This is a genomic window from Acidaminococcus sp. HCP3S3_G9_1 (assembly GCF_052122455.1).
Lineage (GTDB): Bacteria > Bacillota > Negativicutes > Acidaminococcales > Acidaminococcaceae > Acidaminococcus.
Genome location: NZ_JBQKCH010000003.1, coordinates 56,828 through 111,926, shown reverse-complemented (window position 1 = coordinate 111,926; position 55,099 = coordinate 56,828). Strand labels below are relative to the sequence as shown.

The window sequence follows — 55,099 nt, the reverse complement described above, 5'->3', positions numbered from 1 at the left end:
CCCCGGACAGGTACACATTGGTCTCGATGATGGCATCCAGGGCCGGGGTCACCACCTGGTGTTCCACGGCGGTTTTGGCCTGGGCCCCGTAGTTCCGGAGGTTTTCGTAGCACAGTTCACACAGGGCCATGGCGGACCGGGTGATCCCGCCGTTTTCCAGGCTGGGCGCATCGGTCCGATAGCAGGCCCGGGCTTCAAAATAGGTCCCCAGGGCATCCCCCATGCCGGCCACCAGGAACTTCACCGGTGCATGGGCGATGATATAACTATCCACCAGCACCCCGTCCGGATTGTTGGGATAGAACAGGTAGCTGTTGAAGGAACCGTCGTCGTTATAAATCACGGACAGCCCGGTGCAGGGAGCATCAGTGGCTACCACTGTGGGAATGATCACCACCCGTTTTCCTTCGTAATGAGCCGTGGCTTTGGCGGTATCGATGGCGGACCCGCCGCCGACCCCTACCACCACATCGATGTTTTCCGCCCGGACCATTTTCCGGAACTTGTCGATTTCCCCTACACTGGAGATGCCTCCGAACACTTCGTAGTGCCGGTGGGTATCGCTGGTGCCGAAGCTTTCTTCCAGTTTGTTATGGCAGGTCCGGTGGCCGCTCCGGCTGCAGATGAACAGCCAGTTCTTCCCCAGATCCTTGAAATAATCGTAGAATTCCTTCAGGGCTCCACTCCCCTGTACATATTTCAGCGGTGCACGCATGAGACGCAGTCTTGCCATAGTGAGTTCCTCCTTTGTACTGAAAATCTCTCTCAACCAGAGAAATCGTGTCCTTTGGAGACAGATTTTTGTTTATTGTATTATACCATAAAAGATAAGTTTTTAACAATAATTATTGATTCTTTAAAAGATAAACAAAACGGTTTTCTATAAGTTTTATGCCTTGCGTGTTTTTTCCAAAAATTCAGTAGGCGAACGTTCCAAAATATGTTACAATAGTTTTACAGAGTTTTTACATTTTTACAAAGTCTTTATAAAGGAGGAAGATTTGTATGAAACTCAAAAAGTGGCTGGCTGCGTCCGCCATCTGTGCCCTGGCCCTGGCTGTTGGTGCCTGCGGGGGCAAGAAAGCTCAGAAAGCGTCCGGTGAATGGAAACCCAACAAGGACATCAAGGTCATTGTAGCCTACAAGGCAGGGTCCGGCACGGATACCGGTGCCCGGGTACTCTGCAAGGATGCGGAAAAATTCGTAGGCAAGACCCTGATCATCGAAAACAAACCCGGCGCTGACGGAAAGATCGGCTGGACGGAACTGTCAAAAGCCAAACCGGACGGCTACACCATCGGCTTCATCAACCTGCCCACCTACACCACCCTGGCTCTGGCCAAGAATGCTTCCTTCGATGACAAGAGCATCGTTCCCATCTGCAACCATCTGAAGGAAACCGGGGTTGTGGTAGTCCGGAAGGACAGCCAGTTCAACAGCCTGAAAGATCTGGTGGAATATGCCAAAGCCCATCCGGGCGAACTGAAGGCTTCCACCAACGGGGTACAGGCTTCCAACCACACGGCAGCCCAGCTGCTGTCCACCACCGCCAAGTTCAAATACAATGCGGTGCCTTACGGCGGTACTGCTGACCAGCTGCTGGCCCTGCGCCAGGGCGAAGTGGACTTCTCCTGCGCCAAACTGGGGGATGTGGAACCTCTGATCCGGGGCAGCAACGCAGCCCTGAAACTGTTGGGCGTATTCTCTGAAAAACGCCTGGACAACTACAAAGATGTGCCCACCCTGGGTGAACTGGGCTACTACAACAAGTGGTACGGCTCCGCCCGTGCTCTGGTGGCTCCCAAAGGCACTCCGGAAAACATCATCAAATTCTATGAAAATGCCTTTAAGATGACCATGACCGATGAACAGACCATCCGTGACCACAAGAACGCCGGTCTGGAACTCCACTACATGGACAGCAAGGAACTGGGCAAACTGATCCAGGAACAGATGACCTTCTGCAAAGACGTGGTCAGCAAACTGTACCAGGACGCCTGAATGACACAAGCGGAATAAATCGGGGGCTGCCAGGGTGCAGCCCCTCTTTTGAGGGGAAACCATTATGAAAAAATCGGAACTCAGTGTAGTGATCTTCATGCTGGGATTCTGTGCCTTCTTCTTTTACGAGACACTGCAACTGCCTCCGGCGGCACAGAGCTATCCCAAATTCGTCATCGGCCTGTTGGCCGTGCTGACTCTCATGCAGCTGGTGAAGATGGCCTGCAGCTGCCACGGCCATTTCACCATTGTCAACGATCTGCCGGAAGTGTGGACCCATTTCCTGCCCAGGCAGTTCTTCACCTTCCTGATTGCCTCCATCCTTTTCTTTGTGCTGATGGTGCTGATCGGATTTTATCCTTCTGCTATTTTATATCTCCTGTTCATGCTGCACTTTTTCCACATTGAAAAGAAGTATATGGCCATCACCCTGGTGGTGCTCATGGCCCTGATCTATATTGTCTTCAGCGAATTCCTGTCCGTGCCTCTGCCGGACGGCCTGCTGCTGGAAGAACTGCTCTAGGAAAGGGAGGATGAAAGAATGGAAAATCAATACGCATTGATGGCCATGGGGTTCATCAACGCCCTTTCGCCTATAAATATCGTCATTATGATCGCCAGCGTGACCATGGGGATCGTCATCGGGTGCATGCCCGGGCTTTCGGCGGCCATGGGGGTGGCCCTGCTGCTGCCCCTGACCTTTGGGATGGAACCTTCCGCCGGGCTGATCATGCTGGGAGGCATCTACTGCGGGGCCATTTTCGGGGGCTCCATTTCCGCCATCCTGATCCACACCCCCGGTACACCGGCATCGGCGGCCACAGCCATCGACGGGTATGCCATGACTTTAAAGGGCAAGGCCGGGAAAGCCCTGGCCACTGCCTGTATCGCTTCTTTCTGGGGCGGACTGTTAAGCTGCATTTCCTTGTATTTCTTTGCTCCCATGCTGGCCAAACTGGCCATGGAATTCGGCAGTCCGGAATACTTCTGGCTGAGCCTCTTCGGCCTCACCATCATCGCCGGGATCAACACGGATTCCATGATCCTGGGGCTCATGTCCGGGGCCTTCGGGCTGGTTCTCTCCACCATCGGCATGGACCCCATGCAGGGGGTAGAACGGTTCATGTTCGGCCAGGATTCTCTCTATAACGGCATCAACATCACCTGTGCCCTGATTGGTCTCTTTTCCATGAGCCAGGCCTTTATCCTGGCGGAAAAAGCCATTGTGAAACGGGCCAAAGCCGCCAAGTTCAGTGACCGGATCATGCTGACCCTGAAGGAAATGAAACAGATCACCCCCACGGTGCTCCGGAGCTGGATCATCGGGAACATCATCGGCATCCTGCCCGGAGCCGGGGCTTCCATTGCCTGTTTTTTAGGCTACAACGAAGCCAAACGGTTCTCCAAACATCCGGAAGAATTCGGCAAGGGCTCCATTGAAGGGATTGCCGGGTCGGAAGCGGCCAACAACGCAGTAACCGGCGGTTCCCTGATTCCCACACTGACTCTGGGGATTCCCGGGGAAAGCGTTACCGCCGTGCTTATGGGCGGGCTGATCATCCACGGGCTCCAGCCGGGACCGGAACTCTTTACAAAGTATGCTCCCATGACGTATACTTTCTTTGGCGGATTCGTGGTCATCCAGTTCTTCATGCTGCTGATCGGCCTTTTGGGCTGCCGTCTGTTCGCCAAGATTGCCCGGGTGTCCGATGCCATCCTGATTCCCAGCATCTTCGTGCTGTGCGTGGTGGGTTCTTTTGCCATCAACAACAGTGCCTTTGATGTGAAGGTGATGTTTGTGTTCGGGGTCATCGGGTATCTCATGCGGAAATGCAACATGAACACCGCTGCGGTTGTGCTGGCTCTGATTTTGGGGCCTTTGGGCGAAAAAGGACTGCGCCGGAGCCTGAGCCTTTCCGGCGGGGATACCAGCATCCTGCTGTCCACCAACATCTGCAAGATCCTGCTGGCCCTGTGCCTGCTGTCCCTGCTCTCTCCCTTTGTGATGAAGTTCTTCAAGAAGGAAAAGAAAGCGGACGAAGCGGCCCTGGCGGCAGAAGACAAGGAAATAGACGAAGCAGACAAAAAATAATAAACGGAATGGAACAAGTGCCTTCTCACATCAAAAGACCCCTTGCGATGGAAGACGGACGGATTAAAGGGGGTGCTGCGCTGCAGCACCCCCTGTCAATTCTCAACGGTAAAAGGAAGGAACCCGGCAGCGGGTTCCAGTAAATGGAAACGCAGCCTGCGGCTGCTAACCCACCACCAGCCTGACGGCTGGTCCCCCGCCCTTGAAAAGGGCGGATAATGGGTATGTGAGGAGGTCTTTTTATGGAAGAAACCCGTGTGGCGATTTTGGGAATCATTGTAGAGGATCCGGATGCGGTGGAGGACCTGAACTCCATCCTTCATGACTTTGGTCCCTATGTAATCGGGCGGATGGGGATTCCCTACCATGCCCGGAACATCCACATCATCAGCGTGGTGGTGGATGCCCCTCAGGACATTATCAGCAACCTGTCCGGCCGGATCGGGAAGCTGCCGGGGGTGTCCTCCAAGACAGCCTATGCCAAGGTCACTTCCGGCCACGAGAACCATGAAGGGTAAGATCCGGTTGGTCCTGCCCTTTGTGCTGGTGTTCCTGCTGTGGGCCTGGGCATCGGCAGAAGGGATCTGGAGCAGCTACATCCTCCCCTCTCCCGGCCAGGTGTGGGACACCTTTCTCCACATGGTCCGGAACGGGGAGCTGGTCCGGCACATCCTGATCAGCCTCCGGCGGATCCTTACCGGGTTCTTCTGGGCCTTTCTGGCCAGCTGCCTTCTGGCCAGCCTGAACCTGCTGTTTCCCCGGCTCCGGGCCTGCTACGGAGGGCTCCTGGAAGTGTTCCGCCATGTACCGCCCCTGTCCCTGATTCCCCTGCTGATCCTCTGGTTCGGCATCGGGGAACTGCCCAAGACCATCATCATCGTGCTGGCTTCCTTCTTCCCCATGTACCTGAACATGGACGACGGGTTCCGCCGGTGTGACCGGAAGCTGCTGGAAGTGGGCCAAATGCTGGGGTTCTCTCCCTGGAAGGCCCTGTGGAAGATCCGGCTGCCAGCGGCCCTGCCCGGGATCCTCACCGGACTCCGGGTGGGCATGGGCTACAGCCTCCGGGCCATTATCGGGGCGGAAATGATAGCTGCCGACAGCGGACTGGGGTATCTGATCCTGGACGCCCAGGCCATGAGCCGCAGCGACAAAGTGTTCATCGGCATCCTGACCATCGGAGCCCTGGGCCTTTTGCTGGATGGGATCTTTGCGGCAGTGGAAAGGAGGCTGCTCCGTTGGATGCGCTGAAGCTGGACCATATTACCAAAACCTATGGTGCCCGGGTGGTGCTCCGGGACCTTTCCCTGGCTCTTTCGCTCCGGGAATGTACGGTGATCCTGGGGAAAAGCGGCTGCGGGAAGACCACCCTGCTGCGCATCCTGGCGGGGCTGGAAACGCCGGATGCCGGCACTGTGGAAAAACCGGCCGGGCTGAAACTGGGCATGATGTTCCAGGAGGCCCGGCTGTTCCCCTGGCTCACCTGCCGGGAAAACATCGCCCTGGGACTGCCCAAAGGGGCGGACCCGGGAGAAACGGACCACTGGCTGGACCTGGTCCAGCTGACGGATGCAGCGGGCCAGTACCCGGCCCAGCTGTCCGGAGGCATGCAGCAGCGGGCCTCCCTGGCCCGGACCCTGGCCATGCACAGCAGCCTGATCCTCATGGACGAACCCTTTGCGGCCCTGGATTACTTTACCCGGGGCCAGCTCCAGCAGGAACTCCGGTCCATGGTGGAAAAGCTTTCCATGGGAGTGGTGCTGGTGACCCACAATGTGGACGAGGCCCTGACCCTGGGGGACCGGCTTCTGATCTTGAAAGAAGGCCGGATTGCCCAGGAACAGTACCTGCCCCCGGGCCAACGGGACCTGCTTTCCCCGGGGCTGATCGAAGCGAAAAAAAAGCTGCTGGAGGGGCTGCTGCAGCCCGGCAGCGGCCCGTTAAACGGTCAACGACTGAAAGAAGGAACCTGCTCCAGCCGGTTCCTTTGAAGAGAAACGCCGCTGAAGCGGCTAACCCACCACCAGCCTGACGGCTGGTCCCCCGCCCTTGTCGAGGGCGGATATCCCCTGAGACGAAAGGATCTGTTACAAATGTCATTGAAGAAAAAACTCTCTGTTGCTCTTGCCTGCTGTCTGGTGGCAGTGGGAGCCCTGGCTGCCGGGTGCGGCAGCGGCAAATCCGCCCAGAAGGCGGCTCCCAAAATGGACAAGGTGAGCATCACCTATGTCCAGGCACCCCTGAACATCCCTTCCATTGTGGAAAAGGCCAACCAGAGCTTTGAGAAGAAGTTCAAGGAAAAGAACATCACCGCCTCCTACTCCACCATCACTTCCGGAGCGGATCAGACGGCTGCCCTGGCCAGCGGGGACATCCAGTTCCTGAACTGTGTGGGCGGTTCTTCCGTGCTCCTCAGCGCTGCCAACGGCAACGACATCAAGATCATCAGCCTGTACTCCCAGGCTCCCAAGGCCTTCAAGCTGTTCTCCAAGGACGGCAGCATCCAAAGTGCCGCTGACCTGAAGGGCAAGACCATTGCCGGGCCCAAGGGCACCATCCTCCACGAACTGCTGGCCGCTTATCTCCAGCAGGCCGGGCTTTCCATGAACGATGTGAAGTTCGTTTCCATGGGCCTTCCTGCCGCCGCTTCCGCCCTGGAAAACGGCAGTGCTGACTGTGCTCTCCTGGCCGGTCCTCTGGCCTACAATGTGGAAAAGAAGGGCATGCACGTGGTCACCACCGGAGAAGGGCTGGTATCCGGCCTGACGGTTACCGCAGTCAGCGGCAAGTTCTACAAGGAACACAAGGACCTGGTGGATACTTTCCTGGCCGTCCAGAAGGAAACCCTGGACTTCATGAAGAAGAATCCGGACAAGGCCCTGGAAATGACCGCCAAAGCCACGGAACTGAAACCGGAAGCCGTAAAGGAAATGGCTCCCCTCTATGATTTCAGCATGACCATTACCCCCGAAGCCATCGCCTCCCTGAAGAAGACCCAGGATTTCCTGGTTGCCTCCGGGATGATGGAAAAGAAAGTGGATGTGGATGCGTTGTTTGTAAAGTAAGTAAAAAAAAGAAGCTGTTGCCAGCTGCAACAGCTTCTTTTTTTTACTTTCAGCGAGGTTCCACCAGCAATTTGATGGCGGTCCGTTCTTCACCGTCGATGTTGATATCAATGAACGCGGGAACACATACCAGATCCATACCATGAGGAGCCACAAACCCCCGGGCAATGGCGATGGCTTTCACTGCCTGGTTCAGGGCACCAGCCCCAATGGCCTGGATTTCAGCTTTACCGTTTTCTCTCAATACACCTGCTAACGCACCTGCTACAGAATTCGGATTGGATTTTGTCGAAACCTTTAGTACATCCATGTTCGGTTCCCCCTCATCATTTTTTGTGATGTTTGGAAAATGTTCAATACGCAGTACTCCAATCAGTGTTGCAATGAGTGAATCGTTTCCCAAAAATCAATTTATGGATATTATAACATACTTTAGGAAATTTGTTACACATTTTTTTGATTTTACAAATTTATTACATGAATTTTTAACAGGCTTCTTTTTTCAGGAAGTACAGTAGAAGCGCTGACAGGGTTTTTGCATCAAAAATGTCTTCTGACATGACCATCTGTTTAACTTTTTCTTCCGGAATCACTTCCACCTGGAGGAATTCATCGGCATCGGGATGCATCTTTCCCTGGTGGAGACCGGTGGCCAGGAACAGATGGATGGTTTCGTTGGTGAATCCGGGGGTAGTGACAATAGAAGTCATCCGGGTCCAGTGATCGGCGGTAAGACCAGTTTCTTCGGACAGTTCCCGCTGGGCGCTGGGGAGGATTTCTTCCCCTTTTTCCAGTTTGCCCGCCGGGATCTCGTAGATCACCGAATGGACAGGATACCGGAACTGCTTTACAAACACCATGCTGCCGTCTTCCATTACCGGCAGGATCCCCACGGCTCCCTGGTGGAGGATGTATTCCCGGGTGGAATCATTGCCGTTGGGCAGTTTCACCTGGTCCACATAGAGATGGAGCAGACGGCCTTCAAAGGCGGTCCGGGTAGAAAGCTGTTTTTCATCCAGCCGATCATCGTGTAGGGTTTTCATGAATGTCAGACTCCTTCGTTTCTTTGAATTTGGCGGCCATAGCCAACAGTTCCTTGGCATTTTCCCGGGCAGAACGGGAGGTATTGGTGCCGCCGGTCATACGCATGATCTCCTGGATCCGTCCTTCCGGATCCAGCACATCCACCTGGCTGATGGTGCTGCCTTTTTCCGCGCTTTTATGGATGTACAGCTGATGGTCGGCGAAGCAGGCGATCTGGGCCAGGTGGGTGATGCACAGCACTTGCCGCTCCCGGGCGATGAGGGCCATTTTTTCCGCCATTTTCTGGGCGGTAACGCCCCCCACCCCGGTGTCGATTTCGTCGAAGATCATGGTGGGCACCCCGAACTTCTTCATCATCACCGTCTTGAGAGCCAGGGCGAACCGGGACAGTTCACCGCCGGAAGCGATCCGGCCCAGAGGCTTCAGATCCATCCCCGCATTGGCGGAAAACAGGAACTGGATGCTGTCCTGGCCCCGGCCGTGGCATTCGGGCAGCCGGGTAAACTGAAGATCCACCCGGCCTTCAGGCATGGCCAGGTCCCGGATATGGGGCAGCAGGGCCTTCACCAGGCCGGCAGCGGCTTTCTTCCGGGCGGCCGTGAGTTTGTCCGCTTCCGTCTGCATTTCTGCCTTCAGGATGGCTTCCTGTTTCCGGAGCCGGGCCAGGGTGGATTCCAGGGACAGGAGCCCTTCATATTCCGCCTGGGCCTTGTCCCGGTAGGCCAGTACCTCTTCCAGGCTGCCTCCGAATTTCTGCTTCAGCCGGTACAGCAGGTCCAGCCGTTCCTGGGCCGCTTCCAGGGTATCCCGGTCATCATGATCCGCCGCCAGAATGTCCCCCAGGGACTGGCGCACGTCTTCCAGGGTTTCCCAGGCAGAATCCATACTTTCCGCATAGGGTTTCAGCTCAGGCGCATAGTCCAGCACCCCTTCCAGAGTGGTCCGGGCGGTGTTGATGGCATCCAGGGCACTGGGGCCGCTGTCTTCGCCCCCTTCCAGGTAGTGATGGGCTTCCCCCACTGCCTGGAGGATTTTTTCCTGGTTGCTCAGCTTCCGGACCGTTTCCCGGAGCTGATCATCTTCTCCCGGCTGGATATGGGCTTCGTCAATTTCCTTGATTTCTGCTTCCAGCCGCTCCAGGTCTTCGGTCTGGTGGGCATCCTTCAGCAGCCACTTTTTCACCGTTTCCCTGGCTTTGTCATAGGCCACGAATTTTTCCTGGTATTTTTCCAACAGGGTCTGGAGCCCTGGTTCCAGGTGGTCCAGGATGGTGAGAGCCGCCCCGGGGGCCAGCAGGGTCTGGTTCTCGTGCTGACCGTGGATGTCCACCAGCTGGCTGGCCAGACGGGTGAGCACGTACACCGGCACCTGCCGCTCGTTTACAAAGGCCTGGCTCTTGCCCCCGGCAGTGACCTTCCGGCGGAGGAACAGGGTGTCTTCCCCCAGATCCAGATCCAATTCCCGGAGGATGTCATGGACATTTTCCAGCCCCTCGATGTCGAACACCGCCTGGATCCAGTAGGAATCCGCCCCTTTCCGCAGGTAGTCCCCGCTGGCCCGGCTGCCCAGTACAATGCTGAAGGCGTCGATCAGGATGGATTTCCCGGCGCCGGTTTCCCCGGTGAACACATTGAACCCCGGGGTAAAGTCCACCCGCAGATGGTCGATCAGGGCAAAATTGTGCACTTCCAAGGAATTCAGCATGTCAGCGTCCTTTCTTGACCATGAGCCGCTGCTTCACCGTCTCCACATGGTCCTTGGAATCCACGATCAGGAGCACCGTATCATCGCCCCCTACGGTCCCCAGCAGTTCCTTCCAGCTGAGATGGTCCAGGGCATAGGCCACAGCCTGGGCAGTGCCCGGCAGGGTATGGAGGACGATCAGGTTCTCGGCGGAACTGATGGTAAGGGTGTAGCCCCGGAGGGTGTCCTCCAGCCGTTCCGTGGTCAGGATCTTGCTGTTTTCCGAAGGGAAGGAATATTTGTACCGTCCGTCCTCATCGGGGATCTTGATCAGCATCATTTCTTTGATGTCCCGGGACACGGTGGCCTGGGTCACGTTGAAGCCAGCCTTCTTCAGAGCTTCTGCAAGATCACTCTGGGTTTCGATCTGCTGGTTCTTGATGATGTCTTTAATGGCTTCCTGTCTGGATATTTTCATGGTCTTTCCGCTTGCCTCCTAAAGAATGGTCTGACCTTCATTTTTCAGCATCCTGTCCTGCCAGGTCGCATAGTAGGACAGGGGATTGATGCGCACGAACCGGGCATCACAGGGACTTTTTTCGATCAGGGCCCGCTGGTTCCAGGCCAGATGGCTTACCGTCATCCCGTCCGCGGAAATCAGGATGGTTTCGTAAGGAGGACGGGGGGCGATTTCAATGGCATGCTCCATGGGGATCACCAGAGGACGGGCATGGAGGGCATGAGGGCAGATGGGGGTGATGATGCTGGCCTTCAGGCTGGGATGGACCACCGGTCCCCCTGCCGAAAGGGAATAGGCCGTAGACCCGGTGGCGGTGGCAATGATCAGCCCATCGGAAGGGGCGTTGGCGGTAGGTTCCCCGTCGATCTTCAGACTCAGCCGGGTAAGCCGGGACCGGTCCCCGCTTTCCAGCACCATGTCGTTGAGGGCATGGGCCTTGCAGATCATCTTCTCTCCCTGCCATACCGTAAGCTGGAGCATGTTCCGTTTTTCCAGGATGTATTCTCCCGCCTTTACCTTCAGCAGGGCCTTGTACAGATCCGGAGCCCCCACTTCCGTCAGGAATCCCAGTTTCCCCATGTTCACCCCCAGCAGGGGGATGTTCAGCTGGGTCACGTACCGAGCAGCCCGGAGGATGGTCCCGTCTCCCCCCAGGGTCAGAGCCATGGAAAGCTGGGACAGACTGGCCGGGTCTTCCTGGTCATAGCCGGGTACTCCGTAGCTTTCGGCGATTTCCCGGGGGAACACCACCGGGATCTCTTCCGCCTTGCAGAATTCCACCAGCTTGGGCAACAGGGCCCGGACCTTCTCTTTGGGCAGATTGGGGAACACCCCCAGCCGCAGTCTTTTTTCCATTGTGCCACCCCTCATTTCTCCATTTCTCCTGGTTCTTTTTATTTTTCCAGGGTCTCATGGGAAGCTGCCACCACTTCCCGGATCCGTTCCGGTGTTACGGTGTCTTCCCCTTCTTTCCCCATGTAGAACAGGTATTCAATGTTCCCTTCCGGTCCCCGGATGGGCGAAAAATCCAGTCCCCGGGCCGCAAAGCCCAGTTCCCGGGCCTGGGCGATCACCTTTTCGATGACTTCCAGGTGCACCGCCGGATCCCGGACCACGCCTTTTTTCCCCACTTTCTCCCGTCCCGCCTCGAACTGGGGCTTGATCAGGGCGATGCCGAAGCCGTCGGGCTTCAGGATCTTGTAGGCACTGGGCAGCACCTTGTCCAGGGAAATGAAGGCCACATCAATGGTGAACACATCCACCAGTTCCCCCAGGGAATCCGCTTCCAGGAACCGGACATTGGTCCGTTCCATGTTCACCACCCGGGGATCCTGCCGGAGCTTCCAGGCCAATTGGCCATAGCCCACGTCGATGGCATAGACCTTGCTGGCTCCGTGCTGGAGGGCACAGTCCGTAAAGCCTCCGGTGGAGGCTCCCAGGTCCGCCACCACCTTCCCTTCCAGGGAAATGGGGAACACCTTCAGGGATTTGTCCAGTTTGTAGCCGCCCCGGCTCACAAAGGGCATCTTTTTCCCCAGCAGGGTGATCTTGGCATCGGGCTTCACCATGGTGCCGGGCTTGTCGATTTTCTGGTCGTTCACCAGCACTTCCCCGGCCATGATCACCGCCTGGGCCTTGCTCCGGGATTCAAAGAATCCCTGTTCCGTTAAAAACACATCCAAACGTTCTTTTTTCATAGTTCCTCTTTCCAGGCTTTGGCAATCACATCTGCCGCCCCTTCCGGATCCAGTTTCAAATCCTGGAGCAGCCGTTCCCGTTTCCCGTGGGGCACGTACAGATCCGGGATCCCCAGGTTCAGCACCCGGCAGTCTTTCAGCCGGCCCAACCGGTTCAGGGCATCCAGCACCCCTTCTCCGAAGCCTCCCGCCAGGGAGTTCTCTTCCAGGGTCACCAGCAGCTTTACCTGATGGCTGGCTTCTTCCAGGGCTTCTTTGTCCAGGGGCTTTACGAACCGGGCGTTCACCACCCCGGCGGAAAGGCCCTGTTTTTCCAGGATATCCGCCACTTTCCGGGCTGTATCCACCATGGTCCCCACCGCCCACAGGTCAATCTGATTTCCTTCCCGGAGCCGCCGGCTCTTCCCCATGGGCAGGGTGTGGATTTCCGGATCCAGGGGCACTCCCAGCCCGGACCCCCGGGGATACCTGAGCACGGAAGGCCCGTTGTATTCCAGAGAGGTTTTCAGCATGTGCCGGAGCTCGTTTTCGTCCCCCGGGACCATCATCACCATATTGGGCATTAGCCGCAGGTAGGACAGGTCATAGGCCCCGTGATGGGTGCTGCCGTCGTCCCCCACCAGCCCGGCCCGGTCCAGGCACAGGGTAAAAGGCAGGTTCTGCATGGCCACATCGTGGAGCAGCTGGTCAAAGGCCCGTTGGGCAAAGGTGGAATACAGGGCCACCAGAGGATGGTACCCGTTGGCCGCCAGCCCGGCGCCCATGGTCACTGCATGCTGTTCCGCAATGCCCACGTCAAAGAACCGGTCCGGGTAATATTTCCCAAATACGTCCAGGCCGGTGCCTTCCGGCATGGCGGCGGTAATGGCCACCACTTTCCGGTTCTTCTCTCCCAGTTCCACCAGGGCATCGCTGAACACTTTGGTATAGGTGGCAGGAGCCTGGGGATTGGAGAATTTCTTCCCGGTGGCAATGTCGAAGGGGCCGGTGCCATGGAAAGCGTTGGGCCGCTCTTCCGCCGGTTTGTACCCTTTCCCCTTGGTGGTGAGCACATGGATGAACACCGGCTCATCCAGCTGCTTGGCCTTTTCAAAGGTTTCCATCAGGGCAGTCAGGTCGTGGCCGTCCACCGGTCCCAGGTATTTAAAGCCGAAGTCTTCGAAGAGCATCCCGGGCACAAAGAAGTACTTGAAGCTGTCCTTGAGACGGCCCACCGCCCGGGCCACACTGCTGCCGATGGAAGGCAGCCCTTTCAGGAAGTTTTCCACTTCCGTTTTCACCCGGGAATAGGTGGGATCCGTCCGGAGTTCCGTAAGATAGGAAGACAGGGCCCCCACGTTTTTGGAAATGGACATTTCGTTGTCATTGAGGACCACGATCAGCTTCTTGTGGAGATCCCCGGCGTTGTTCAGCCCTTCCATGGCTTCCCCGCCGGTAAGGGCTCCGTCCCCGATGACGGCAATCACATTGTAGTCGTCCCCGGCCAGGTCCCGGGCACAGGCGATTCCCAGAGCCGCCGAAATGGAGGTGCTGGAGTGGCCGGTGCCGAAGCAGTCATATTCGCTTTCCGTCCGTTTGGGGAAGCCGCAGAGGCCGCCGTACTGCCGGAGAGTGGGGAATTTGTCCAGCCGGCCGGTCAGCAGTTTGTGGACATAGGACTGATGGCCCACATCCCAGACGATCTTGTCCCGAGGCATGGAAAACACCTTATGCAGGGCGACGGTCAGTTCCACCACTCCCAGGTTGGGGGCCAGATGCCCTCCGTTCCGGCTGGTCACTTCCAGGATCTCCTCCCGGATTTCCTGGCACAGTTCCGGCAGCTGGGCATCGGGGATTTTTTTCAGGTCCGACGGTGCATGTATGGTTGGCAAGAGTTTCATAAGGGTCCGTCCTCCCCCGTCCTTATTTCTTCCGGTTGTACAGATAGCGGGTGATTTCCACCAGGGGCTGGGCCTTTTCGCCCAGGGGCGCCAGGGTCTCTTCCGCTTCTTTCAGGGTCTGGGCGGCCATTTCTTTGGCTTTTTCCAGACCGAACAGAGACACATAGGTGGATTTGTGGAGTTTTTCGTCGCTGTGGGCCGGTTTGCCCATAACCTTGGCATCCCCTTCCACATCCAGGATGTCGTCAGTGATCTGGAAGGCCAGACCGAAGAGAGCGGCAAAATGGGTCATGGTCCGGAGGGTGTCCGGATCCGCCCCCCCCAGCATGGCGCCGCCCCGGACCGCAGCCACGAACATGGCCCCGGTCTTGGCTTCGTGGAGCTTCTTCATCTGTTCCAGGGTCAGCTGCTGGTCTTCAGAGGTAATGTCCAGAGCCTGGCCGCCTACCATGCCGGTAGGGCCGGCGCATTTTGCCACCAGACGGACCACCTCCAGGAGCACCTTGGGATCCACTCCCCGCTGTTCCAGCATCACTTCAAAAGCCTGGGTCAGCAGGCCATCTCCGGCCAAAAGGGCCATGGCATCCCCGAACACCTTGTGGTTGGTGAGGCGGCCCCGGCGGTAATCGTCATTGTCCATGGAAGGCAGGTCGTCGTGGATCAGAGAATAGGTATGGATCATTTCCAGTCCTGCAGCCACCGCCACAAAATCCGTACCGTTGGCCCCCACCGCATCTGCTGCCGCCATGAGCAGGATGGGCCGGAGCCGCTTGCCCCCGGCCGCCACAGAATACATCATGGCCTTGTCCACCGGGGAAATGCTCCCCACTCCCAGGCGCACCTGGAGATATCCGTTGACCAGAGCCCCACGGCTCCGTAAATAACTGCGCAGTTCCATTATTCCTTCTCCTCCGGAAACAGGGCCAGGGCAAAATCATCCTGGCTGGTTTCCACGATTTTTTTCACGTCCTGCTGGACTTTTTTCAGCTGGGCCGCACAATTCCGGCTCAGTTCCATACCTTCTTTATAGAGAGCCACTGTCTCATCCAGGGACAGTTCCCCGCTTTCCAGCTTTTCCACAATGGTTTCCAGCCGTTTCAGGCCCTCTTCAAAGGAAACCGTTTCTGCTTTCTTTCTGGGCATTATGCTTTTCCTTCCTTGACCGTTTCCACCTGGGAGACTGCCGCTCCCTGAGCGAACCGGGTCACCAGGGTATCACCGGGCCGGAGATCCGACGCCTGCCGGACCACCTTTCCCTGTGCATTTTCTGTTATGGTATAACCCCGCCGGAGCACCCCATAGGGATCCAGGGCCCCCAGCTTGGCGGTAATCACTTCCAGTTTCTGCTGCCGGTTTTCCAGCAGCCGGTCCCCGGCCTGTTCCAGCCGCTGGCTCAGGCTGTCCAGGGTCTGGCCGGCATTTTCCCACAGCCGTTCCGGATGGAGGAACACCCATTCTCCCTGGAGCTGTTCCAGAGCCCGGGTGCTGTCCTGGAGCCGGGTTTCCATGGTCCGTTCCAGCCGGCGCACCAGCTTGGCCAGATTTTCCCGGTCCCCGCTCCGTTCCGGCACTGCCAGTTCCGCGGCTGCAGAGGGAGTGGGAGCCCGGAGGTCTGCCGCAAAATCGCTGAGGGTAAAGTCGATTTCGTGACCCACGGCAGAAATCACCGGGATTTCCGAAGCGGCGATGGCCCTGACCATACCCTCATCGTTAAAGGCCCACAGGTCTTCCATGGAACCCCCGCCCCGGCCTACGATCAGCACGTCCGCCAGTTTGTGCCGGTTGAAGAACCGGATCCCCCGGATGATTTCCGGAGGGGCTTCCGTGCCCTGGACCTTTACGGGATACAGCCGGAGCTTTACGGAAGGATCCCGGCGGCCGGCCACGTTGATGATGTCCCGGACCGCTGCCCCGGCAGAAGATGTGACGATGCCCACCACTTTGGGATAGGCAGGCAGGGGACGCTTCCGGCCGGGGTCGAAGAGCCCTTCGGCGGTGAGTTTTTCCTTCAGCTGCTCATAGGCGATCATCAGGTTCCCGGCTCCCAGGGGCATCATCATGTCCACGTAGAACTGATAGACCCCGTCCCGTTCATACAGGTCGATCCGGCCCACCCCCAGCACCTGGTCCCCGTTTTTGGGCAGCTGCTTCAGGCGCCGGGCCGCACCGGCGAACATAACGGCTTTCAGCAGGGTCTTGCCGTCTTTTAAATTAAAATAACAGTGACCGGAAGGATACTGGCGGAAGTTGGACACTTCCCCCTGGATCTGGAGGTTGGCGAATTCCGGTTCCTTCCGGAACAGCCCCTTGACGATCCGGGTCACTTCCGACACCGTATAGATTTTTCCAACGATCATGGTTCCTCCTGCCTTTCCCGGAGTACGGCGGCCCAGGCATTGCCCACGGCACCGTCCACGCTGTACCGGGGATCCGGGGCCCACAGGCCGATCTGCCGCCGGCTGAGGAAAGCTTCCAGCTGATGGCGAATTTCTTTGTTGGCGCTGACCCCTCCCACCAGGAGCACCTGGGAAAGGGCTTCCTTCTGGCACACCCAGCCGATGGTCCGGGCCAGGGCTTTGCCGATGGCCTGTTCCACCCCCAGGGCCAGGGAAGCCGGATCCGCCCCCTGGTCAATGGCCCGGAGAGCCTGGGTGCAGGGCCCGGACAGGGACAATTCCCCCTCCTGGCTCCATACCTTCAGAGGATGGGGTTCCGCTGCGGTCTCTCCCAGTTTCTCCAGCCGGGCTCCGGCGGGAAAGGCCAGGCCCAGAGCCACCCCCACCCGGTCGATGAACTGGCCGGCGTGGAGGTCGATGCTGGTGCCCCGGGGTTCCAGAGTGAATTCCCCGTCCTCCTGGCGCTCACACAGGAGGAGGTCCGTGGTGCCGCCGGAGATGTGGACCAAAAGGAACCGGTCCGGGGCCGTTTTCCCCACGGACCAGAGACCGGCATACATGTGATTGTGCTGATGGGTAAAAAAATGGACCGGCACACCCAGCACCTTTCCCAGGCTCCGGGCCATCCCCAGTCCCACCAGAAAGGCGGGCATGTAGGAATCTTCCCGGGGCCGGGGTTTGGCGCTGACGCCGATGGCCGCAATCCGGCGGCCGTCCAGTTCCAGGGCTTCCAGCAGATCCGGCAGATTCCGGGTATGCTGGTAGACCATTTCCGACTGGGCCAGGCCCCGGCGACCCGGTTTCACCGTCAAAAGCCGCCGCTGGTCTCCCATCAGGTTCCCCTGCCGGTCCATGAGCGCCGCCGAAGTGGTGTAGCAGCTGGTATCCAGCCCCAGGACCGCTTCCTCAGCGGCCATGCTTCTTCACCAGGCTCCCCAAAAGGCCGTTGATGAAGGCGGGAGAATCATCCCCTCCGTAGATTTTGGCCAGTTCCACGGCCTCATTGATGGCCACTGCCGGAGGCACCGGTTCCGGGCTGCAGAACATTTCCCAGGATGCAATCCGCAGCAGGTTCCGGTCGATGCCGTTCATCCGCTTCAGGGTCCATTTGGCGTCCAGGCCGTTCAGTTCCCCGTCCAGGGCTTCCCGGTTTTCCCGGACCCCGTTCACCAGTTCCAGGGCATAGGCCAGGTCCTTTTTCCGGGTATCCTGGATGTCTTCTTCCTCCGCCATGGTCTTCACCGTTTCTTCCGGAGACTGTTCCGGAGAGAATTCCAGGGCAAACAGGCTTCTCATTGCAATGGTACGTGCTTCTCTTCTGCTCATATGATTGGTAAACTCCTTTTATTTATGGTACGGAGGCAGCAGGTTGTCCAGCAGATCCACCAGATCTTCCCCTGCATCCATTTTGTAACCGATGTAAAAACCCAGGCCGATGCAAAACAGCAGGAACACCGCCCGGAAAAAGCCCAGGAGAAGGAACAGGATGCCCACCACCAGGCCCACCGAAGCGCCTATGATCCGCCACCGGCTGGTTTCAAACAGTTTGCGTAAAATTTCCTGCCACATGGTCTTCCACCGCCTATTCCTTGGCCTTGATGTGCTTGAAGTACACGGACACTTCCGCCACTTCCACGCCCACCACGTTCATGATGTTCTTTTTCACCGTCCGCTTCACTTCGTCGGTGGTGTCCGGGATGTTGATCCCAGGCTCGATGGAAGCGTTGATCCGGACGCTGAGCTGGTTGTCCTTCAGCAGCTTTACCCGGCATTTGGCGCCGAACACCCCGTATACATCATTGGTGAACCCGGAAATGTAGTCTTCCATGGCCCGCTGGCTTACATGGATCTTCCCTTCCCGGTCGTTGTCAAAGGTCAGGTCGTTGCTGCCGCCCCGGCTCCAGCTGGCAAACAGCAGCCGGAGGCTCACCAGGAAAATCACCACCCCGCCGATGGTGTATTCCCAGCGTCCGGGGACCCGGGCGGCAAACTCTGTAAGATCATGGACCGGGATGCCGTTGACGCTGACAATGACAATCAGCACCGCCACTGCTGCCATGATGATGGTGTACATGGTCAAAATGATCCGATCGAATATGCTCATGCTTCTCCCCCCGACGTTTCCTGGCCTTTGGGGTCAGATTCTCCTTCCGGCGGCCGGACCGGTTCTGGAGCTTCCTTTGCTTCTGGCTGTGCTTCCACCGATTCCCTGTTTTCCGAAGTTTCTTCCCCGGCAAAGGCGCCTTCCGGCAGGGACGGTCTGTCAGCCGGTTCCTCTTCCCATTTCTTCACCAGTTCGTCCGTATCGTCCCTGCCGCTGAAATCCTTTTCTTTTTTCTTCTTGACGCCTTCCACGTGGACATCCACTCCTGTGACTTCGTAGCCGGTCATGTTTTCCACGGCTTCCTTCACCTTTTCCTGGAGCTTGATGGCCACATCGGGGATATTGAATCCGTAGGTGATGATCACATGGACCTCCACCCGGACGGTGTGGCCTTCCGTATAGACCTTGATGCCTTTGGAAAAATTCTGTTTCCCCAGCATGTCCGTCAGCCCTTCCCGGATGCCGCCGCTCATGCCGTATACCCCGTTCACCTCCGAGGCCGCCAGCCCGGCCACAATGCTCAGGACCTCGTCAGCCACCTTGATGGCACCCATATCGTCCGCATCGGGACTGTTTTCCAACTGCGCCTGCTGTTTTTCTTGTTCGTCGTTCATAGGCTGTCTCCTCAAACGCAAGTTTATACAATTTAATCAGTATATTATACCATATACAGGCAAAAGTGGGTAGGGCAGGGCTCTGCACTCTGCGCTCTTCACTCTTCACCTTACATATAGTATGATATAAGAAACGACAGAAAGCAGGTGATGGCCATGACTTCCCCCTTCTGGTTCTTTTTGCTGTTCTGCCTGGCTCTGCCTGGAGCTTTGGGAGAAGGGGCCCCGGTGGACCCTTCCCAGGCTGACCCTCCCGAACAGGAGGAAAAGCGGACAGCCCCCTGGCTGGAGCTCCACGGAGACTACCGATATCTCTACGGCAAAGGCCGGTTTGCCGCCCGGACCCCCGCCAACCTGAAAAAAAGCCGCTGGCCCCGGAGGGACCAGGATGTATTCCTGCTCCAGCGGCGGCTGCGGCTGTTCCCGGTGGTCCACACCAGCCAGGAGACCCAGCTGAAATTCATGATCGAAGACAAACGGAACGACAAGGACCATACCCAGGACCATCACCCCTCCCTCTCTCGTGCTTATCTCCAGCACGAAAATGACCACACCAAATGGGAGCTGGGCCGGTTCAACCTGTATCTCATGGATGGGAACGTGATCGACAAACGGGTGGACGGGATCCGCACCAGCTTTGGGAAAAAGACGGACCCCGCCGGACGGACCACATTGTTTGCGGGCCAGACCACCGGAGACGACAACCTCCATCGGAAAACCGGCTGGTTCATCCAGGGAGAAAAACAATGGCGAAAACTGAACTTCCGGTCCGCCTTCCTGGATTTCCGCAACCGCCAGGACCAGCCTGCCAGCCTGCCCGCTCTCCAGGCTTTTGGTCTGGAACCGGAATCCAGCGGCAAAGGCTTTGACCGGCAGCAGATCTGGACCACTCGTTTGGAATACCAGCCCCGGGACCGATGGCTCTTCGACCTGGAACTGCTGGGGTCCAAAGGCTCCCATGGACAGGATGGATACCAGGAAAAGAAAACCGGCTTTGTGGCTGCGGTGACCTATGGGGAACTGGATGAACGGAAGGGCGGCACCTGGGAAACCTGGCTCCGGTACTATGACCAGCCCCAGTCCAGCATCCTGTACCATACCATGGACGGGGATACGGGATTTTTCCAGCGTCAGGGGTTTCGGGGCTGGGGCATCCGGATGGATTATGTGGTAGTCCCCGGCCTGGTCTGGGCCCTGGAAGGATTCCGGCTCCAGAACAAAAAAACAGGACCCTTCACCCGGGATTTCCGGGAGTGGGTCCTGGGGACCAGCGTGACAGCGTATTTTTAACCAAACCCTTCTTTGAGCCCCGCATAGTTCTCATAGCTGTCCCGCAGCATATGGATGACCTGGGCGGGGTCTTTTTGCAGCCAGTCCTGCCGCTTTTCCGGCATGATGGTGAACCAGGCCGGAGCTCTCAGGAGATTGTTCAGGGATCTGTACAACTGCTGTTCGGGGATTTTCTTCAGTTTCCCGGTCTCTGGCTGTACCTCATAGCCCTGTTCCCTGCCCTCTCCTTCGGCATTGACCAGGATTTCCAGCTGCCCGTTCCAGTCCATATCCAGCACCGCAAGGTTCACCATGCCCTCCCATCTGGGGACCCGGTCCCACTGTTCCCGGTTGGCCAGAAGGATCTGGAGCTGGTACCGAAGAGCACCGGGGGCCAGGGGCCGGGGTTCAGAGACACCGCCGGGCCACTCATGTCTGTGGGGAAGGTCCCGTTCACAGGCCAGAGCCGGAGCTGCTCCCAACAACAGAACGAGCAGTCCCCAGGCGGCACGTTTTTTAATGGATCCATCCATTGTTCCCCCTCCCTTCTTCGGCTCTCTTTACCTTTCAACCATCTGGCTCACGGTTCCTCCTGCCAGGTCCATATCATTGATCCTTCCCTGGACATTCTTGAAGGTACAGTCGATCAGTTCCAGCCGGGACTGGGCCACGGCGAAAAGGGGGAGATTGGTGCTGGTGTCTTTGAACAGGGTCTGGATGATCTTCATATCCCTGCACTCGATGGCATTGATCAGGCCATAGGTGCAGCTGCGGATCACACTGTCCCGGAGGGTAACGCTTTCACAGCCCAGGGCTTCGTACCCATAGGTCCCGCACCCGTACAGGTCCAGATTTTCCAGCCTTGCGTCCTGCACCAGATCCAGTTTCAGTACGGCTCCGCTGCAGCGGCCAGCCTGCAGGGAATGGCCGACCCGGAGATGGGCCAGCCGGAAGTTCTGACAGTTCCGGAAATGCAGCACCGGAGTATAGGGATCCTCTGTTACGATTTCTGCCGTGATCTTCTCCGTATCCTGGCCCCGGATGGTGAGATCCTGGAATCCGGCCAGCTCCAGGTCCTCATAGGCCATATACAAGCCTGGAGGGCTGAGGGGATTCCATGGGAATCTGTGGATCACCTGCTCCGCAGCGGTGCTGGCCAGCCAGGTGGACAGGTTGTAGCGGCCTGGTGCCAGGATGACTTCCGTATGGTCATCCAGGGCCTCCATCATTTCCTGTACATTGTGGACCAGGACGGTTTTCCGGGGAGCAGCAAAACCCCCGGCCGTCAACCCCAGAACCAGGACCAGACACAGCAGCAGAGCCCGTATCAGGTCCGTCCATAATTTACCGATCCGTTTCATCAACTGTCACCTCCCTATTCCTCCCGCACCACCAGGCTGCCGTCTTCTCCGCTGAGCTGGAGGATCTTCCGATGATACCCCTTCCGGTCGTAATAGGACAGGCCGGTGGCCCGGGCCGTCCCTTCCAGATTTATGGGGTAGTTGTATCGGGTACCCGGTTCCAGGTTCCCCAATGGTTCATCCGTTTCCACCTGCCAGGTCACCTGACCGCTGTCACTGACCTCTGCCACCTGGAGGGTGAGCAGGTGCACATCTTCCAGGGTCTCTCTGGGAATCACCGCCAGCAGGGGTTCTCTGAACTCGCCGGGCTGAATCAGGGAAAATTCCACGCTCCCTTTGCCCCACCAGGCCAGGGACTGCCAGGACAGCGTTTCCACCTTGCCCATCCGTTCTTTCTGAAGTTCGAAGAACTGCCCCGGTGTCATGGCCTGTTTCTTCGACAGGGCTCTGTCCGGGACTCCATGGTTGTTCCAGTACACTTCCTCCTTCTCCTCAACCGGGTCCCAGTTGGTGAAGGTACAGCTTTCGCACACCAGGTTCCCGTCCCCGTCGAGATGGTACTCGCCCAGGATGGAAAGCCCCGCGCCTCCGGCTCCCTGGTTCAGGAACCGCCCGTTTCCCAGATAATACCAGGCGTCCCGGTACCAGCCGCTGAACACCCGGTGGGGCCGGCCCTCCCGGAGGGTGAACAGGTTGGTGATCCTGTTGTCCTGGCCCGTCAGCAGTTCCGGCTCCCCGTTCCCGTTGCAGTCCAGCAGCTGGTACTTCACCTGTTCCAGCCCCTGGGCCGGGGACAGTTCCCGGATTCCCTCCCAGACAGCCACCAGGTCCTCCCGGTCCTCTCCATAAGAGTCAGGGTCTCTGCCTCCCTGGATCATATCATACAGGGTGTCCAGTTCCCGGCCATAGATTCCTTCTCCGCTGGAAGCTCCTGCCAGGACCGGCAGACCAGTAAGAAAAGCCATGAGGCACAGACAGGCCAGCGGCCTCCAAATGTCCTTTCTTTCCATGGCTCCTCCTTTTCAGAACTTTCCGCCGCCGCCCCCATGATCCTCATCGGTACTGTCGGCCTTGGCGTTTTCGCGGCTCTTCTTCGGCTTACGATGGACCGTCATGTACAGGTAGTTGTCCGCATTTTCTTCCAGCTGGAAGCTGTCCCGGTCCAGATAGACCCCGGCTTCCAGAGCCGGCATCACATTGTTCATCTGGCCGATGAGGATCCGGCGCACCAGGAATCCGATGCCCAGGGACACCGCCGCCCCAATGGCCAGGGCCAGGGGATTGAAGGCGTCGGCCGGATCATAGGGTTTGCCTTCTTTCTGGTAGTAGGCCAGCAGTTCATCCGTCCCTTTGGCAAACTGGCCGAAGGCTTTCGGATAGTTGTTCTTTTTCAGGGCCGGCAGGAATTTTCCGCTGAGGGCCTTGATGCCGGCTTTGTCGGTGATCATTTTCCGCATGCCGTTGTCGGTGGAAATGTACCAGTCCCGTTCCTTCATGGACAGGAGCAGTACCATATTCCCCTTGAGCCTGCTGTCTTTGATCTTGTCCAGCAGTACATTGGCGAACTCTCCGGTTTTTACGCCTCCGGTGCTTTTCACCGTGACCACCGCCAGCCGTACCTGATATTTCTGGTTCACCTGGTCCAGGGACTGCTGGAGGACTTTCTCTTCCTGGGGCCGCAGGAGATCAGCCTGATCCAGCACCAGGGCAGAGGCTGCCGATGCGGAAACGGCCATGCCCACCAGAAGCACCAGGAGTGCCAGGATGCGCAGTAACTTCTTCATGATGACCTCCTTACGTCAGAAACATCTTTGCCACAAAATACAGCGCCGGTGTGAGGATGGCCGCCACAGCCCCCATGATCATCAGGGATTTCTGGTTGTCATAGGGCAGTGTCCCCACCATCTTCCCGGTCTGTCCGTTCATCATAAAGGTGTAGGGTTTGTCCTGATACCGGGTGGTCAGGATCCACACCGGAGCCAGGGCATAGGCCACCTGGTCTTCTTCCTTCCGGACCACGCTGTCCTTGAGGATGGTCCGGTCATAGCCCCTGGCCTTGACGGTTTCTTCCAGCACCCCTACGGCGGACCGTTCCACCCGTTCATCGGCCCGGGGCACGGAAGCTTCCGCATCCACATCGTATTTATCCGCCAGGAAACCGGTGAGATAGGCCGGGCTGAAGGGCACCATCTGGGAATAATCGAAGGGTTCGATGCTTTCCATGTAGGTATCGTCCATTTTGCTGGACCCATCCACCGGAATCTTGTGGAAACTCATCCGGCCGCTGCGGATGCACTGGAACACCCGGGTTTCCGTAATGATCTCATCGCTGGTTTCCATCACATTGTCGTCTTCCCCCTGGAAGTCGGCACTGGCATGGATCTTGGAATCAAAGAGCCAGAAGGGCACGTACATGGGCTGGATGTCCTGGATCCGGTTGTTGGCCGTAAAGGCCGCCGGCAGCAGGCGCTTGCCCTTGTAGAATTCCTTCAGGGCCGCCACTGCATCTTCTTTGGTCTTTTGGAAGGGGATCACGTAATCCGGCTTCAGCATGCCGCTGAACCGGTTGGGAAGCATGGTGGGATTCCCGCAGTAGCAGCATTCGGTAGCCAGGGTGTTTTCGTCACAGACGATTTCCGCCCCGCAGGCGGAACAGGTGAAGGCTTTCAGGATGGCAGCTTCTTCCGTGCTCCATTCCTTGCCCGCCATTTCCGTATTCCAGCGTTCTTCTTTGGCCTCCTGGGCCGCTGCCGCCCGTTCCTGCTGCCGGGCAAAGAGGGCTTCCATCTGTGCCACGTCCAGTTTGGTATCGCAGTAGGGGCAGACCACCTGGCTTGCCCCCGGCTGGAATTCCAGGGGCCCGCCGCAGTTGGGACACTTGTAGGCAACAGAGGTATCGGTCATTTTCACTCACCTCCTGTTTCAGGTCTTGTCGTTGTCGTCAAAAGGATCTCCGCACTGGGGGCAGAATTTCGGGGGATGATGGGGATCGGGGGGCTGCCAGCCGCATTTGTCACAGCGGTACAGCGGTGCATCCTCCGGTTTTTTGGCTCCGCAGTTCATGCAGAATTTTCCCTGGTTCACCGTGCCGCAGCCGGGGCAGGTCCATCCCTGGGGCTGGGCTTCCGGTTTGGGAGCGCCGCATTCCATACAGAACTTCCCGGTATTCCCTTTGTGGCCGCAGGCGCAGTCCCAGGTCCCTGCCGGTTCCGGCTTTTTGGCGCCGCAGGCCATGCAGAACTTCCCGGTATTGCCCTTCTGGCCGCAGCTGCAGTCCCAGCCATTGGGAGCCGCCGCTCCTGGGGCAAACCCATTGGGCTGACGTGGTGCTTCTGCCGGCGGTGGGGCCGGCTGCTGGGCCGCCGCCTGGCCTGCCAGGGCCTGGAACATGTTCGCCCCGGCATTCCCTGCCATATTCATGCCCATGAACCCGAAGGCGGCTCCGGCGTTCTGGTTTCCTGCCGCTATCCTCATGGAATCGGTGCTGGAATCCACCACGGCCCCCATGGCTATCCGGGGATCGCTGCCCATGGTCATGCCCATCTGGACCTTCTGGATCTTTTCTTCATCCGCTTCATTGGCTTTGATATTGCTGATCCCGAAGGAAACGATTTCAATACCCCGGAGGTCCCGCCATTTTTTGCTCAGGACATCGTTGAGGGCTTCCGCCAGTTCAAAGGTATGGGCCATGATTTCCGTGTAGTCGATCCGCTGAGCGCTGAGCTGGGCAAAAGCCGGTGCCAGGGCCATGAGCAGTTCGCTTTTCATCTGGCTGTCCAGGGTTTCCCTGCGGTATTCGTCGAAATCGTTCCCGGCCACGTGGGTATAGAACAGGATGGGGTCCGTGATCCGGTAGCTGTATTCTCCGAAGCACCGGAGCCGGATGGTCAGCACCTGGCCAGTGGTGTCATCCTTCACCTTGAAGGGGATTTCGCTGGGAGTCCCGTATTTGTTCCCGATCAGTTCCTTGGTATTGAAATAGTATACCCGCTGATCCTTACCGGTATCCCCGCCGAAGGTGAACCGTTTCCCCATCTGTTTGAAGATTTCCTTCACATTGTCTTTCAGGTCTCCGGTAAAGATGGACGGTTCGGTGCTTTTGTCGTAGGTGTATTCCCCCGGTTCTGCACACAGATCCACCACCTTGCCGTTTTCCACTATCATCATGCACTGGCCGTTGTTCACAGCGATCCGGGATCCGTTGCTGATGATGTTGTCGTCGCCCTGGTTGGAGCTCCGGCTCCCGGTCCGTTTCTGGCCTTTCATCATCAGGATGTCCGGTGCCATCTGGCAGTAGAAAAACTCTTTCCATTGATCGGCCAGCACGCCGCCTACAGCGCCCATCCCTGCTTTGATCAGTCCCATAATTTACCTCTCTTTCTTCAATCCGTTCCTATTTTCCATATCTTCTACACTCTTCCCTCTTTTCTCCCCTACAGATCCATCCGGTACAGTTTGGCTTCGCCTTTCTCCCGGCTGATCCGGCGGTAGATCAGGATGGAATCGTTTTTCATGGGGGTGAGGATTTCCATGGTCAGTTTGGGTTCTGTCTTGAATTTCCCCAACAGCTTTCCATCCTTCTTGCGGTAAATCCAGTAGATGCCGCCTTCTTGTCCCAGCACCACCCGGTGCTCGGTGACCACGTACCCACGGCCTTCTTTGGTAAGAGGTCCCTCAAAGGACTGGATCAGCTGTCCGTCCTGCAGACTGTACTGCCGGACCACATTTTGATTTTCACCCTTGTCGTTTTTCATATACCCCATCAGGTATAATCCGTCCTTGTCCGCCCATTGTTTCTTGATGTTCAGTCCAGCCTTCCTTATCGCCTCTACGGTAAGGAGTTCCTTCCCCTTGGTAAGGGTCCCTTTGTCCAGGATCCCGGTCCAGTAGTCCCATTTTTGGGTAAAGACCACATCCTTCCCCTGATCGATGGGAATCAGAGTCGTGCCGGTGAAATCGGTGGGCACCATGGTCTTTCCGTCGTAATAATGCCAATAGGAAGCTTCATTTTTCTTTTCACGACTTTTATAATCCCCTTGTTTGTGCCAGTCATAGACAGTTCCGTTGGATACCACCAGTTTGTCCCGCCAGTAGGCCCGTTCATCCAGCACCTTCAGGTCACTGAGCGTCTCATCCTTGAAACTGACAGACCGGAGTTTGGTCCGGTATGTTTCGTCCTTGTTGTCGAAGCCGAAGAAGTAAATCCGGTCCCCGTCCACCGCCAGGGTGTCCGTCCACAGGATCTGGTCCTTGAAGGTCAGCCCGGTATATTCATAGATGTTCACCGTCCGGCCGTCTACTTTAAAACTGGATGCCACCGGGGTGCTGATTTTCTTCCGCACCGGCAGGTCGGCGTTGGGGTCTTCAGGGGTTCCTCCGCCCCCGTTTCCCCCACCGCAGCCGGATGCCAGGACACACAGGGTCAATGCTCCCAACAGAATTTGTTTCCATGTCTTTTTCATAGTATGCTCCTTTCTCCAGATATCCGTTCGTTCTCTTTCTGCTTTTATTGTACAGAATTTTCAGAAGGAACACACTGTACTAAAGTACAGGTTTTGGTAAAAAAGAAGTCAGACCCAGCCCCTTAAGGGCCGGGTCTGACTTCTTATTTCCTATTTACTTGAATCCGTCCCTGTCCTTCCGGCTTCCGATAGGCTTCGCTGACGCCCTGTTTCTGGACGTAATCAGCCAGGATTTCCACGTCGGACAGGCCCGGTTCCGCTACCAGGGTGGTGTCCCGAAACATGGTATAGCCGTTGCCGCCGTCACTGAGGATGTAGCTGGTCCCGGCCACCAGATAGTCTTCCGCCGGATCCAGGGGTTTGCCGCCGATCATCACCTGGCGGACCCTCCGTTCCCCTTCCACCCGGGCGAAATTTCCCTGGTCATCCAGTTTCACCGGCGAGGGGATGGCCGGATCGTAGACAAAGGTCAGCCCGGATACCTGGAGGAACCCGCCGTTTTCTTCCGGCGCATGGGATACACTCAGTTCCAGGGCATCCAGCAGCTGCTGGCCGGAAACGCTCCGGAGCACCGCCTGGTTCCCAAAGGGGAACAGTGTCAGAAGGGTCTTCCGGGTCCAGGCGCCCCGAGGCAGACCGGAACGGAAGGAGCCCCCGTTGATCAGGGCCGCATCCGCCTTGAAACAGGTCCGGAAAGCATCTGCGGCAAAATCCCCCAGATTGGTTTCCTTCTGGCGCACGGCCCGCTGGCCCTCCAGGGAATCCACCAGTTCTACAGAGGATTCTCCCACCTTCTGGGACAGAACCTTGTCCACTTTAGCCAGTTCTTTCCGTACCAGTGTCTCCACTTTGGGATCCGGTGCCGGCAGATTTCGGATCAGTTCGCCCCGGATGGTACCGTCATCTTCGATGACCATGCGTCCCAGGGTTTGGAGCTTGGTCCCGGTCTGGGCCACCGGGATCATTTTGCCCTTCCGGTCCGGGTAATACACTTCGTACTGTTCGTGGGAATGGCCGTCGATGAGCCCATCCACTCCCGTTACATGGGCCAGGAGCGCCCGGCTGCTCCACACGGGGATGGAGCCGTCGCTGCCCAGATGAGATACCAGGATCACCGTATCCGCCCCTTGTTCCCGGGCTTCCTCTACGGTATCCTGGACCTGTCTGTAAAGCTTTACCCCTTCCTTGTCCTCGCAGAACCCATAGATGAAACGGCCTTTCCCGTCCTGGAAGAACCGGGGCGTGGACGAAACCAGGGTACCGGGGGTGGTGACCCCGATAAGCGCCACCTTCCGTTCTTTAAAGGGAAAGATCCGGTAGGGCGCCAGCACCGGTTTCCCCGTATCCCGCCGGACGAAGTTGCAGCTGGTATACCCACACTTCAGCTTTTGGGCCAGGGACAGGAAATTGTCCATACCATAGTCGAATTCATGGTTGCCGGGAATGGCGAAATCATACCCGGCAGCGTTCAGGATCCGGACCATGGCCCGGCCGTCGGTGAGCTTCCCCAAAGGTTCCCCCTGGATGGCGTCCCCGGCGTCCAGGAGCAGGGTCTGGGGATTTTCCGCTTTCTGCTGCTTTTTATAGGCCGCCACCCGGGCCAGGGTGAGATTTTTGTCCACCCCGCAGTGGATGTCGTTGGTGTGGAGCAGCACCACCTGGGCCCAGGCCTGGAGGGGCATCAAAAGAGCCAGGAGAGCCGCAGAGGCACCGGCCCGGAAAAGTTTTTTGCGGTTGGTCATAGTTTTCTCCTTTTGGTTACAGCCGGTCGAAGACTTTTTCCACCATGGGCCACAGCCGGTCCTGGTCCACGGCAAAGACGATCCGGGCCTTCTGGGTCCCTTCCGGTCCGAAGCCCCGGTAGGCCATGGTATCTCCATAGCCCGGTCCCACCTGGTCATTCACATCCACCGGCAGGGTTTCTTCCCGGGTGATCACCTGGGGATCGATGACCACCGCAGCAGCCAGCACATCCCAGACATAACTGGAAAAGCCCGGATCCTGCTGGAACAGAGGTCCGGCCCAGTACTCCTTCCACATGGTGCGGGCCCAGGGCTGGGTAATTTTCCCTGTAAGCCGCTGGTATTCCTGCCGGCTCAATTTGGCCGTGTTGCACACATCCAAAGGCAGGAACACCTGTTCCGTCCAGGGTGCCCGGTACACTTTCCGGGCGGATTCCGGGTCGATCCACACATTGAATTCTCCATGGGGCATCACATTGCCTTCCACCATGAAGGCTCCGGCCATGTACACCACCCGTTTCACCAGCCCGGCAATGGCCGGATCCCGGTCCAGGGCCGCCGCCAGGTTGGCTCCGCTGCCAATGGCCACCAGGGTCACCTGACCGGGATTATTCCGGATGGTCCGCACAATGAAGTCTGCCGCCCTTTCCTTCCGGGGCTCCAGTTCCGGTTCCCGGTGGTACCGTTCCCGGTATACCTGCTGCCAGGAAGCCGGACGGGGATAGCCGGCGGCTCCTTTATGGCTGTCGAAATTCTGTCCGTACAGGCGTTTTTCTTCCGCCATATGGGCAAACCGGTCTTTCCGGGTGGGTTCATTCACCCCCATGAACACCGGGATATCCTTCCGTCCCATCCCTTCCAACTGACGGATGGCCGCTGCGGTGCCGGTTTCCACCCAGGTGTTCCCAAAGACGATGGTCACCCCTTCCAACTGGATGTTGGGGGCCTGGGCCAGCATCATCATGGCCACCCCGTCATCCAGCAGTTCCACCATATCCGTATCCAGGATCACCTTTTCCTTCTCAGCCGCCAGCCCCCGCCCCAAAGGGGCCAGGACCGCAAGCGCCAGGATCCCCACAATACGAAAGAATTTTCTGAAATCATTCTGTATCTTCATTATCTTCACCTCCTGTCTCCAGTATACCGGAAGAAGGAGATTTCCGCACTGTACTAAAGTACAGGGTTGAGAAAAATGGAGGGGTTTTGCACAAAAAGTACAACACCCCTCCATTTTGTCAGCTTGTTGCCCTTGTTCAAAGCCAGTTTACTGGCTTCCTTCGGCAGTTGACAGTTGACTGCTGACAGGGTCTGTTGCCCCAGCAACAGACCTACTCCCTCCCCGCATACCCTTTCTCTGCCGCTTCCACAGCCAGTCCCACCAGGCTTTTGTGGCCGGTTTTGCTGAGCATGTTGCTGATGTGGAAGCTGACGGTCCGGCGGGTCAGCTGCAGCCGGTCGGCGATTTCCTGATAGCTCAGGTTCTGGCAGACCAGGTGCAGGATCTGGATTTCCCGCTGGGTCAGGGTGGCGTTGTAAAATCCAAAGGTGGTCCGTTCCTGTACATCCGGGAACAGATGCTCCCCCTCCATGGTACGGTGGATGCAGTCCACGAACTGGTCTGCAGCACTTTCTTTGTAGATGAAACTGTCCGCCCCCGCCTCCTGGGCCAGTTCCACAAAATGCACATCCTGGAAACCGGTCATGATGATGACTTTGATCTGGGGAAAATGCTTTTTGATCTTCCGGGTACATTCGATCCCGCTGGTCTTCCCTTCCATGCAGATATCCATCAGTACCACATGGGGCTTCAGCCGGCCGCAGGCTGTTTCCACCATTTCCGAAAAGGGCAGCTGCCCCACCACCTCCAGGTCTTCATACGGTTCCAGCAGCCTGGCCAGCCCATCCAGCAGGATTTTCTGGTCATCCACCAGCAGAATACGGATCATCGTTCGTCCCTTCCTTTTCTTCCATCCCAAAACGGATTTTCAGTATAAAATGAGGGGTCCCGGAAACGTCCAGTTTCCCGCCCCGGCTTTCCACTTTTTCCCGGATCCCGGTAAGCCCGCCTCCTGCCTGGACGGGTCCGGTGCAGCCCAGTCCATTGTCCTGGATCAGAAGGTTTTCTTCGTCCAGGACCAGAGCCACCTGGCTGGCCCGCCCATGGCAGACGGCATTGGTCAGGGCTTCCCGGATGATCTGCACATACAGTTCCCCTTTCCATTCCTCCTCCGGCAGATTTCCCCGCACGGTGACCAGTACCCCCAGCTTCCGGTACACAGAAACCAGTTCAGCCAGCCGCACCTGGGGTTTCACCCGGATTTCCTGCCGCACATCAGAAAGCATATTGACCAAAAGGGGCATGATTCGCTGGTAATCGGCGAAATCCCTGTTGTTCAGCACCTGCTGGAGCAGGCTGATCCGCATCCCCATCAGGTCATGGATCCGGATCCGGATTTCCCGGAGGGTTTCCCGGCTCTGGATTTCCTGGACATGCTGGAGCAGTTCCTTCAGCTCAGCATTTTTCTGCTGCAGCTGCCGGTTCTGCTGGTCCAGGGACTGGTTCAGCCGCTGGAGTTCCGTGACATCACTGGCAGTCAGCTGCCAGTGGGACTGCCCCTGGAAATAGATCTTGACCCGCTGGAACAGCAGCCAGCGGCCGTCCGGCAGCCGGAAAAGCAGCCCTCTGCCCTGGTTTTCCCGATGCAGCCCGGGCCTGCGGACTTCCTGGAGCAGGTGCCACAGCATATTGCCGTTCCGGATCCCCACCCCCAGGACACTTTCCGTATACCGGAACAGGGCCCGGTTCATCAGCACCGGTTCGCCGCTAGCCAGCGAGATCAGGACCCCTTCCTCTAAAGAATCAATGGCTTCCTGGATGGAATACTCCGTGATCTGCATCCGTTTTTCCTGGATGGTTTCCGGCAGGAGATCCAGGGACCGCACCAGAAAAAGCCCCAGGGCCAGGCCCATCTCCCAGGGATAGCTCCCGTCGAAAAAGGGCAGGATCGCCATTCCGGCCAGGCACAGGGACAGACACCTGATTGAATCTCCCTGCTGCCACAGGGCCAGCACCAGGAGACTGCCGCCAAGGACCAGACGGAACCCCGTACCATAGGGCTCTTCCCGACCCAGCTGGATATCCTGGATCAGATCGCTTTCCAGGAGGATCAGGAGGACCAGGATCACCCCTTCCAGCGCTTTCCGGCGGCGAAACCGGAACCGGGGAAGGGGCTGGAGGAAATAGATCAGGAGGCTCTGGCTCATCAGCCCCACAAAGCCCAGCAGCACCAGCACCCGGTGGAACAGAGGTCCCAGCTTTACAAAATCTACCATGATCCGTCCCCCTTCTGGTGCTGAAGAACCAGACTGCTCCCGTATTCCAGTTCCCGGCAGAACAGGCCCCTGCCATAACGAGATTGATGCTGCGCCACAAATTCCCGGACCCAGGGCCGGGGATCCCAGAGCAGGGACAGCTCCCATCCCTTCTCACTTTCTTTGAAGCAGCAGATCTGGGAACTTTCCCCCTGGCGCACCGCCTCTTCCGAAGCCTCCTCCAGCAGCTGGAAGAAAGCCAGGGACGTTGTCACCGGCAGCTGCCCCTCCAGACGATCGTCCACCAGCGTCTTCAGTCCGGTCCGTTCCAGGTAATGGCAGAGTTCCCGGACCGCCAGCTGCAGTTCCCGGACCGGCAGGCTGTTGTCTTCCCGTCCCCGGAGCAGCAGGACACATTCTTTCTTCAAATAACAAGCCAGCACATTGAGCCGTGCCACCATCTGCCGGGTGCCCTCTCCTGGTTGGGCCTGCTCCAGGGCCCGGGCATACTGCAGGAAAAGGGGCCCTTTGCTCTGGAGTATGCCCTCCACTTCCTCATAAATCCGTTGCCGGGTCTGCTGATGGATCCGTTCCCGCCGGATCTTTTCCCAGTTCCGCCGCAGCCGGTAGACCCGCTGCAGGGTCTGGGCCGTCAGTTCCAGTTTTTTCTTTTTTTGGCGCAGTTCGCCCATGTCCTGGTACCATACCACCTGTCCCCCGGAAATGGGCATGGTCCTCCGCTGCCAGTCTCCGTCCGGAGGGACGGGCAATTGTTGGCACTGGTACACCGTCCGTCCCTGCCGGTCCAGGATGGTCAGCCCCAGGCGGGAATGGAGAAAGCAGTCCCGATACTGGCTGTTCCCCGGCAGCAGCCGGGACCGGAGCAGGGCTTCCATCCAGAGGAAACCGAAAAATGCCGTCCACAGGACCAGTTCACTCCGGAAGATCCAGGAAACCCGCAGGATATAGCCGGCAATGTATCCTCCGTACAGCAGGATGACCGTAAAGGGCTGCCACAGCCTCTCCAGACTGATTTTTTCCCGGAAAGCCCTCCAGCACAGCCACCCATTGGCCAGAAGCAGCTGGGCCAGATAACTGAACAGGATCAGGTAATACACAAAGCCATAGGTATAGATATCCTGGTGGGGATTGGTACTGGGCTGGATCTGGAACACCAGCTGATGCCAGTCATTGGTCAGGGCCAGCCCGGCTAAAAGAAGGTCAACAAGCAGCAGGCCCTGGAGCCAGCGGGGAAGAGCCCTGTCTTCCGGTCTCCGGTTGCTGGCATAGCTGATCCAGACCACCAGAAAAGCCAGCAGCCCCATGCAGGGATAATAGCCGTACCAGAGCAGGCGGGCCAGGGCAGCCCAGCCGGTAATCAGGGTCAGCCGCAGCAGCCGGATGGTCAGCCAGACCAGCCACACCCAGATGCTCCAGCCCACCGCCTCCCGGGCCCCCAGCTGGAAGATCCGTTCCCGGAGGGACCCACCCCACAGGATCACCCCGATCATTATGATCAGATACAATACAGGCAGAGGAATGCCAAACCGGGGTTCCTGCAGGAACGGCAGGAGCTCTGTCATTTCCTGTAAAAATTGCTCCATGGTCCCCTCCCTCCTGTCAAGCTAAGTGATTAGCATGACTTTTTCCTCATTATACCATGAAGGAAAGGGAAAGAAAAAGGGACTGCTGCCTGCGGTATGCGGCAACCAGTTTTTGCAGCATATTCAAAAATTTGCCTGCAAATTCAACATTTGGCTCCAGCCTTCAGGCTCCAGACTTAAGCCGCTATGCGTCTCTACGACTAGGGGGTTGTTGCACAGAACGTGCAACAACCCCATCCCGGCCTCCCTCTTCACTCTTCCCTATTTTCTTTTTTCACGGTACAATAGAAAGAGGAATCTGATAAAAGGAGGCCTTACCATGCTCGTCCACCATCTGTTGTCCTTTGGTGAACCGGACCGGCTGGCGGTCTTTGACCAGGGCCGTTCCTATACCTACCTGGATCTCCGTACTCTGGTCCGTCAATGCCGGAATGCCCTGTATGCCCAGGGGATCCGGCAGCAGACCCGTGTTGCCATTTTTTCCCGGAAAACCGTCCACTATATCGTTGCTTATCTGGCCCTGGCTTCCCTGGGCGCCATTGCCGTACCCATCAACAGCCAGCTGAGCCAGCGGGAAGTGGGATTCATCCTCCGGGATTCTGAGTCCAGTTTACTGCTCTATACCGGTAATCCTTTTGCCTGGAACGCCCTGGAAGCCACGGCGGATCTGGAGGGATCCATCCGCCAGCTGCCTCTGGACGGGTATCTGGACAGCCCGGCCCCGGAAGCGCCGTCTCTTTCGGAAACCTTCACGGACCAGGAGCCTTTCCTCATCATCTATACTTCCGGCACCACCGGCCGGCCCAAAGGGGCTCTGCTGTCCCACGCCAATGTGACCTGCAACGCCCGCCAGTTCCAGGAAATCCTCCGCATCACCCCAGAGGACCGGGTGCTGGCGGTGCTGCCCCTGTACCACTGTTTCTGCCTGATCACCGCCTTGATCAATCCACTGCTGGTGGGAGCCTCCCTCTTCCTGTATGACAGCGTGAACCTGAAGGACATTGTCCATTTCATCCGGGACCAGCAGCTGACGGTGCTGTACCTGGTGCCTTCCCTCTGTTCCCTGCTCATCCGCCGGGGACAGCCGGAGGACCTGACCTCCGTCCGGTACACCGTGGTGGGAGGCACCGCCATGCCGCTTTCCCTTCTCCAGGCTTTTGAAGCCCGGTACCATCAGCCCATCATTGAAGGATACGGCCTTTCGGAAGCTTCGCCGGTGGTGTCCGTCAATCCCCCGGAGAAGGTGAAAAGCGGCACCATTGGCCTGCCCCTGCCGGAGATCCAGGTGAAGGTGGTGGATCCGGAGGGACGGGAAATGCCCCAGGGCAGCCGGGGCGAACTGCTGGTCAAAGGACCCAATGTGATGCTGGGCTACTGGCATCTGCCGGAAGCCACGGCAGATGCCCTGGTGGACGGATGGCTCCACACAGGCGATGTGGTGGTGGAAGATCAGGACGGATACCTGCGGATCGTGGACCGTCTGAAGGACATGATCATCAGCATGGGGGAAAACATCTATCCCCGGGAAATCGAAGAACTGGTCTATGCCTACCCGGGCATCGACGAAGCGGCGGTCATCGGCATCCCGGACAAGCTCCGGGGCCAGGCCGGATGCTGCTTCTACACGGTCCGGGAAGGGGAAACCGTGGACCCCAGGGCCCTGAAAAAATACCTGCAGCAGAATCTGGCCATCTACAAAGTCCCCCGGGTATTCCGCCAGCTGGAAGCCATGCCCCACCTGGCAACGGGGAAAATCGCGAAGAAGGAACTTAGATGAAAAAGGAGTACTGCACATGAGCGTGCAGTACTCCTTTTTTGTCAGCTGACCGTTGACAGGGCTGTTGCTCACGCAACAGCCCCATTTTTTTATCCCCTTACCAACCGGTAGTACTTCTTCTTCCCCTTCCGGAGCAGCAGGCTTTCTTTGCCGTCGAACAGAGTGTCGTCCACAACGGTGTCCACGTCGGTGATCTTGGCATCTTCGATGGACAGGCCGTTCTGCTGCATCAGCCGGCGGCCTTCGCTCTTGGTGGCGATCACCTTGTTTTCTGCCAGGAGATCCAGCAGACGGCAGCCCCATTCGTCCTTCCGGACGGTGATGGTGGGCACATTGTCCATGTTGCTGCCAGAACCGAACAACGCTTCCGTGGCGTTTTTCGCCTTTTCCGCTTCTGCTTCCCCATGGACGATCTTGGTCACCTCGTAGGCCAATACCTTCTTGGCTTCGTTGATTTCCGCACCCTGGAGAGCCCCCAGCCGCCGGACTTCATCCATGGGCAGGAAAGTCAGCAGCGCCAGGCATTTTTCCACATCCGCATCGTCGATATTCCGCCAGTACTGGTAGAAATCGTAAGGAGAGAATTTCTCCGGATCCAGCCACACAGCGCCGCCTACGGTCTTGCCCATTTTCTGGCCCTGGCTGTTGGTCAGAAGAGTGTTGGTCATGCAGTAGGCAGGCTGGCGGTCCTTCCGGCGGATCAATTCCACCCCGGCGATCATGTTGGACCACTGGTCGTCCCCGCCCAGTTCCATGACGCAGTTGTATTTCTTGTGCAGGGTATAGAAGTCATAGGCCTGCATGATCATGTAGTTCATTTCGAAGAAGGTCAGCCCGTTGTCGCTGGCCAGACGGGTTTTGTAGCAGTCAGCGGCCAGCATCCGGTTCACGGAGAAATGGACCCCTACGCTCCGGAGCATGTCCACATAGTTCAGCTTCAGCAGCCAGTCGGCGTTGTTGGCTACAATGGCCTTCCCTTCGGACAGGTCGATGAACCGGCCGATCTGTTTCTTGAAGCATTCGATATTGTGGTTGATGAATTCCGGGGTAAGCATCTTCCGCATTTCATTCTTGCCGCTGGGGTCTCCGACCATACCGGTGCCCCCGCCCAGCAGGATAATGGGACGGTGGCCGGCCCGCTGCATATGGGCCATGACCATCAGGGCGATGAAGTGACCAACATGGAGGCTGTCCGCAGTAGGGTCAAAGCCAATATAGAAAGTGATCTTTTCCTTTCCCAGCAGTTCTCTGATTTCATCCGGGTGGGACATCTGTTTCAGGTATCCCCGTTCTTCCAGTACATCCAATACGTTCATGGAACATCCTCCTGTAGCAATTTTCAACACAAAAAAGCCGGCTGGCCCGGCCGATGGCAGCCTGACCAGCCCGGTTCCTTATTTCTTGGGTATTTCAGACGTGCAATGAGGGCAGCGGGTAGCTTCCGGATCCACCGGCATTTTGCAGAACGGACACAGGGTGGGTTCTGCTTTGGGTTCTTCTTTCTTGAACCGGTTCATCAGGGACACCAGGCAGAAGATCACAAAGGCCATGATGATGAAATCGATGACATTGGTGATGAAGCTGCCATAGGCGATCACCGGCAGGTTGGCGGCTTTGGCTTCCGCCAGGGTATTCACCTTTTTGCTGGACAGATTGATGAACAGGTCAGAAAAATCCACGCCCCCGATCAGGATCCCCAGAGGGGGCATGATAATGTCGTTGACCACGGAAGAGACAATCTTCCCGAAAGCACCCCCGATGATAACACCGACGGCCATGTCCACCACGTTGCCCCGGAGGGCGAAGTCTTTGAATTCCTTGAAAAAGCTCCCCATCATTGTTCTCCTTTATTTTTTCGGCGGCAGGATTTCCAGCCAGTAGTTGTCCGGATCGGTGATGAAATAAATCCCCATAGCCGGGTTTTCAAAACAGATGCAGCCCATTTTTTCATGCTTGGCATGGGCGGCGGCAAAGTCGTCGGTTTCAAAGGCCAGGTGGAATTCATTGTCCCCCAGGTTGTAGGGTTCCTTCCGGTCCTTCAGCCAGGTCAGTTCCAGCAGATGGCTGGTCTGATGGTCCCCCAGGTACACAATGGTGAAATCCGGGGTTTCGATCCGCCGGGTCTCTTCCAGGCCCAGGGCTTCCTTATAAAAAGCCAGGGATTTCTGAAGGTCCAGCACATTGAAGTTGTTGTGGACAAATTTGAAGTTCATGGATTCTTCCTTTCTTCAGGCTGCCTTTTTCCGTTTGGAAATAATGGACAGGCAGGAACCGAACAGGATCAGGGCGATGCCCACGATCATGTTCACCGTAATGGGCTCATCAATCACCAGCCAGGCCATAAAGGCGGTGAGGATGGGTTTGATGTAAAAAGCCAGGGACGCGGTAGCAGGGTCCGTATATTCCATGGCCAGGAAATAGCTGGCGTATCCCAGCCCCGTCACCCCTACGGCGATGTAGGCCAGAGGCGGGATGTGGGCAGCGGTAAGGCCGCTGAGAATGGGAATGTCCGTAAAGACTTTCAGTCCCAGGGACAGCATCAGGTTCCGCACCGGTTCAAAGGTGGAGATCCCGATCAGGACCAGCATTTCCAAAGACCCGCAGATGAAACTCAGGCTGGTCATGGCAATGCCCCCGTAGCGTTGGGCGTGTTTCCGTCCGGCGATGCCGTACAGGGCAAAAGTCAGGGCAGACAGCAGGATCAGGATGATGCTCAGCTGGCTGCCGGACATGTTCACCGGGTTTACGATGCAGATGATCCCGGCAAAGCTGGCCATCAGGGAAAAGACGGTCAGTTTGTCAATGGGCTCACCCAACAGGAAATAGGCAAACAGCACCACGAACACCGGGTTGCAGCTGAAGATGACCCCGTTTACCGAAGCCTTGCCGTAGACAATGGCCATCTGATACAGGATCATGCTGACCACAACCCCCAGGAAACCGGAAAACAGGAAGAATTTCAGATCCTGTCCGTTCAGCTGGACGTTCTTTTTCTTCAGGGCGCTGAAGGCCATGGGCATCAGCACCAGTCCCCCGATCAGGAACCGGAGGAATGTGATCTGGATGGGATGGAACATGTTCCCGAAAAACTTCAGGGCCGTTTCCATAGTCCCAAACAGAAAGGCGGTTACAAGGACGAAAATATACCCCTTATTCATAAAATTTTACTTGACTCCTTCCAGGATAAAATCCAAAGGAAGCGTCGCGGAGGCGTTTCCTGGGTATAACAGATGGTTATTTCTCACCGATGATCCGGACTTCCGGCTCCAGCCAGACGCCGCTCATGGCGTGGACCCGTTCTTTCACGTCGTCCATCAGCTGGAGGATCTCCGTGGCCGTGGCATGGCCCCGGTTCACCACAAAACCGGTGTGTTTCTCTGATACCTGGGCATCACCTACCCGGTAGCCCCGAAGGCCTGCCTGGTCGATCAGTGCCGCTGCAAAATATCCTGGAGGTCTCTTGAAAGTGCTTCCCGCACTGGGGAAATTCAAAGGTTGTTTACTCACCCGTTTTTGGGTCAGATCATTGATCCGCTGCCGGATAGCTTCCGGATCATCCCGGGTCAGTTCCAGGGTGGCATCCAGAATGATGTCCCCGGTCTCCATCACCACAGAATGGCGGTACCGGAAGTCCATTTCTTCCCGGTCCAGGGTCCGGCATCTGCCCTGGGTATCCGCCACAGTCACCGTACGGACCAGGGTGCCGATTTCGCCCCCGTAGGCACCGGCATTCATAAGAATGGCGCCCCCCAGGCTGCCGGGGATCCCGGAAGCGAATTCCAGGCCGGACAGTCCTCCTTCTGCCGCCGCCGAAGCCAACCGGGAAAGAAGCACCCCTGCTTCCACCCGGATGGTGGTACCTTCAATGGCCAGCTTCTTCAGGCTGCGGCCCAGTTTCACCACACAGCCCCGGACGCCTTTGTCCAGGACCAGCAGGTTGGATCCGTTGCCGATTACCGTAAGCGGGACGTTCTGATGGTGGATCTCCTGAAGGAGGCTGCACACCTCTTCCCGGGTCTCCGGTGCCACCAGAAGGTCCGCCGGCCCCCCTACCCGGAAGGTGGTGTACTGTTCCATAGGGGCATTGATTTGGAATTTCCCGGGCAGGTGTTCTTCCAGAAAAGAAAGTAAACCAGACATGGTCATCAGTCCATAACTTCCTTCAACGTATCACTGAGGGTCTTGGACAGGTCTCCGAACATCATCTGGAACCGGATGTAGGCCTGGATGTATTCTGCGGCCACCGGGTTCAGCTGGAGCACGTTGTACAGTTCCTGCATTTTCTTCACTTTGGCATCATCAGGTTTCTGGCCCTGGTACTGGGCGATTTCCAGTTCCTGTTTCTGCTTCAGGAAATCCTTCACCATGGATTCTGCAGAAGAATCCGAGGCCAGTTTCCCTTTGGCTTCCACCAGCACTTTATATTCATGGGATTCCTTAATGGCTTTGCAAAGATTGTTCATTTCGTCATAAACGTTCATGGTCTGAACCTCCTAAAAATAGATTCATATCTTATTAATTTTACCATAAAAGGATAAAATTTGCAGACAAATTTTTCCAAAGGAAACGCAGCCGGCTCCTTTTCACTGGTTCAGCACCTGGTACCGGCTGCCGGCGTCGTAATCGAAATGCCACCATTCCATATCGCTGGCCGTAAAGCCCTGCAGGGTCATCTGCTGCCGGAGCAGGTCCCTCAGATACCGCTGCTTCTGGGTCCCTCCGGCAAACTGGGCATACTGGGCCGGGGAGGGTTCGTCAAAATCCGAGATCATGGGTACTTCTTCTCCCGTGTCCAGGCTGTACAGGCTCACGTCGATGCTCCGGCCGGAATTGTGGGAATACCCTTCTTCCGCCTTGGGAAGCATATCTGCATGGTCCTTGCCCAAAGCCAGGGTGGCCAGTTTGAAATCCTGCCAGGACCGGTAGGCTTCCCACACTACCAGGCCGTATCCATAGGGCCGCAGTCCGTTCTGGACCCTGGCCAGGGCCTGGGCGGCGCTCCGGTCCAACAGGGCGTTCTGGCGCAGCACCAGAGGCGCCCCGAAAAGATTGTTGTCCGTGGTGTACCGGAGATCCAGCTTTACCCCGGGTACGGTCTGGGCCACATCCACCAGGTCCGCAGTCTTGTCATAGGGCAGACTGGGTGGCACGGCTGCCGCCGCTTCCTTCCGGAGTTCTTCCATGGGGTTGGGAGGCGTCACCCGGACAGGTTTGCCGTTTTCCCCACCGGTGAATCGGCGGGTATAGCTTTTCTGGCCCAGGTTCAGGCTGATCCCCAGGCCGTTCTTGTCACGGTCGAACCGGACCGTGCTGTCCGCATCGGTGTTGGGTCCCACTTCCCGCAGGTCATAATTGTCGTAATGGTTCTTCACCAGCTGGTACACATTACTGCCGGTGTAATCCCGGTCCTGGCTCTGGAACCGGTACAGCAGCTGGAGCTGGCCCTTATTTTCCCGGACCGCCACCTGCTCTCCGTTTCCCTGATAAAAGCCCACCAGGGCCGCTTCTTCCCGGTTCAGTTCCTCCGGTTCCCAGGCTGCCGCCCGGGCCGTCAGTGCCAGCCCCACACAAAGACAGGCTGACAGGATTGCCGTTTTCTTAAACATCCCGGTTCTCTCCTTCCTGTTCCACCGTATCGTCCTCCGGCAGGGGATGGACGTTTTCCACCACTTCCGCCTCGTGGGCCCCGTTGGCATCCACCTTAGACGGAGGGGCACAGGGCGGGAAGGTGATCACAAAGGCCGTGCCCTTGCCCACCTTGCTCTGGACCTGGACCCTGGCCTTGTGCATCCGGATGATTTCCCTGCCGATGGCCAGTCCCAGCCCCGTCCCGGGAATATGCCGGGAATGGGATTTGTCCGCCTTATAGAACCGCTCCCAGATATAGGGAATGTCCTCTTCAGGAATTCCGAAGCCCTGGTCGGCCACGGTAAGCACGGTACCCTTCTGGCGGTTTTCCATCACCTGGAACCGGATTACCGAACTGTCCGGGGAATACTTCATGGCATTGTCCCCCAGGATCATCACCAGCTGATACAGCCGGTCCCCGTTGCCGTACACCAGAAGGCTGTCATCCACATACTGTTCCAACCGGATATCCCGTTTCTTGGCCCGGCCTTCCAGCATGTTCACCACGCTTTCCACCACTTTGCCCAAAGGGATGGGTTCCATTTCCTCTCCTTCACCCCGCTGGAGCCGGCTGATGTCCAGCAGTTCGTTGATCAGCCGTTCCAGCCGCTGGGTTTCGTCGTTGATCAGCTTCCGGTATTTCCTGATGTCTTCCGGATCCGTAATGGTCCCATCGGACAACGCTTCATTGTAGCCCTGGATAATGGTAATGGGAGTCCGGAGCTCGTGGGACACATTGGCCACGAAATCCCGGCGCATCTTTTCCATTTTCCGGCTTTTCCGTACGAACTGTTCCAGATCCCGGCCCAGGGAATTCAGACTCCGTCCCAGGTCCGCCACTTCGTCATCTCCGTCCACTGCCACTTTCAGGGAATAGTCCCCCAGAGCAATGGCCTTGGCGGAATTCTTCATGGAAATCAGAGGCTTCACCATCCGCCGGGTAAGCCCGCTGACAATAATCACACTGACGAACAGGGCGATGATCCCCACAATGATGGTGTAGATGTAAATATCCTTCAGCACCTTGTTCAGGCCTCCCAAAGGAGACGCCAGCAAAAGGGCCCCGGTCACTTCCCCCCGGGTGTCCTTCAGGGGGATCCCCACCATCAGCACCTGTTCCTTGTAGTAGGGATGATAAATCCGTTCATTGACCCGGTCCCCGCTGTACACTTTCGCCAGGGTTTTCCGGAACCGCTCGCTGTTGGGGCCTCCTTCCTGGATCTGCTGATCGATGGCCGCCACGCTTTTCATCCATTTTTCCCGGCGCTTGGCTTCCCGTTCCTGTTTGGAGGAATCTGATCCATCATGGACCTGTTCGTATTCCGTACCAGTTTCCGAAGCCCCGATCAGGTCGAACTGGTTGTTGAACACCCAGATCCGGGCCCCCACCAGCTGGTCCATGGAAGTAAGATATTCCCGAAGGATGGTCTTGTCCATGTGCGTGGCGTCGAAGTACCGGATCATCATGGCCACCTGGCCGCCTTTGTCATTGAGTTCCAGTTCCTTGGTCCGGAAGAAATAATCGGTGATCAGGTAGCTGAGGCCTACGGAAATTCCCACGATAATAGCCAGAATCAGGCCCATGTAACTGTACATGAGCCTGGTGCTTAATGACTTCTTCACTTTTTGACCTCAAACTTGTAGCCCACACCCCAGACGGTCATAATGTCCCAGGTGGAATCCGGCGGAATGTCCAGTTTGTGCCGGACCCGCTTGATATGGGTATCCACAGTACGGGTATCCCCGTAGTAGGTGTAGCCCCAGATCTTTTCCAGCAGCTGGTTCCGGCTGAACACGATCCCCGGATTGGAGGCCAGGCACCAGAGCAGTTCCATTTCCTTGGCGGTGAAGGTGATTTCCCGGCCAAAGGCAACCACCCGGTATTCGCTGAGATTGATCATCAGGTTGGGATATTCCAGCACCTGTTTGTTCTGGCTGTTCATGGAGGCGTTGGTCCGGCGGAGCACCGCTTTCACCCGGGCCACCACTTCCCGGGTATTGAAAGGTTTGGAAATGTAGTCGTCCGCCCCGATCTCCAGTCCCAGGATCCGGTCGTCATCAGAATCCTTGGCCGTGAGCATGATAATGGGAATGTCGGAAATCTTCCGGACCTGTTTGCACACTTCCAGTCCGTCCAATACAGGCATCATAATGTCCAGCAGGATAATGTCCGGCTTGCCGGCCTGGACCTGGACCAGGGCTTCTGCCCCGTCCGCCGCTTCAATGACCTTGAAGCCCTCTTTTTTGAAATAAATGCTTAAAATCTCACGGATCTGCGGTTCGTCATCCGCGATCAATACGGTCTGTTGTTTGTTCATAGAAAGCCCTCACTCTTCTGGCAGAAAGCTGCCGGATTGAAAGAATCCCTTCTTCCAGGACCCATAACTGAGTGTCCAAAAGCGGCACTCCATTGGTTTATTATATCATAAAATGTCAACAGAGGGGGACCGTTGCCTTTGCAGCAGTCCCCCTCCTGGCTCATTTCTTCGACCGGAGCCGGAGATATTCTTTTTTCAGAGCATCAAAGGTTTCGTCACAGATATCGTGTTCGATTTTGCAGGCATCGTGTTCCGCATGTTCCTGGGAGACGCCCAGGGATATAAGGATGTGGGTCAGCACCTGGTGCCGCTCATAGATCCGTTCCGCAATATCCCGGCCGGTTTCCGTCAGGTTCACAAAGCCCGATTCGTCCACCGTAACCAGGCCCTCTGCCCGGAACTTTTTCATGGCCACACTGATGGTGGGCTTGGAATAGCCCATTTCGTTGGCAATATCAATGGAGCGTACCAGCCCCAGACGATTTTTCAGCACCAGGATGGTTTCCAGGTACATTTCCGTGGATTCTGATTCATGGTATTCCATACGTTTTCACCTTATTGCTGCAGCATCGGAGATGCTGGTTATTTTGGTTAGTGTTTACATTCTATTCTACACTATGTTCAGCAATTGTGCAAACGGGGAAGGATCTCCGGTATGTGTCAACAAGTTCTCAGTAAAACCTTCATCACAGTATAGTTATTCATTCATGTCCGAAAGTAAAGAGTGAAGAGTGCAGAGTGAAGAGCATGGGCCCGTAGAGGACGCACAACAGGCGGTTCGCCAGATGTACGAGTCTCCGACCCCAACGCTGTAGGGGCGGGCCTGTCAGGCCCGCCCGTCCCGGCCGCCCAGAGGGCAAAAAATTCTATACCCATACACCCGCGTGCTCCACCCCAGGAGCGACAACACCCGATGTTGTCCCGTAACCAAGGAATCCAGATGTGTCCCCCTTTCAGGGGGACACAGAAGAGGGGCTGCTGCATGCGCAGCAGCCCCTCTCCTCAGGCTGGAGACTTTCCCTTTCCTTACATCAGTTTCCGGAACATTTCGATGACCTGTTCCTTGGTGGCTTCTCTGGGGTTGCCGGGATAGCAGGCGTCGGCCAGAGCGTCTTTGGCCAGCTGGTCCAGGTCTTCTTCCCGGATCTTTTCGTTCTTTTCCGGGATCCCCACGTCCTGGGACAGCTTCCGGACAGCGGCAATGGCAGCATCCCGGTATTCTTCCTGGGTCATGGAATCCACTCCTTCCACCCCCATGGCTTTGGCGATGGCTTTGTATTTGTCGCCGGTGTATTCCTTATTGAATTCCATGGAAATGGGCAGCAGCATGGCGCAGGCTACTCCGTGGGGAGTGTCATAATGGGCGGACAGGGTGTGGGCCATGGAATGGTCGATGCCCAGTCCCACATTGGAAAAGCCCATGCCGGCAATGTACTGGGCCAGGGCCATGCCTTCCCGGCCTTCTTTGGTGTTGGCCACTGCGCCCCGGAGGTTTTCGGCGATCAGCCGGATGGCTTCGATGTGGAACATGTCGGTCATTTCCCAGGCGGCTTTGGTGGTATACCCTTCAATGGCGTGGGTCAGGGCGTCCATGCCGGTGGAAGCGGTGAGGCCTTTGGGCATGCTGGACATCATATCCGGATCCACGAAGGCCACTACAGGCATGTCATGGGGATCCACACAGACGAATTTCCGTTCTTTTTCCACGTCGGTGATCACGTAGTTGATGGTCACTTCCGCAGCGGTACCGGCGGTGGTGGGCACAGCCAGGATGGGCACGGAAGGATTCTTGGTGGGAGCGTAGCCTTCCAGGCTCCAGACGTCAGCAAATTCCGGGTTGGCGATGATGATGCCGATGGCCTTGGAGGTATCCATGGAGGAGCCGCCGCCGATGGCGATGATACAGTCAGCGCCCGAGGCTTTGAAGGCTTCCACCCCGTGCTGGACGTTGGCAATGGTGGGATTGGGTTTGATGTCGGAATAGACGGTGTAGGGAATGTTGGCCGCATCCAGCAGATCGGTGACTTTGGCGGTGACGTTGAACTTCACCAGGTCCGGATCGGAGGCTACGAAAGCTTTGGTGAACCCTCTGTTCTGGAATTCGGTGATGATGTCTTTAATGGCACCGCTGCCGTGATAGGAAGTACCGTTCAAGGAAATTCTGTTTGCCATAAAAAAACTCCCCTTTCTTTTGTTACGGAATCGGAACACAGTCCGTTGTTCTTTGATTCCATTGTAAAAAAGAAAGAGAAGTTCCACAAGTGACACTTTTCCTCATCTGTCACCTTGACTGTTCAGTCATTACCGGAGCAGGTCACAGCGGACGAAAAGGTCCGTAAGAGCAGGCGGCATGGCCTGGAGCATCAGGTCCGCCAGCTGTTCCGGAGCTGCATCCCGGGTTCCCCGTCCCACCCATTTGGCGGTCATGTAGACGGAGGCCTGACAGTACATTTCCAACAGGGCCAGCACTGCCCGCTCCAGGTCTTTCCCGGTCTTTTTCCGGTACAGGTCCTGGTAGAACCCATAGATTTTCCGGAAGTCGTGGTCTTTCAGATTGTTCTGCTGGTCCGACTGGAACGCCGCCCGGAAGAACACCTTTTCCGCCTGGATATAGCGGAATTTCCGGACCAGGCCTTCGTAAATGGTCCTGCCGTAGCCCATTTCCCGGAAGGAATTGGCCAGCAGTTCATCAAAGTACCAGTTCACCAGATCATATTTGTCCAGAAAGTGCCGGTAAAAGGTCTGGCGGGATACCCCGGCCTCCCCGGTGATTTCCTTTACGGTGATGTCTTCCAGGCTCTGCCGGGCCATCAGCCGTTTCACCGCCTCTGCCAGCCGGTATTTGCCCCCGGATTCCCCGGTATGCTGTGATTCCTGTGGTTCTGCCATTGGGTCCGTCCCTCCCTGCTATGGTGTACAGACCCTATTATAGCAAAAAAAGGGGGGTGTGAAAAAATGAAGAATCATTTTTTCACACCCCCTGGTCTCAGGCCGTTGACCCTTGACCTTGTTTACTTCAACAGCCCGCTTTCTTTCCAGGCCCGGGTGACCTTTTCTCTTTCTTCGTCGGTCATGGGGCACAGGGGCAGACGGTAGGGCCCCGGGTTGAAGGGTGTCATCAGTCCTACGGCTTCTTTGATGGGGATGGGGTTGCTCACCAGGAACATGCTCCGGGACTGGAGGACCATGGTCTTGTTCAAGTCCCGGGCCTTCTGGACTTTACCCTGTTCGAAGCTCTGCATCATCTCCTGGATCAGTTCTCCGTTCACATTGCTCAGGACGGAAATCAGCCCTACGGCGCCTACGCTCATAAAAGGCAGGATCAGGGCATCGTCCCCGCTGTAAATGGAGAAATCTTCCGGCACCAGACGGTACAGGTCTTCCACCTGGCTTACATTGCCGGCAGCTTCTTTAATGGCCACAATGTTTTTGCATTCATGGGCCAGACGGGCAACGGTGGCAGGCAAAATATTGCTGCCGGTCCGTCCGGGCACGTTGTAGATCACAATGGGCAGGCTGGTATTGTCTGCAATGGTCTTGAAATGACGGTAGAAACCTTCCTGGGAGGGCTTGTTGTAATAGGGCCCCACCACCAGGACTCCATCGGCGCCCACTTTTTCTGCCAGTTTGTTCATTTCCAGTACATCCGCCGTGTTGTTGGAGCCGGTGCCTACGATCACCTGGCCTTTGCCTTTGGCTCTTACCTTGGCGATGACTTTGGTAAACAGTTCTTCTTTTTCTGCATAGGTCATGGTGGGGGCTTCCCCGCTGGTGCCGCTGACCAGGATGGAATCAGAGCCGTGGTCCAGCAGCCAGGAGGCGAATTCCGCCGTCCCGTCCGCGTTCAGGGAGCCGTCTTCGTTGAAGAAGGTCACCATTGCTGTAATCAGTCTTCCGAAATAAGGTTTCTTGTTCATGCTAACCACCTTTTATTGTTGGAAAGCAGCGTGCAGGGCATTGACTGCTTCTTTTACCTGGGATTCCCGTACAATGGCGGAAATCAGGTTGTCAGAATCTGTAGTTTGAAGGATCTCGATGCCGGCTTTGGCCAGAGCGTTGATGAACCGGGCCATGATGCCAGGCACACCGCCCATATGGGAGCCCACCACGGTCACTTTGGCGCAGTCTTCCACTTTGGTGTACTTGCAGTTTTCCGCTTTCAGCACTTTTTCCGCATCAGCGGCAGCAGCACTGTACACGGCGAACATCAGGGAATGGGGCTGGAGGCTCATGGTACCGATGCTCACTCCGTTTTTGGCCAGGGTGTCGAACAGTTCAGCCCCGTCATTGGTTTCCAGGTTCACGGAGAAGAAGGCGATGTTGTTCTTGCTGGCCACCCCGCAGGCATGTTTTTCTTCCAGGGAATCGGTTTCTTCCATTTCCTTGGGCTGGTCTTCCTTGCTGATCAGGGTACCAGGGGCTTCGGAGAAGGTGCTCTTTACCACCATGGGGACCCCGTAACGCATAACGATTTCCACCGCCCGGGGATGGATGACCTTGGCGCCCTGGTGGGCCATTTCACGGATTTCATCATAAGAGATCTGTTTGATGATGTGGGCATCCTTTACAATCCGGGGATCGGCGGTCATGACCCCGTCCACGTCGGTGTAGATTTCCACCTTGTCCGCATGGACGGCTACCCCGAAGGCGGCGGCAGAGGTATCGCTGCCCCCACGGCCCAGGGTGGTCACGTTCTTGTGATCGGCGGTTACCCCCTGGAACCCGCAGATTACAGGGATGATCCCCTGTTCCACCAGTTCCAGCAGGTTGTCCGGTTCCACCGTGCGGATTTTGGCATTGCCGTATTCATCATCGGTGATCATGCCGGCCTGGCCCCCGGTAAGGGCTTTAGCCTTCAGGCCTTTTTCCTGGAGGGTGGCGGCCATTACCGTGGAGGAGATGATTTCTCCGCAGGCCATCAGAAGATCCAGTTCATGAGGAGCCGGGTTGGGGTTCACACTTTTCAGCATATCGATCATGGTATCCGTAGCAAAGGGATCTCCCCGGCGTCCCATGGCGGACACCACCACAATGGGAGAATATCCCTGGGCAATGGCTTCCTGGACTTTGCCCACCACTTTTTCACGGGTGGCAGGCGTAGCAACGGACGTTCCACCGAATTTTTGTACAATGATTTTCATTTTAAACTCAGGCTCCCCTCGAATATCTCGTTTGGTTTTCTCTTACAGCCAGCCGTTCTTCACCATGGTTTCCGCAATCTGCAGGGTGTTCAGGGCAGCCCCTTTGCGGATCTGGTCCCCTACGCACCAGAAGTTGAAGCTGTTGGCCGCGGATTCATCCCGTCTCAGACGGCCCACATACACATCGTTCTTGCCGGAGGTGTACAGAGGCATGGGATAGATCTGCTGGGAAGGATCGTCCTGGAGCACCACGCCGGGGAAGCCGGCCAGAGCCTTGCGGATGTCTTCCAGTTCCACGTCATGTTCCAGTTCCACGTTGACGGATTCGCTGTGGCTCCGGTATACGGGAACACGGACGGTGGTGGCAGTAATGCGCATTTCCGGATCGGAGAAGATTTTCTTGGTTTCGTTGACCATCTTCATTTCTTCCTTGGTGTACAGGTTGTCCAGGAAGATATCGATCTGGGGCACCAGGTTGAGAGCCAGCGGGAAATGTTTCTTGGCGCTGGCGCTGGGGAAGATCTTGGCGGTCATTTCTTCGCCCCGGGCAGCCTGTTTGATCTGGTTTTCCAGTTCGTCCAGCCCGTCTTTGCCGGCGCCGGAAGCAGCCTGGTAAGTGGAGACGATGATCCGTTTGATCCGGGCCAGATCGTAGATGGGTTTCAGGGCCATGACCATGATGATGGTGGAACAGTTGGGGTTGGCAATGATCCCGTGATGTTTGGTAATGTCCTGAGGGTTCACTTCAGGGACGATCAGAGGCACATCCGGATCCATCCGGTAGGTGCTGGAGTTGTCGATCACCACGGCACCGGCCTTTACGGCAATGGGAGCAAAGGTCTTGGAGATGCTGCCGCCGGCGAACAGGGCCACATCCACCCCATTAAAGGAGTCGGCTTTGGCTTCTTCCACTTTATATGTCTTGCCCCGGACGGTGAGTTCCTTGCCGGCGCTGCGGGCAGAAGCCAGCAGTTTCAGGTTTTTGAAGGGGAAGTCCCGTTCGTTCAGCAGATTGATGAATTCCTGTCCAACGGCGCCCGTAGCACCCAGAATTGCCAAGTTGTATTCTTTCATGATTTTCGTCTCCTCTTATCCTTAATCCAGAATCTGATCCAGTCCGTACACCAGGCCCTTGCGGTTTACCATGGTCCGGCAGCCCAGCATCACACCGGGCATGTAGCATTCCCGGCTCACCGGGTCGTTGCGCACCGTAAGGGTTTCGCCCATGCTGCCGAAGATGATTTCCTGGCTGGCTACGAACCCGGGCAGCCGTACGCTGTGGATCCGCATCCCTTCATATTCGCTGCCTCTGGCATGGGGCAGTTTCTCCACTTCATCGGGATTCCCCTGCTGGACAAAGCCGCCCCGGACTTCCGCCAGTTTCTGGGCGGTAAGGATGGCCGTGCCGCTGGGAGCGTCCAGCTTTTTGTCATGATGCATTTCGATGATCTCCACCTGGGGGAAGTATTTGGCCACTTCTGCGGCGATTTTCATCATCAGCACCGCCCCCATGGCAAAGTTGGGACAAACCAGGATGCCCACGTTGTTCTTTTCCGCCAGGCCCTTCAGTTCACCCAGGTTTTCCTGGGTGAAGCCGGTGGTGCCTACTACGGCGTTGACCCCGGCGTTCAGGATGATCCGCAGGTTCCCCATGACCACATCCGGCCGGGTGAAGTCCACCACCACATCGGGCTTATGGGCTTCCAGGGCCTGTACCAGGTCCGTATCCACCGGGCAGCCTTCCACGGTTTTGTCCTTGCCGAATACGTCCACGGCGCCCACCAGTTCCATATCCTTCTGCTGCAGGACCGTTTGTACCACTGTATGCCCCATTCTGCCCAGGGCACCGTTTACCATCACTTTGATCATTCTGTGCATCTCTCCTTTGTTGATCCTTTGGGAGACAAAAAAGCAGGTCATCGAGGCGAGCCCAATGACCTGCAAGAAAAGAAGCCGCTCCTGCCGTGGCAGGGGACTTGGTTCCGTTCCCATTGATAGCTCTCCACCCAAAGGCGACAGTCTGCAGATTGTTCACCTGCATCCCAGCATAAGCGCGCACCCGCAGCTTTGCTTCGGCGGTTCCCCTTTCATTCCCCTCAACGGTGTCCCTCAGAGAATTACTGATGTTTTCCGCGCCTCTATCTTTTGTTTAGTTATGGTAACAGTATAGGAGTTTATCTTCAACTTGTCAACCTTTATTCACTACCGAAGACAACTTTTTTCAGTCCCGGAGCCCTTTCCGCAGTTCCGCCTGGGTCCGGCTGAAGAAATTTGTTAAATCTTTTACAAACTGCTGGGAATATACCGTGCTGTCAATGGTGCTCCGTTTGGCAAAGATGGCTTTCTGCTGGGCCAGGTTCTGGCCTTCGTAGCCCCGGAGAGCTTCCACCAGCCCATCATAGGTGGCTCCGTAGCTGTAATCCGGAGTGGCTTCCATCTGTTTGCCCAGGGCCAGGTAGAATTCATTCCATTCTTCTTTGGAAAGGTCCTTTTTCAGGGCCGTCAGGCAGCCCCGGATCAGGTGAGCCTTCAAATAAATATATTCCCGGAGGGCCGTTTCCCGCTGTTCCGGGAACAGTTTGAACCATTCATACAGCTGGTAGCCGCCCCAGTCTCCCATGGTGTCCACCAGGCCGATCATTTTCTTCCATTTATTGTCCGTCATGGTCATCCCTCATTTCGTGGTGCTGCCGAAGCCGCCGCTCCGCTCCTGTTTGGGAGCCCTGGCGTCATCATCGGCCAGCAGATACGTATAGAAAATCCCCTGGGCCACCCGTTCCCCTTTTTCCAGGGTCACGTCCTGGCTGCTGTCATTGGCCAGGGCCAGCAGCAAATGGCCTTCGTTGTCTGGATTGTTGTAGTAATCCGCATCCACAATGCCTTCGTTGTTCACCAGGCGCAGGTGGCGTTTCACCGCCATGCTGGACCGGATGTGGATGCCCAGGTATTCGTTGTCCTGCATGTAGGCCTTTACTCCGGTGGGGACCATTTTCTGGCTGTGGGCCGGAATGGTCACGGTTTCCGGCAGATAAATGTCGTACCCGGCACTCCGGGCGGTCTGCCGGCTGGGCAGGGGGAAATCCACCTCTTTATAGGAAGAGATTTTTTCAAATCCGCGGATTTTCATGTTTCACAGGCTCCTTTTTGTTCTCCAGATTCCAGGCCTGGATCTCTTTTTCCAGGGCGGCCACAAAGGTCCGCTGAGGAATGGGGAGAAATTCTTCTTTGATCTTTTTCTTTTCCAGGCTCTTCCCTTTCCGGGTCAGCACCTGGATCTGGTTGATCCGGTAGGTGTGGTCAGCTTGGTTGATTTCCACATCCATAATGCATTCTTTGGCCGAATCATCCTCTTTCAGATCCTTGGCATACAGGTGATCCAGCAGCCGGATGAACGAGGGATTCTTCAGCACTGCCCGGGCTGTGGCCTGGGTCAGGGACGGGGTCCTGGATTCCTGGCGGAACGAGGCAAGGTCCGTATAGTAGGCTCCGGAAGTATTTTCTCCCAGAAGGCTCCAATCAGTGGGTTTGGCCGCCAGGGCATCCCCGCTGCCCCAAAGGACAAAGCAGGAAAACGCCAGGGCCAGCAGTTGTTTTTTCATAGGCCCACTCCTTCACAGTTGGTTTTATTCCTTCATATTATAGGATACCAGGTTGCAAGTCAAGGGGTTGGACTGGCAACAGTTCCCCACCACCCCATCATCACCGCCCCGGCGGCTCCGGCTTCTTTCAGTTCCGGGACCTTTTCCGGGGTGATGCCTCCCAGGGCGTAGACGGGGATGGGGCTTTGGGCGCACACCTGCCGGAGCTGTTCAAGGCCCCGGGGCGCCAGACCCGGCTTGCACCGGGTGGGATAAATATGGCTGAAGGTGCAGCAGTCCGCCCCCAGCCAGGCTGCCTCCAGCACCTCTTCCAGACTGTGGCAGGAGGCCCCCACTTGCCCTGGGAATTTCTGCCGCCACCTGTGAGGCAAGGCCCGGAGCACCGGCATGGGCAGCTGGATTCCCTCCGGCTCCAGTTCCAGCGCCGCTTCCACAAAAGTATGGAACCAGCAGGGAACCCCCGCCCGGCGGCATTTTTCCAGCACCTGCCGGCCCAGGGAAACATATTCCTCCAAAGAAAGGTCCTTTTCCCGCAAAATCACTCCCGCCGGACGAAGGGTCAGGATCCGGTCCAGCTGGTCCAGAAAGGGCATGGAGTACAAATGCCGGTTGGTGATGCAGAAAAGGGGAAACGACATGGGAAAGGCCTCCTTGACAGGGATTTTATGTTGATTATAGCATAAAAAAGGGCCTGCCGGATGTTCGGCAGGTCCTTTTTATCCATTCAAAGCCAGCTGTGCTGGCATCCAACGGCCATTGACTATTAACCGTTAACAACCAAATTCACTTTTTCCACAGCCCATGGAGGTTGCAGTAAGCGTAAGCGAATTCCACTTCATCCCCATCCACCAGGGCGAACACGGCCTTGGGAGCATCCCCCGGCTTCAGTTCTTTTCTCTGGTTCCCCTGTTTGGTGTGCAGGGAGATCCATTCAATGTAATGTTCCGGCTGCATGGGATGGAGCACGGAACCAACGGTCACCGTTACGATATTGCCGGAAACTTCCACTACCGGCACATGTTTTTCCTGAGCGGCGTCCGTGGTATTGGGCACCAGTTCATCCATCTTCTGGCCGCAGCACATTACCGGCACGCCGGTTTCTTTCACAACAGCGATGATCTTCCCACAATGAGCGCATTTGTAGAATTTCTGTTCCATAAAAAATTCCTCCTCACAAGCAAATGGTATGGTTGTCAGCCTTCGTCGACAATCTTTTCTGACAAGTCCATGATACCATAAAAACAGGAGGAAAGAAAGGGGATAATGTGATATAATAGTAAATAAATAATAATTCTTTGCTTAAAATATTATCTGCTATTTGAAAGGAGGCCCCTTATGGGATTTTTCACCAAAAAGATCACTGTTTATAAGGAAAAAGGCTGCAAAGCCCACTGGCAAACTGCCAAAGAAGCCCTGAAAAACGCCGGCATTTCCTTTTCCTCCACCTCCCTTCCCAGCGAAGCCCCCGCCTGCGGCTGCGGTGCCAAGCTGGATATCCGGGATTTTGGCCCTAAAGGAAAAATCGACCGGGATATGTACTACATCGATGTGGAAGAAAAAGATGTGGACCGGGCCCGGGAAATCCTGGCCTCCCTTGACGGAGCCACATGGGCATGATAAAATACAATGTACACACTATACCTGGGGATGTACCGGTTTCGACGGGGGTAGATGGTGTGCGATAAGCGAGCTGGGATTCCGCCAACCCCATTAAACGGTGGAAACGCGTTATAAACGCAGACGATTCTTACGCTTTAGCAGCTTAAATTGCTAACGTCTTTCCTCTTCATTCCTGCTGAAGAAGAATAGACGACACTTGCAGGATACCTGCCATCCAATTCTCGGAGGATGACAGGGAAACCCATCGAGATAGCAGGTCGACTGGCCCGTCTGCAGGCAAGCCGGCTGCGAAACAAAATATGCAGTCTGCGCTCGGAGAAGTTCGCATGGCAATGCTTTCGGACAGGGGTTCGACTCCCCTCATCTCCACCAATGCTTATTACGGGAACGGGTTAGCGTCACATACTGTTAAAAACCTTGTAAACATGCGGGTTTGGGGGTTTTTAAACCAGTTTGGACGTTTCACACCGTTCCTTTTTCATGCCTGTTTTGCGCACTTTTTGCACACTTTCTGCAAAATCAGCAGGGGCAATTTTGCGCACTTTTTAAAATCCTAGAAAGCCGCGCCCCGTCTGGGTTTGCGACTTTTTTTGCGCAAAATTTTAACAGCTTTTTACGTCCTTTTACCCTTAATTTTGCGCACTTTTTCACACTGTCATTTTATCCAGGCAACGATCCAGTTTTTCCTGCATATCCTGGGTGATATGAGTGTAAACGGATAACGTTGTTTTTGGGTCATTGTGGCCTACTCTGGCCATTATAGCCTTTACGGGTACACCCATAGCCGCAAGCATGGAAATATGGGTGTGTCTGAAAATATGGGTGCTGATATGCTTCCCCGGTATCTGGATCTGTCGTAACAGACCATTGATATATTGGCGGTTCAGCGGGAACCCGGAACAGGTGGTAAAAATATATCCCCTGTCCTTGTAACAGCAGGGCCGCCCGGATTCATCCCGGCCCCATTTGCTCATACACTTATTGGCCAGGTTGAATTGCTCAATAATATCTATGGACCTCTGGTTCAAGGTAATGGTACGGTAGGAATAAACGTTTTTCGGGGTTCCCCGCTGTACGTCTTCCCCGTTTTTGGCGGTTCCTACAATGGATCCCGTAACATGCAATAACCCCTTGTCCAGTTCAACGTCCTTGCGGCGTACTGCAAGCATT

Annotated in this window: 60 protein-coding genes, 1 other RNA gene and 1 riboswitch (2 of these 62 cut by a window edge); of the genes, 11 read left to right on the top strand and 50 right to left on the bottom strand. The window is 56.7% G+C overall.

Features of this window, described 5'->3' with window-relative positions:
• Positions 1-733: the 5' portion of a glycerol dehydrogenase gene (locus ACTQY1_RS03130; protein WP_154488160.1), read on the bottom strand. It extends 347 nt beyond the left edge of the window; the window shows 733 of its 1,080 coding nt (coding positions 1-733); its start codon is at positions 731-733; its stop codon lies beyond the left edge, outside the window.
• Between the two features lie 272 nt (positions 734-1,005).
• Here ACTQY1_RS03130 and ACTQY1_RS03125 point away from each other — a divergent pair, with 272 nt between their 5' ends.
• The 7 genes from ACTQY1_RS03125 (at position 1,006) to ACTQY1_RS03095 (ending at position 7,158) form a co-directional block, all read left to right on the top strand.
• A complete protein-coding gene (locus ACTQY1_RS03125; RefSeq protein ID WP_022487788.1) occupies positions 1,006-2,001 on the top strand; it encodes a Bug family tripartite tricarboxylate transporter substrate binding protein in 996 nt (331 codons plus the stop codon).
• Positions 2,002-2,065: 64 nt separating this feature from the next.
• Positions 2,066-2,524 (top strand): tripartite tricarboxylate transporter TctB family protein, encoded by a 459-nt coding sequence (locus ACTQY1_RS03120; protein ID WP_022487787.1) that lies wholly within the window; start codon positions 2,066-2,068, stop codon positions 2,522-2,524.
• 18 nt (positions 2,525-2,542) lie between these two features.
• Complete coding sequence (locus tag ACTQY1_RS03115; protein ID WP_022487786.1) at positions 2,543-4,093, top strand: tripartite tricarboxylate transporter permease; 1,551 nt, start codon at positions 2,543-2,545, stop codon at positions 4,091-4,093.
• A 242-nt stretch (positions 4,094-4,335) separates the two neighbouring features.
• Entirely contained in the window at positions 4,336-4,611 is a 276-nt protein-coding gene (locus ACTQY1_RS03110) for a TM1266 family iron-only hydrogenase system putative regulator (protein ID WP_022487785.1), read from the top strand.
• Positions 4,601-5,344: an ABC transporter permease gene (locus ACTQY1_RS03105; protein ID WP_022487784.1), complete on the top strand. Its 744-nt coding sequence runs from the start codon at positions 4,601-4,603 to the stop codon at positions 5,342-5,344. Before ACTQY1_RS03110 ends, ACTQY1_RS03105 begins: the two co-directional genes overlap by 11 nt.
• Positions 5,332-6,084 (top strand): ABC transporter ATP-binding protein, encoded by a 753-nt coding sequence (locus ACTQY1_RS03100; RefSeq protein WP_022487783.1) that lies wholly within the window; start codon positions 5,332-5,334, stop codon positions 6,082-6,084. The genes ACTQY1_RS03105 and ACTQY1_RS03100 overlap by 13 nt, the downstream gene beginning before the upstream one ends.
• Before the next feature lie 102 nt (positions 6,085-6,186).
• Positions 6,187-7,158, top strand: a complete 972-nt coding sequence (locus tag ACTQY1_RS03095) for an ABC transporter substrate-binding protein (RefSeq protein WP_022487782.1) — start codon at positions 6,187-6,189, stop codon at positions 7,156-7,158.
• 49 nt (positions 7,159-7,207) lie between these two features.
• Here the strand turns inward: ACTQY1_RS03095 and ACTQY1_RS03090 are convergent, their stop codons facing one another.
• The 15 genes from ACTQY1_RS03090 to ACTQY1_RS03020 all read right to left on the bottom strand — a co-directional run bounded on the left by ACTQY1_RS03090 (position 7,208) and on the right by ACTQY1_RS03020 (position 19,096).
• Complete coding sequence (locus ACTQY1_RS03090) at positions 7,208-7,468, bottom strand: stage V sporulation protein S (protein WP_012938234.1); 261 nt, start codon at positions 7,466-7,468, stop codon at positions 7,208-7,210.
• A gap of 175 nt (positions 7,469-7,643) precedes the next feature.
• A complete protein-coding gene (locus tag ACTQY1_RS03085) occupies positions 7,644-8,201 on the bottom strand; it encodes an NUDIX domain-containing protein (protein ID WP_154488161.1) in 558 nt (185 codons plus the stop codon).
• The gene (gene recN, locus ACTQY1_RS03080) at positions 8,182-9,906 is read right to left on the bottom strand and encodes a DNA repair protein RecN (protein ID WP_288174666.1); all 1,725 of its coding nucleotides are present in this window, start codon (positions 9,904-9,906) and stop codon (positions 8,182-8,184) included. The genes ACTQY1_RS03085 and recN overlap by 20 nt, the downstream gene beginning before the upstream one ends.
• A 1-nt stretch (position 9,907) precedes the next feature.
• Complete coding sequence (gene argR / locus ACTQY1_RS03075; protein ID WP_022487779.1) at positions 9,908-10,363, bottom strand: arginine repressor; 456 nt, start codon at positions 10,361-10,363, stop codon at positions 9,908-9,910.
• A gap of 18 nt (positions 10,364-10,381) precedes the next feature.
• Entirely contained in the window at positions 10,382-11,260 is an 879-nt protein-coding gene (locus ACTQY1_RS03070) for an NAD(+)/NADH kinase (RefSeq protein WP_154488163.1), read from the bottom strand.
• 38 nt (positions 11,261-11,298) lie between these two features.
• Complete coding sequence (locus ACTQY1_RS03065; RefSeq protein ID WP_022487777.1) at positions 11,299-12,102, bottom strand: TlyA family RNA methyltransferase; 804 nt, start codon at positions 12,100-12,102, stop codon at positions 11,299-11,301.
• Positions 12,099-13,982 (bottom strand): 1-deoxy-D-xylulose-5-phosphate synthase, encoded by a 1,884-nt coding sequence (gene dxs, locus ACTQY1_RS03060; protein ID WP_441373779.1) that lies wholly within the window; start codon positions 13,980-13,982, stop codon positions 12,099-12,101. Before dxs ends, ACTQY1_RS03065 begins: the two co-directional genes overlap by 4 nt.
• 22 nt (positions 13,983-14,004) lie before the next feature.
• Positions 14,005-14,880: a polyprenyl synthetase family protein gene (locus ACTQY1_RS03055; RefSeq protein ID WP_022487775.1), complete on the bottom strand. Its 876-nt coding sequence runs from the start codon at positions 14,878-14,880 to the stop codon at positions 14,005-14,007.
• Complete coding sequence (gene xseB, locus ACTQY1_RS03050) at positions 14,880-15,125, bottom strand: exodeoxyribonuclease VII small subunit (RefSeq protein ID WP_022487774.1); 246 nt, start codon at positions 15,123-15,125, stop codon at positions 14,880-14,882. Before xseB ends, ACTQY1_RS03055 begins: the two co-directional genes overlap by 1 nt.
• On the bottom strand, positions 15,125-16,339 hold the full coding sequence (gene xseA / locus ACTQY1_RS03045) for an exodeoxyribonuclease VII large subunit (RefSeq protein ID WP_441373778.1): 1,215 nt from the start codon (positions 16,337-16,339) through the stop codon (positions 15,125-15,127). The genes xseB and xseA overlap by 1 nt, the downstream gene beginning before the upstream one ends.
• Positions 16,336-17,295: a Kae1-like domain-containing protein gene (locus ACTQY1_RS03040; protein WP_022487772.1), complete on the bottom strand. Its 960-nt coding sequence runs from the start codon at positions 17,293-17,295 to the stop codon at positions 16,336-16,338. Before ACTQY1_RS03040 ends, xseA begins: the two co-directional genes overlap by 4 nt.
• Positions 17,285-17,704 carry a transcription antitermination factor NusB gene (nusB, locus tag ACTQY1_RS03035; RefSeq protein WP_022487771.1) on the bottom strand — a complete coding sequence of 140 codons (420 nt, stop codon included), beginning with the start codon at positions 17,702-17,704 and terminating at the stop codon, positions 17,285-17,287. The genes ACTQY1_RS03040 and nusB overlap by 11 nt, the downstream gene beginning before the upstream one ends.
• An 18-nt stretch (positions 17,705-17,722) precedes the next feature.
• Positions 17,723-17,947, bottom strand: a complete 225-nt coding sequence (locus ACTQY1_RS03030) for a DUF2273 domain-containing protein (RefSeq protein WP_012938222.1) — start codon at positions 17,945-17,947, stop codon at positions 17,723-17,725.
• A 13-nt stretch (positions 17,948-17,960) separates the two neighbouring features.
• The gene (gene amaP / locus ACTQY1_RS03025; RefSeq protein WP_022487770.1) at positions 17,961-18,482 is read right to left on the bottom strand and encodes an alkaline shock response membrane anchor protein AmaP; all 522 of its coding nucleotides are present in this window, start codon (positions 18,480-18,482) and stop codon (positions 17,961-17,963) included.
• The gene (locus tag ACTQY1_RS03020; RefSeq protein ID WP_288310117.1) at positions 18,479-19,096 is read right to left on the bottom strand and encodes an Asp23/Gls24 family envelope stress response protein; all 618 of its coding nucleotides are present in this window, start codon (positions 19,094-19,096) and stop codon (positions 18,479-18,481) included. The genes amaP and ACTQY1_RS03020 overlap by 4 nt, the downstream gene beginning before the upstream one ends.
• 150 nt (positions 19,097-19,246) lie before the next feature.
• Here ACTQY1_RS03020 and ACTQY1_RS03015 point away from each other — a divergent pair, with 150 nt between their 5' ends.
• Positions 19,247-20,386 carry a hypothetical protein gene (locus ACTQY1_RS03015; RefSeq protein ID WP_441373777.1) on the top strand — a complete coding sequence of 380 codons (1,140 nt, stop codon included), beginning with the start codon at positions 19,247-19,249 and terminating at the stop codon, positions 20,384-20,386.
• Here ACTQY1_RS03015 and ACTQY1_RS03010 read toward each other — a convergent pair.
• From ACTQY1_RS03010 to ACTQY1_RS02955, 12 genes are all read right to left on the bottom strand, one after another.
• The gene (locus ACTQY1_RS03010; RefSeq protein WP_022488108.1) at positions 20,383-20,898 is read right to left on the bottom strand and encodes a hypothetical protein; all 516 of its coding nucleotides are present in this window, start codon (positions 20,896-20,898) and stop codon (positions 20,383-20,385) included. The genes ACTQY1_RS03015 and ACTQY1_RS03010 overlap by 4 nt on opposite strands.
• A 27-nt stretch (positions 20,899-20,925) precedes the next feature.
• Positions 20,926-21,726, bottom strand: a complete 801-nt coding sequence (locus ACTQY1_RS03005) for a hypothetical protein (RefSeq protein WP_022488109.1) — start codon at positions 21,724-21,726, stop codon at positions 20,926-20,928.
• A gap of 14 nt (positions 21,727-21,740) precedes the next feature.
• Positions 21,741-22,736 (bottom strand): hypothetical protein, encoded by a 996-nt coding sequence (locus tag ACTQY1_RS03000; RefSeq protein WP_288310121.1) that lies wholly within the window; start codon positions 22,734-22,736, stop codon positions 21,741-21,743.
• A gap of 12 nt (positions 22,737-22,748) precedes the next feature.
• Positions 22,749-23,510 (bottom strand): TPM domain-containing protein, encoded by a 762-nt coding sequence (locus tag ACTQY1_RS02995; protein WP_022488111.1) that lies wholly within the window; start codon positions 23,508-23,510, stop codon positions 22,749-22,751.
• A gap of 10 nt (positions 23,511-23,520) precedes the next feature.
• Positions 23,521-24,630, bottom strand: coding sequence for a TFIIB-type zinc ribbon-containing protein (locus tag ACTQY1_RS02990; RefSeq protein ID WP_022488112.1), 1,110 nt, complete (start codon positions 24,628-24,630; stop codon positions 23,521-23,523).
• Between the two features lie 18 nt (positions 24,631-24,648).
• Entirely contained in the window at positions 24,649-26,091 is a 1,443-nt protein-coding gene (locus tag ACTQY1_RS02985) for an SPFH domain-containing protein (protein WP_154488170.1), read from the bottom strand.
• A gap of 68 nt (positions 26,092-26,159) precedes the next feature.
• Complete coding sequence (locus ACTQY1_RS02980) at positions 26,160-27,188, bottom strand: hypothetical protein (protein WP_154488171.1); 1,029 nt, start codon at positions 27,186-27,188, stop codon at positions 26,160-26,162.
• Positions 27,189-27,331: 143 nt separating this feature from the next.
• Positions 27,332-28,930, bottom strand: coding sequence for a bifunctional metallophosphatase/5'-nucleotidase (locus ACTQY1_RS02975; RefSeq protein ID WP_022487609.1), 1,599 nt, complete (start codon positions 28,928-28,930; stop codon positions 27,332-27,334).
• Between the two features lie 16 nt (positions 28,931-28,946).
• Positions 28,947-30,047, bottom strand: a complete 1,101-nt coding sequence (locus tag ACTQY1_RS02970; protein ID WP_022487608.1) for a nucleoside hydrolase — start codon at positions 30,045-30,047, stop codon at positions 28,947-28,949.
• A 211-nt stretch (positions 30,048-30,258) separates the two neighbouring features.
• Positions 30,259-30,876 (bottom strand): response regulator transcription factor, encoded by a 618-nt coding sequence (locus ACTQY1_RS02965; RefSeq protein ID WP_012938209.1) that lies wholly within the window; start codon positions 30,874-30,876, stop codon positions 30,259-30,261.
• Positions 30,851-32,263 (bottom strand): sensor histidine kinase, encoded by a 1,413-nt coding sequence (locus ACTQY1_RS02960; RefSeq protein ID WP_303225037.1) that lies wholly within the window; start codon positions 32,261-32,263, stop codon positions 30,851-30,853. Before ACTQY1_RS02960 ends, ACTQY1_RS02965 begins: the two co-directional genes overlap by 26 nt.
• Positions 32,257-33,846, bottom strand: coding sequence for a hypothetical protein (locus ACTQY1_RS02955; protein WP_022487605.1), 1,590 nt, complete (start codon positions 33,844-33,846; stop codon positions 32,257-32,259). Before ACTQY1_RS02955 ends, ACTQY1_RS02960 begins: the two co-directional genes overlap by 7 nt.
• Before the next feature lie 319 nt (positions 33,847-34,165).
• On the opposite strand from ACTQY1_RS02955, the gene ACTQY1_RS02950 reads away from it, so the two are divergent.
• The gene (locus tag ACTQY1_RS02950) at positions 34,166-35,623 is read left to right on the top strand and encodes a class I adenylate-forming enzyme family protein (RefSeq protein WP_022487604.1); all 1,458 of its coding nucleotides are present in this window, start codon (positions 34,166-34,168) and stop codon (positions 35,621-35,623) included.
• 89 nt (positions 35,624-35,712) lie between these two features.
• Here the strand turns inward: ACTQY1_RS02950 and tyrS are convergent, their stop codons facing one another.
• The 21 genes from tyrS to ACTQY1_RS02845 all read right to left on the bottom strand — a co-directional run bounded on the left by tyrS (position 35,713) and on the right by ACTQY1_RS02845 (position 53,467).
• On the bottom strand, positions 35,713-36,939 hold the full coding sequence (gene tyrS, locus ACTQY1_RS02945; RefSeq protein ID WP_022487603.1) for a tyrosine--tRNA ligase: 1,227 nt from the start codon (positions 36,937-36,939) through the stop codon (positions 35,713-35,715).
• Between the two features lie 78 nt (positions 36,940-37,017).
• Positions 37,018-37,458 (bottom strand): large conductance mechanosensitive channel protein MscL, encoded by a 441-nt coding sequence (gene mscL / locus ACTQY1_RS02940; protein ID WP_195839627.1) that lies wholly within the window; start codon positions 37,456-37,458, stop codon positions 37,018-37,020.
• Positions 37,459-37,470: 12 nt separating this feature from the next.
• Positions 37,471-37,836: a VOC family protein gene (locus ACTQY1_RS02935; RefSeq protein WP_012938203.1), complete on the bottom strand. Its 366-nt coding sequence runs from the start codon at positions 37,834-37,836 to the stop codon at positions 37,471-37,473.
• Between the two features lie 15 nt (positions 37,837-37,851).
• Positions 37,852-38,781 (bottom strand): DMT family transporter, encoded by a 930-nt coding sequence (locus ACTQY1_RS02930; protein ID WP_022487602.1) that lies wholly within the window; start codon positions 38,779-38,781, stop codon positions 37,852-37,854.
• Positions 38,782-38,857: 76 nt separating this feature from the next.
• Positions 38,858-39,769: a UDP-N-acetylmuramate dehydrogenase gene (gene murB, locus ACTQY1_RS02925; protein ID WP_022487601.1), complete on the bottom strand. Its 912-nt coding sequence runs from the start codon at positions 39,767-39,769 to the stop codon at positions 38,858-38,860.
• A complete protein-coding gene (locus ACTQY1_RS02920; protein WP_022487600.1) occupies positions 39,769-40,104 on the bottom strand; it encodes a YlbF family regulator in 336 nt (111 codons plus the stop codon). The genes murB and ACTQY1_RS02920 overlap by 1 nt, the downstream gene beginning before the upstream one ends.
• 102 nt (positions 40,105-40,206) lie before the next feature.
• Complete coding sequence (locus ACTQY1_RS02915) at positions 40,207-41,229, bottom strand: M15 family metallopeptidase (RefSeq protein WP_195839626.1); 1,023 nt, start codon at positions 41,227-41,229, stop codon at positions 40,207-40,209.
• Positions 41,222-42,874, bottom strand: coding sequence for a sensor histidine kinase (locus tag ACTQY1_RS02910; protein WP_279127104.1), 1,653 nt, complete (start codon positions 42,872-42,874; stop codon positions 41,222-41,224). The genes ACTQY1_RS02915 and ACTQY1_RS02910 overlap by 8 nt, the downstream gene beginning before the upstream one ends.
• Entirely contained in the window at positions 42,871-43,569 is a 699-nt protein-coding gene (locus tag ACTQY1_RS02905) for a response regulator transcription factor (protein ID WP_022487597.1), read from the bottom strand. Before ACTQY1_RS02905 ends, ACTQY1_RS02910 begins: the two co-directional genes overlap by 4 nt.
• A 160-nt stretch (positions 43,570-43,729) precedes the next feature.
• Positions 43,730-44,113, bottom strand: coding sequence for a metal-dependent transcriptional regulator (locus ACTQY1_RS02900; protein ID WP_022487596.1), 384 nt, complete (start codon positions 44,111-44,113; stop codon positions 43,730-43,732).
• A 482-nt stretch (positions 44,114-44,595) separates the two neighbouring features.
• Entirely contained in the window at positions 44,596-45,741 is a 1,146-nt protein-coding gene (fucO, locus tag ACTQY1_RS02895; protein WP_441373776.1) for a lactaldehyde reductase, read from the bottom strand.
• 129 nt (positions 45,742-45,870) lie between these two features.
• Positions 45,871-46,458: a TetR family transcriptional regulator gene (locus ACTQY1_RS02890; RefSeq protein WP_022488300.1), complete on the bottom strand. Its 588-nt coding sequence runs from the start codon at positions 46,456-46,458 to the stop codon at positions 45,871-45,873.
• A gap of 122 nt (positions 46,459-46,580) precedes the next feature.
• Positions 46,581-47,486 (bottom strand): 4-hydroxy-tetrahydrodipicolinate synthase, encoded by a 906-nt coding sequence (gene dapA, locus ACTQY1_RS02885; protein ID WP_022488301.1) that lies wholly within the window; start codon positions 47,484-47,486, stop codon positions 46,581-46,583.
• Between the two features lie 12 nt (positions 47,487-47,498).
• Entirely contained in the window at positions 47,499-48,710 is a 1,212-nt protein-coding gene (gene dapG, locus ACTQY1_RS02880) for an aspartate kinase (RefSeq protein ID WP_022488302.1), read from the bottom strand.
• Between the two features lie 42 nt (positions 48,711-48,752).
• Positions 48,753-49,784 carry an aspartate-semialdehyde dehydrogenase gene (locus ACTQY1_RS02875; protein ID WP_022488303.1) on the bottom strand — a complete coding sequence of 344 codons (1,032 nt, stop codon included), beginning with the start codon at positions 49,782-49,784 and terminating at the stop codon, positions 48,753-48,755.
• A gap of 21 nt (positions 49,785-49,805) precedes the next feature.
• The gene (dapB, locus tag ACTQY1_RS02870) at positions 49,806-50,579 is read right to left on the bottom strand and encodes a 4-hydroxy-tetrahydrodipicolinate reductase (protein ID WP_022488304.1); all 774 of its coding nucleotides are present in this window, start codon (positions 50,577-50,579) and stop codon (positions 49,806-49,808) included.
• A gap of 118 nt (positions 50,580-50,697) precedes the next feature.
• Positions 50,698-50,859, bottom strand: a riboswitch (Lysine riboswitch).
• A 72-nt stretch (positions 50,860-50,931) separates the two neighbouring features.
• The gene (locus ACTQY1_RS02865; RefSeq protein WP_022488305.1) at positions 50,932-51,375 is read right to left on the bottom strand and encodes a hypothetical protein; all 444 of its coding nucleotides are present in this window, start codon (positions 51,373-51,375) and stop codon (positions 50,932-50,934) included.
• Between the two features lie 9 nt (positions 51,376-51,384).
• Complete coding sequence (locus ACTQY1_RS02860; protein ID WP_022488306.1) at positions 51,385-51,837, bottom strand: deoxyUTP pyrophosphatase; 453 nt, start codon at positions 51,835-51,837, stop codon at positions 51,385-51,387.
• Positions 51,818-52,309: a hypothetical protein gene (locus ACTQY1_RS02855; protein WP_022488307.1), complete on the bottom strand. Its 492-nt coding sequence runs from the start codon at positions 52,307-52,309 to the stop codon at positions 51,818-51,820. Before ACTQY1_RS02855 ends, ACTQY1_RS02860 begins: the two co-directional genes overlap by 20 nt.
• A gap of 59 nt (positions 52,310-52,368) precedes the next feature.
• The gene (locus ACTQY1_RS02850; protein WP_022488308.1) at positions 52,369-52,947 is read right to left on the bottom strand and encodes a thiamine phosphate synthase; all 579 of its coding nucleotides are present in this window, start codon (positions 52,945-52,947) and stop codon (positions 52,369-52,371) included.
• A gap of 145 nt (positions 52,948-53,092) precedes the next feature.
• Complete coding sequence (locus ACTQY1_RS02845) at positions 53,093-53,467, bottom strand: desulfoferrodoxin family protein (RefSeq protein WP_441368697.1); 375 nt, start codon at positions 53,465-53,467, stop codon at positions 53,093-53,095.
• Between the two features lie 177 nt (positions 53,468-53,644).
• Here ACTQY1_RS02845 and ACTQY1_RS02840 point away from each other — a divergent pair, with 177 nt between their 5' ends.
• Complete coding sequence (locus tag ACTQY1_RS02840; protein ID WP_022488310.1) at positions 53,645-53,926, top strand: hypothetical protein; 282 nt, start codon at positions 53,645-53,647, stop codon at positions 53,924-53,926.
• A gap of 26 nt (positions 53,927-53,952) precedes the next feature.
• Positions 53,953-54,301: a transfer-messenger RNA gene (gene ssrA / locus ACTQY1_RS02835) on the top strand.
• Between the two features lie 275 nt (positions 54,302-54,576).
• On the opposite strand, the gene ACTQY1_RS02830 is transcribed toward ssrA, so the two are convergent.
• Positions 54,577-55,099, bottom strand: the 3' end of a protein-coding gene (locus tag ACTQY1_RS02830) for a tyrosine-type recombinase/integrase (RefSeq protein WP_441373775.1). 671 nt of this gene lie beyond the right edge of the window; the window shows 523 of its 1,194 coding nt (coding positions 672-1,194); its start codon lies beyond the right edge, outside the window; its stop codon occupies positions 54,577-54,579.

Coding starts and splice junctions, on each gene's coding strand:
- ACTQY1_RS02920 (WP_022487600.1), bottom strand. CDS start 40,104: ATGAACGTTTATGACGAAATGAACAATCTTTGCAAAGCCATTAAGGAA.
- nusB (WP_022487771.1), bottom strand. CDS start 17,704: ATGAGCAGAAGAGAAGCACGTACCATTGCAATGAGAAGCCTGTTTGCC.
- recN (WP_288174666.1), bottom strand. CDS start 9,906: ATGCTGAATTCCTTGGAAGTGCACAATTTTGCCCTGATCGACCATCTG.
- dapA (WP_022488301.1), bottom strand. CDS start 47,486: ATGAACAAGAAACCTTATTTCGGAAGACTGATTACAGCAATGGTGACC.
- ACTQY1_RS03125 (WP_022487788.1), top strand. CDS start 1,006: ATGAAACTCAAAAAGTGGCTGGCTGCGTCCGCCATCTGTGCCCTGGCC.
- ACTQY1_RS02930 (WP_022487602.1), bottom strand. CDS start 38,781: ATGAATAAGGGGTATATTTTCGTCCTTGTAACCGCCTTTCTGTTTGGG.
- ACTQY1_RS03020 (WP_288310117.1), bottom strand. CDS start 19,096: ATGAACGACGAACAAGAAAAACAGCAGGCGCAGTTGGAAAACAGTCCC.
- ACTQY1_RS02875 (WP_022488303.1), bottom strand. CDS start 49,784: ATGAAAGAATACAACTTGGCAATTCTGGGTGCTACGGGCGCCGTTGGA.
- ACTQY1_RS02840 (WP_022488310.1), top strand. CDS start 53,645: ATGGGATTTTTCACCAAAAAGATCACTGTTTATAAGGAAAAAGGCTGC.
- ACTQY1_RS02975 (WP_022487609.1), bottom strand. CDS start 28,930: ATGACCAACCGCAAAAAACTTTTCCGGGCCGGTGCCTCTGCGGCTCTC.
- ACTQY1_RS02915 (WP_195839626.1), bottom strand. CDS start 41,229: ATGTTTAAGAAAACGGCAATCCTGTCAGCCTGTCTTTGTGTGGGGCTG.
- ACTQY1_RS02960 (WP_303225037.1), bottom strand. CDS start 32,263: ATGGTAGATTTTGTAAAGCTGGGACCTCTGTTCCACCGGGTGCTGGTG.
- ACTQY1_RS02985 (WP_154488170.1), bottom strand. CDS start 26,091: ATGGGACTGATCAAAGCAGGGATGGGCGCTGTAGGCGGCGTGCTGGCC.
- ACTQY1_RS03110 (WP_022487785.1), top strand. CDS start 4,336: ATGGAAGAAACCCGTGTGGCGATTTTGGGAATCATTGTAGAGGATCCG.
- tyrS (WP_022487603.1), bottom strand. CDS start 36,939: ATGAACGTATTGGATGTACTGGAAGAACGGGGATACCTGAAACAGATG.
- ACTQY1_RS03115 (WP_022487786.1), top strand. CDS start 2,543: ATGGAAAATCAATACGCATTGATGGCCATGGGGTTCATCAACGCCCTT.
- ACTQY1_RS03065 (WP_022487777.1), bottom strand. CDS start 12,102: ATGAAAAAAGAACGTTTGGATGTGTTTTTAACGGAACAGGGATTCTTT.
- ACTQY1_RS03010 (WP_022488108.1), bottom strand. CDS start 20,898: ATGGATGGATCCATTAAAAAACGTGCCGCCTGGGGACTGCTCGTTCTG.
- dapG (WP_022488302.1), bottom strand. CDS start 48,710: ATGAAAATCATTGTACAAAAATTCGGTGGAACGTCCGTTGCTACGCCT.
- ACTQY1_RS03005 (WP_022488109.1), bottom strand. CDS start 21,726: ATGAAACGGATCGGTAAATTATGGACGGACCTGATACGGGCTCTGCTG.
- xseA (WP_441373778.1), bottom strand. CDS start 16,339: ATGATCGTTGGAAAAATCTATACGGTGTCGGAAGTGACCCGGATCGTC.
- ACTQY1_RS02845 (WP_441368697.1), bottom strand. CDS start 53,467: ATGGAACAGAAATTCTACAAATGCGCTCATTGTGGGAAGATCATCGCT.
- dxs (WP_441373779.1), bottom strand. CDS start 13,982: ATGAAACTCTTGCCAACCATACATGCACCGTCGGACCTGAAAAAAATC.
- xseB (WP_022487774.1), bottom strand. CDS start 15,125: ATGCCCAGAAAGAAAGCAGAAACGGTTTCCTTTGAAGAGGGCCTGAAA.
- ACTQY1_RS03000 (WP_288310121.1), bottom strand. CDS start 22,736: ATGGAAAGAAAGGACATTTGGAGGCCGCTGGCCTGTCTGTGCCTCATG.
- ACTQY1_RS03120 (WP_022487787.1), top strand. CDS start 2,066: ATGAAAAAATCGGAACTCAGTGTAGTGATCTTCATGCTGGGATTCTGT.
- ACTQY1_RS02900 (WP_022487596.1), bottom strand. CDS start 44,113: ATGGAATACCATGAATCAGAATCCACGGAAATGTACCTGGAAACCATC.
- ACTQY1_RS02955 (WP_022487605.1), bottom strand. CDS start 33,846: ATGGAGCAATTTTTACAGGAAATGACAGAGCTCCTGCCGTTCCTGCAG.
- ACTQY1_RS03085 (WP_154488161.1), bottom strand. CDS start 8,201: ATGAAAACCCTACACGATGATCGGCTGGATGAAAAACAGCTTTCTACC.
- ACTQY1_RS02970 (WP_022487608.1), bottom strand. CDS start 30,047: ATGAAGATACAGAATGATTTCAGAAAATTCTTTCGTATTGTGGGGATC.
- ACTQY1_RS02905 (WP_022487597.1), bottom strand. CDS start 43,569: ATGAACAAACAACAGACCGTATTGATCGCGGATGACGAACCGCAGATC.
- ACTQY1_RS02890 (WP_022488300.1), bottom strand. CDS start 46,458: ATGGCAGAACCACAGGAATCACAGCATACCGGGGAATCCGGGGGCAAA.
- fucO (WP_441373776.1), bottom strand. CDS start 45,741: ATGGCAAACAGAATTTCCTTGAACGGTACTTCCTATCACGGCAGCGGT.
- murB (WP_022487601.1), bottom strand. CDS start 39,769: ATGACCATGTCTGGTTTACTTTCTTTTCTGGAAGAACACCTGCCCGGG.
- ACTQY1_RS03040 (WP_022487772.1), bottom strand. CDS start 17,295: ATGGCCGCTGAGGAAGCGGTCCTGGGGCTGGATACCAGCTGCTACACC.
- ACTQY1_RS02855 (WP_022488307.1), bottom strand. CDS start 52,309: ATGAAAAAACAACTGCTGGCCCTGGCGTTTTCCTGCTTTGTCCTTTGG.
- amaP (WP_022487770.1), bottom strand. CDS start 18,482: ATGAGCATATTCGATCGGATCATTTTGACCATGTACACCATCATCATG.
- argR (WP_022487779.1), bottom strand. CDS start 10,363: ATGAAAATATCCAGACAGGAAGCCATTAAAGACATCATCAAGAACCAG.
- ACTQY1_RS02860 (WP_022488306.1), bottom strand. CDS start 51,837: ATGAAAATCCGCGGATTTGAAAAAATCTCTTCCTATAAAGAGGTGGAT.
- ACTQY1_RS03095 (WP_022487782.1), top strand. CDS start 6,187: ATGTCATTGAAGAAAAAACTCTCTGTTGCTCTTGCCTGCTGTCTGGTG.
- ACTQY1_RS02935 (WP_012938203.1), bottom strand. CDS start 37,836: ATGAACTTCAAATTTGTCCACAACAACTTCAATGTGCTGGACCTTCAG.
- ACTQY1_RS03015 (WP_441373777.1), top strand. CDS start 19,247: ATGGCCATGACTTCCCCCTTCTGGTTCTTTTTGCTGTTCTGCCTGGCT.
- dapB (WP_022488304.1), bottom strand. CDS start 50,579: ATGATCAAAGTGATGGTAAACGGTGCCCTGGGCAGAATGGGGCATACA.
- mscL (WP_195839627.1), bottom strand. CDS start 37,458: ATGGGGAGCTTTTTCAAGGAATTCAAAGACTTCGCCCTCCGGGGCAAC.
- ACTQY1_RS02950 (WP_022487604.1), top strand. CDS start 34,166: ATGCTCGTCCACCATCTGTTGTCCTTTGGTGAACCGGACCGGCTGGCG.
- ACTQY1_RS03070 (WP_154488163.1), bottom strand. CDS start 11,260: ATGGAAAAAAGACTGCGGCTGGGGGTGTTCCCCAATCTGCCCAAAGAG.
- ACTQY1_RS02865 (WP_022488305.1), bottom strand. CDS start 51,375: ATGACGGACAATAAATGGAAGAAAATGATCGGCCTGGTGGACACCATG.
- ACTQY1_RS02850 (WP_022488308.1), bottom strand. CDS start 52,947: ATGTCGTTTCCCCTTTTCTGCATCACCAACCGGCATTTGTACTCCATG.
- ACTQY1_RS02995 (WP_022488111.1), bottom strand. CDS start 23,510: ATGAAGAAGTTACTGCGCATCCTGGCACTCCTGGTGCTTCTGGTGGGC.
- ACTQY1_RS03105 (WP_022487784.1), top strand. CDS start 4,601: ATGAAGGGTAAGATCCGGTTGGTCCTGCCCTTTGTGCTGGTGTTCCTG.
- ACTQY1_RS03030 (WP_012938222.1), bottom strand. CDS start 17,947: ATGTGGCAGGAAATTTTACGCAAACTGTTTGAAACCAGCCGGTGGCGG.
- ACTQY1_RS03090 (WP_012938234.1), bottom strand. CDS start 7,468: ATGGATGTACTAAAGGTTTCGACAAAATCCAATCCGAATTCTGTAGCA.
- ACTQY1_RS02990 (WP_022488112.1), bottom strand. CDS start 24,630: ATGACCGATACCTCTGTTGCCTACAAGTGTCCCAACTGCGGCGGGCCC.
- ACTQY1_RS03055 (WP_022487775.1), bottom strand. CDS start 14,880: ATGGAACTGCGCAGTTATTTACGGAGCCGTGGGGCTCTGGTCAACGGA.
- ACTQY1_RS02980 (WP_154488171.1), bottom strand. CDS start 27,188: ATGAAAAAGACATGGAAACAAATTCTGTTGGGAGCATTGACCCTGTGT.
- ACTQY1_RS02965 (WP_012938209.1), bottom strand. CDS start 30,876: ATGATCCGTATTCTGCTGGTGGATGACCAGAAAATCCTGCTGGATGGG.